Origin of the sequence: Porphyromonas loveana, assembly GCF_003096695.1 — a bacterium.
Classification (GTDB): domain Bacteria; phylum Bacteroidota; class Bacteroidia; order Bacteroidales; family Porphyromonadaceae; genus Porphyromonas; species Porphyromonas loveana.
On the sequence record NZ_QEKY01000008.1, the window covers coordinates 57,672 to 115,342 of the forward strand.

The 57,671-nt window shown below is 51.7% G+C and carries 43 protein-coding genes and 1 tRNA gene (2 of these 44 cut by a window edge); 23 read left to right on the forward strand and 21 right to left on the reverse strand.

From position 1 onward, the window contains the following. The 7 genes from C7382_RS05865 to C7382_RS05895 form a co-directional block, all read left to right on the forward strand. Window positions 1-428, forward strand: the 3' portion of a protein-coding gene (locus C7382_RS05865; RefSeq protein WP_116679361.1) for an ABC-F family ATP-binding cassette domain-containing protein. The gene continues 1,447 nt to the left of window position 1, outside the view; the window shows 428 of its 1,875 coding nt (coding positions 1,448-1,875); its start codon lies off the left edge, out of view; it ends in the stop codon at window positions 426-428. A gap of 55 nt (window positions 429-483) precedes the next feature. Next, on the forward strand, window positions 484-1,149 hold the full coding sequence (locus C7382_RS05870) for a peptidylprolyl isomerase (RefSeq protein ID WP_116679362.1): 666 nt from the start codon (window positions 484-486) through the stop codon (window positions 1,147-1,149). A 25-nt stretch (window positions 1,150-1,174) separates the two neighbouring features. Further along, window positions 1,175-2,011 (forward strand): DUF3667 domain-containing protein, encoded by an 837-nt coding sequence (locus tag C7382_RS05875; protein WP_116679363.1) that lies wholly within the window; start codon window positions 1,175-1,177, stop codon window positions 2,009-2,011. Window positions 2,012-2,226: 215 nt separating this feature from the next. Next, entirely contained in the window at window positions 2,227-3,417 is a 1,191-nt protein-coding gene (locus C7382_RS05880; RefSeq protein ID WP_116679364.1) for a 4Fe-4S binding protein, read from the forward strand. Between the two features lie 52 nt (window positions 3,418-3,469). After that, complete coding sequence (locus C7382_RS05885) at window positions 3,470-6,154, forward strand: DNA gyrase/topoisomerase IV subunit A (protein ID WP_116679365.1); 2,685 nt, start codon at window positions 3,470-3,472, stop codon at window positions 6,152-6,154. Next, complete coding sequence (locus C7382_RS05890; protein WP_243405666.1) at window positions 6,141-7,031, forward strand: DUF3316 domain-containing protein; 891 nt, start codon at window positions 6,141-6,143, stop codon at window positions 7,029-7,031. The genes C7382_RS05885 and C7382_RS05890 overlap by 14 nt, the downstream gene beginning before the upstream one ends. 10 nt (window positions 7,032-7,041) lie before the next feature. Continuing rightward, window positions 7,042-8,103, forward strand: a complete 1,062-nt coding sequence (locus C7382_RS05895; RefSeq protein ID WP_116679367.1) for a S41 family peptidase — start codon at window positions 7,042-7,044, stop codon at window positions 8,101-8,103. Window positions 8,104-8,122: 19 nt separating this feature from the next. Here C7382_RS05895 and bioC read toward each other — a convergent pair whose 3' ends face one another. From bioC to C7382_RS05925, 6 genes are all read right to left on the reverse strand, one after another. Then, window positions 8,123-8,902 (reverse strand): malonyl-ACP O-methyltransferase BioC, encoded by a 780-nt coding sequence (gene bioC / locus C7382_RS05900; protein WP_116679368.1) that lies wholly within the window; start codon window positions 8,900-8,902, stop codon window positions 8,123-8,125. Next, window positions 8,881-9,567, reverse strand: a complete 687-nt coding sequence (locus C7382_RS05905; RefSeq protein ID WP_116679369.1) for a DUF452 family protein — start codon at window positions 9,565-9,567, stop codon at window positions 8,881-8,883. Before C7382_RS05905 ends, bioC begins: the two co-directional genes overlap by 22 nt. A gap of 999 nt (window positions 9,568-10,566) precedes the next feature. After that, a complete protein-coding gene (locus C7382_RS05910) occupies window positions 10,567-11,895 on the reverse strand; it encodes an ABC transporter permease (RefSeq protein WP_116679370.1) in 1,329 nt (442 codons plus the stop codon). A 21-nt stretch (window positions 11,896-11,916) separates the two neighbouring features. After that, on the reverse strand, window positions 11,917-13,200 hold the full coding sequence (locus tag C7382_RS05915; RefSeq protein WP_116679371.1) for an ABC transporter permease: 1,284 nt from the start codon (window positions 13,198-13,200) through the stop codon (window positions 11,917-11,919). Between the two features lie 58 nt (window positions 13,201-13,258). Continuing rightward, window positions 13,259-13,930 (reverse strand): ABC transporter ATP-binding protein, encoded by a 672-nt coding sequence (locus tag C7382_RS05920; protein ID WP_116679372.1) that lies wholly within the window; start codon window positions 13,928-13,930, stop codon window positions 13,259-13,261. A gap of 55 nt (window positions 13,931-13,985) precedes the next feature. Next, the gene (locus C7382_RS05925) at window positions 13,986-15,236 is read right to left on the reverse strand and encodes an HlyD family secretion protein (protein WP_116679373.1); all 1,251 of its coding nucleotides are present in this window, start codon (window positions 15,234-15,236) and stop codon (window positions 13,986-13,988) included. Between the two features lie 267 nt (window positions 15,237-15,503). Here C7382_RS05925 and C7382_RS05930 point away from each other — a divergent pair, with 267 nt between their 5' ends. The 10 genes from C7382_RS05930 (at window position 15,504) to C7382_RS05980 (ending at window position 31,106) form a co-directional block, all read left to right on the forward strand. Further along, window positions 15,504-17,006, forward strand: coding sequence for a TolC family protein (locus tag C7382_RS05930; protein ID WP_116679374.1), 1,503 nt, complete (start codon window positions 15,504-15,506; stop codon window positions 17,004-17,006). 496 nt (window positions 17,007-17,502) lie between these two features. Next, window positions 17,503-18,894: a sigma-54-dependent transcriptional regulator gene (locus C7382_RS05935; RefSeq protein WP_116679428.1), complete on the forward strand. Its 1,392-nt coding sequence runs from the start codon at window positions 17,503-17,505 to the stop codon at window positions 18,892-18,894. Between the two features lie 74 nt (window positions 18,895-18,968). Next, window positions 18,969-20,306: a sensor histidine kinase gene (locus tag C7382_RS05940; RefSeq protein WP_116679375.1), complete on the forward strand. Its 1,338-nt coding sequence runs from the start codon at window positions 18,969-18,971 to the stop codon at window positions 20,304-20,306. Between the two features lie 1,195 nt (window positions 20,307-21,501). Then, window positions 21,502-22,485 (forward strand): C10 family peptidase, encoded by a 984-nt coding sequence (locus tag C7382_RS05950; protein ID WP_165815128.1) that lies wholly within the window; start codon window positions 21,502-21,504, stop codon window positions 22,483-22,485. A 17-nt stretch (window positions 22,486-22,502) separates the two neighbouring features. Continuing rightward, window positions 22,503-23,132 carry a DUF5034 domain-containing protein gene (locus C7382_RS05955; protein WP_116679378.1) on the forward strand — a complete coding sequence of 210 codons (630 nt, stop codon included), beginning with the start codon at window positions 22,503-22,505 and terminating at the stop codon, window positions 23,130-23,132. 81 nt (window positions 23,133-23,213) lie between these two features. Then, window positions 23,214-23,855, forward strand: a complete 642-nt coding sequence (locus C7382_RS05960; protein WP_133241536.1) for a hypothetical protein — start codon at window positions 23,214-23,216, stop codon at window positions 23,853-23,855. A gap of 329 nt (window positions 23,856-24,184) precedes the next feature. Continuing rightward, a complete protein-coding gene (pckA, locus tag C7382_RS05965; RefSeq protein WP_116679380.1) occupies window positions 24,185-25,792 on the forward strand; it encodes a phosphoenolpyruvate carboxykinase (ATP) in 1,608 nt (535 codons plus the stop codon). Between the two features lie 230 nt (window positions 25,793-26,022). Beyond that, the gene (locus C7382_RS05970) at window positions 26,023-26,949 is read left to right on the forward strand and encodes a dimethylarginine dimethylaminohydrolase family protein (protein ID WP_116679381.1); all 927 of its coding nucleotides are present in this window, start codon (window positions 26,023-26,025) and stop codon (window positions 26,947-26,949) included. Window positions 26,950-26,991: 42 nt separating this feature from the next. Beyond that, window positions 26,992-28,377 (forward strand): DNA repair protein RadA, encoded by a 1,386-nt coding sequence (gene radA / locus C7382_RS05975; protein WP_116679382.1) that lies wholly within the window; start codon window positions 26,992-26,994, stop codon window positions 28,375-28,377. Window positions 28,378-28,409: 32 nt separating this feature from the next. Then, window positions 28,410-31,106 carry a transglutaminase domain-containing protein gene (locus C7382_RS05980; RefSeq protein ID WP_116679383.1) on the forward strand — a complete coding sequence of 899 codons (2,697 nt, stop codon included), beginning with the start codon at window positions 28,410-28,412 and terminating at the stop codon, window positions 31,104-31,106. A gap of 97 nt (window positions 31,107-31,203) precedes the next feature. Here C7382_RS05980 and C7382_RS05985 read toward each other — a convergent pair whose 3' ends face one another. The 5 genes from C7382_RS05985 to C7382_RS06005 all read right to left on the reverse strand — a co-directional run bounded on the left by C7382_RS05985 (window position 31,204) and on the right by C7382_RS06005 (window position 38,148). Continuing rightward, a complete protein-coding gene (locus C7382_RS05985; protein WP_116679384.1) occupies window positions 31,204-31,692 on the reverse strand; it encodes a hypothetical protein in 489 nt (162 codons plus the stop codon). Window positions 31,693-32,009: 317 nt separating this feature from the next. Continuing rightward, window positions 32,010-33,227 (reverse strand): bifunctional 3,4-dihydroxy-2-butanone-4-phosphate synthase/GTP cyclohydrolase II, encoded by a 1,218-nt coding sequence (locus C7382_RS05990; protein WP_116679429.1) that lies wholly within the window; start codon window positions 33,225-33,227, stop codon window positions 32,010-32,012. A 2-nt stretch (window positions 33,228-33,229) separates the two neighbouring features. Further along, on the reverse strand, window positions 33,230-35,191 hold the full coding sequence (locus tag C7382_RS05995; protein WP_116679385.1) for an LptF/LptG family permease: 1,962 nt from the start codon (window positions 35,189-35,191) through the stop codon (window positions 33,230-33,232). A 260-nt stretch (window positions 35,192-35,451) separates the two neighbouring features. Next, complete coding sequence (locus C7382_RS06000; protein ID WP_116679386.1) at window positions 35,452-36,462, reverse strand: virulence RhuM family protein; 1,011 nt, start codon at window positions 36,460-36,462, stop codon at window positions 35,452-35,454. 486 nt (window positions 36,463-36,948) lie between these two features. After that, window positions 36,949-38,148, reverse strand: coding sequence for a hypothetical protein (locus C7382_RS06005; RefSeq protein WP_116679387.1), 1,200 nt, complete (start codon window positions 38,146-38,148; stop codon window positions 36,949-36,951). Between the two features lie 943 nt (window positions 38,149-39,091). Between C7382_RS06005 and C7382_RS06020 the strand changes: the two genes are divergently transcribed. Next, a complete protein-coding gene (locus C7382_RS06020; RefSeq protein ID WP_116679390.1) occupies window positions 39,092-39,880 on the forward strand; it encodes a formate/nitrite transporter family protein in 789 nt (262 codons plus the stop codon). A 9-nt stretch (window positions 39,881-39,889) separates the two neighbouring features. Here the strand turns inward: C7382_RS06020 and cbiD are convergent, their stop codons facing one another. Genes cbiD through cobJ form a run of 4 tightly spaced genes read right to left on the reverse strand, consistent with a single transcriptional unit; the run spans window position 39,890 to window position 46,200 of the window. Next, entirely contained in the window at window positions 39,890-41,707 is a 1,818-nt protein-coding gene (cbiD, locus tag C7382_RS06025; protein WP_116679391.1) for a cobalt-precorrin-5B (C(1))-methyltransferase CbiD, read from the reverse strand. Then, window positions 41,704-43,551: a precorrin-4 C(11)-methyltransferase gene (gene cobM / locus C7382_RS06030; protein ID WP_116679392.1), complete on the reverse strand. Its 1,848-nt coding sequence runs from the start codon at window positions 43,549-43,551 to the stop codon at window positions 41,704-41,706. Before cobM ends, cbiD begins: the two co-directional genes overlap by 4 nt. 11 nt (window positions 43,552-43,562) lie before the next feature. Then, entirely contained in the window at window positions 43,563-44,801 is a 1,239-nt protein-coding gene (gene cbiE, locus C7382_RS06035) for a precorrin-6y C5,15-methyltransferase (decarboxylating) subunit CbiE (protein WP_116679393.1), read from the reverse strand. After that, complete coding sequence (cobJ, locus tag C7382_RS06040; RefSeq protein WP_116679394.1) at window positions 44,794-46,200, reverse strand: precorrin-3B C(17)-methyltransferase; 1,407 nt, start codon at window positions 46,198-46,200, stop codon at window positions 44,794-44,796. Before cobJ ends, cbiE begins: the two co-directional genes overlap by 8 nt. A gap of 222 nt (window positions 46,201-46,422) precedes the next feature. Here cobJ and C7382_RS06045 point away from each other — a divergent pair, with 222 nt between their 5' ends. Both C7382_RS06045 and C7382_RS06050 read left to right on the forward strand, forming a co-directional pair. After that, entirely contained in the window at window positions 46,423-47,727 is a 1,305-nt protein-coding gene (locus C7382_RS06045; RefSeq protein WP_116679430.1) for a replication-associated recombination protein A, read from the forward strand. Between the two features lie 18 nt (window positions 47,728-47,745). Then, window positions 47,746-48,516 (forward strand): tRNA1(Val) (adenine(37)-N6)-methyltransferase, encoded by a 771-nt coding sequence (locus C7382_RS06050; protein ID WP_116679395.1) that lies wholly within the window; start codon window positions 47,746-47,748, stop codon window positions 48,514-48,516. Here the strand turns inward: C7382_RS06050 and rpoN are convergent. Continuing rightward, complete coding sequence (rpoN, locus tag C7382_RS06055) at window positions 48,480-49,937, reverse strand: RNA polymerase factor sigma-54 (RefSeq protein ID WP_116679396.1); 1,458 nt, start codon at window positions 49,935-49,937, stop codon at window positions 48,480-48,482. The genes C7382_RS06050 and rpoN overlap by 37 nt on opposite strands. Next, window positions 49,931-51,238 carry a UDP-N-acetylmuramoyl-tripeptide--D-alanyl-D-alanine ligase gene (locus C7382_RS06060; protein ID WP_116679397.1) on the reverse strand — a complete coding sequence of 436 codons (1,308 nt, stop codon included), beginning with the start codon at window positions 51,236-51,238 and terminating at the stop codon, window positions 49,931-49,933. The genes rpoN and C7382_RS06060 overlap by 7 nt, the downstream gene beginning before the upstream one ends. A 475-nt stretch (window positions 51,239-51,713) precedes the next feature. Here C7382_RS06060 and alaS point away from each other — a divergent pair, with 475 nt between their 5' ends. From alaS to C7382_RS06080, 3 genes are all read left to right on the forward strand, one after another. Beyond that, window positions 51,714-54,344, forward strand: coding sequence for an alanine--tRNA ligase (gene alaS / locus C7382_RS06070; protein WP_116679399.1), 2,631 nt, complete (start codon window positions 51,714-51,716; stop codon window positions 54,342-54,344). A 26-nt stretch (window positions 54,345-54,370) separates the two neighbouring features. Next, on the forward strand, window positions 54,371-55,432 hold the full coding sequence (gene aroB / locus C7382_RS06075) for a 3-dehydroquinate synthase (RefSeq protein WP_116679400.1): 1,062 nt from the start codon (window positions 54,371-54,373) through the stop codon (window positions 55,430-55,432). A gap of 35 nt (window positions 55,433-55,467) precedes the next feature. Continuing rightward, a tRNA-Pro gene (locus C7382_RS06080) sits at window positions 55,468-55,542 on the forward strand. Between the two features lie 183 nt (window positions 55,543-55,725). Here the strand turns inward: C7382_RS06080 and C7382_RS06085 are convergent. From C7382_RS06085 to C7382_RS06100, 4 genes are all read right to left on the reverse strand, one after another. Next, window positions 55,726-56,025 carry a hypothetical protein gene (locus C7382_RS06085; RefSeq protein WP_116679401.1) on the reverse strand — a complete coding sequence of 100 codons (300 nt, stop codon included), beginning with the start codon at window positions 56,023-56,025 and terminating at the stop codon, window positions 55,726-55,728. A gap of 99 nt (window positions 56,026-56,124) precedes the next feature. Further along, window positions 56,125-56,550: a hypothetical protein gene (locus C7382_RS06090; RefSeq protein WP_116679402.1), complete on the reverse strand. Its 426-nt coding sequence runs from the start codon at window positions 56,548-56,550 to the stop codon at window positions 56,125-56,127. A gap of 37 nt (window positions 56,551-56,587) precedes the next feature. Next, on the reverse strand, window positions 56,588-57,328 hold the full coding sequence (locus C7382_RS06095) for a DNA alkylation repair protein (RefSeq protein WP_116679403.1): 741 nt from the start codon (window positions 57,326-57,328) through the stop codon (window positions 56,588-56,590). A 16-nt stretch (window positions 57,329-57,344) separates the two neighbouring features. Further along, window positions 57,345-57,671, reverse strand: the 3' end of a protein-coding gene (locus C7382_RS06100; RefSeq protein WP_116679404.1) for a lysophospholipid acyltransferase family protein. The gene runs 432 nt beyond the window's last position; only the last 327 of its 759 coding nucleotides appear in the window; the start codon falls outside the window, past its right edge — the gene reads right to left on this strand; the stop codon is at window positions 57,345-57,347.

Here is a 57,671-nt window from a genome sequence, read left to right on the forward strand (position 1 = left end):
TCCTCGTTTCACACGATCGTTTTTTCATGGATAAGGTTGTGAGCCACCTCTTCACGTTCGAAGGAGACGGCATCGTGCGGGACTTTCCGGGTACTTATTCGGATTATCGTGAGTCACACCTGGCCGAAGAAGCCGCCAAAACCGAGAACGCTGCGCCCCGTACTCGCAACGCCACAGTGGAGAAGGAAAAAACAAGAACTTCGCCCGATACCAAGCCCCGCCGACTCTCCTTCAAAGAAACTCGAGAACTGGAAGAGATAGAAATCCGCCTGCCCGAACTGGAAGCCCACAAGGCCGAACTGGAACAGCTCATGAGTAGCGGCACTCTCTCCAATACTGAGCTGATCGCTGCCGGAGAAAAGATGACAGCCCTCATAGAAGAAATAGATACCCTCGGAATGCGTTGGTTGGAACTTAGTGACATCTGACACCTCCTTTTCTTTCAAGAACAATTTACCCAAACAAATATTCAACACTCATCCGATGAAACGAATACTATTACCTCTCATCGCTCTGCTCCTCACCATAGGGGCGACAGCGCAGACTACCGAAAAGCGAACCCGCGTACTCATGGAGACCTCGCATGGCAAAATGACCTTTGAACTATACAACGAGACTCCTATCCACCGTGACAACTTCATTTTCTTGGTCAAGAGCGGTACTTATCGGGGAGTCCTCTTCCATCGCGTCATCAGTCAGTTTATGGTACAAGGAGGCAACCCGCTCAGCCGAGGCGCAAAACCGCTTGCAGATCTCAATAATGACACGACCAAGCTGACGCTCCCTGCTGAGATTATGCCCGAGACCCACTTTCACAGGCGTGGAGCGCTCTGCGCTGCTCGCACGGGCGACGATGTGAATCCCGAGCGTCGCTCTTCCACGGTCCAATTCTATATCGTAACGGGCAGATTCTTCACCGATTTTGACCTCGAAAACCTCTCGAAAGAGACAAAAAAGGTCTTCACCGAAGCGCAAAAACAGGCCTATATGCACGAAGGCGGAACGCCCCACTTGGATGGCGACTACACAGTCTTTGGACAACTCGTGGATGGCTGGAAAACCCTCACCAAGATCGAACGCCAACACACGGACGAACGCAATCGCCCCCTAAAAGACGTCATCATCTTGAATATGGAAATCCTGCAATAAAGACATCGTGGAGTCAACATACTGCATGAGAAAAGCACTCATCCATACTCGTAGATTATTGGCAAAAGTAGCACGCAAACAACGTGCTACTCCTGTCTCCTACGTCATGAAAAAGGAACAGCATCAGTGCCTCAACTGTAATTGGGAATACGAAGGAAATTTCTGTCCATGCTGCGGACAAGAAAGCAATGTGCAAAGGATCACGTGGCGCAGTGTGGGGCAAAACATTCTCTCTATATGGGGTATGTCCGGCCGCACACTCCCGCATACACTCCTGATGCTGCTCTGGCGACCGGGCTATCTCATCAGCGACTATCTTGAAGGCAAACGAAAGAGTTCGTTCCCTCCGATCCAAATGCTTTTTCTGATCTGTTTGCTGGGCATCGGGCTGAGAATGATTCTTCCTATCCAAATTGCTCCAACCTCCATATTGTCGGTAGAAAATGGCGGAGAAGTAATCTGGAACCATTTTGAAAACATGCGTCAATGGGCTGAACGCAACAATGCCTGGGCACAACTGATATTCCAAATCCTATTCATTCCTGCCATGCAACTCTTCTTCCGCAATGCTCCACGCCATCGCAGAACCACACTGCCCGAAAACTTCTTCATCCAAGTCTTTATCGGCTGTCTGTTCCAGTGGGTTTCTATTCTGTGGATGTTATTTACGCTGAGCTATGTGATCGGCAGCATCTATTTATTTCCGGAATGGCTGGTTTTCTTTCTCCTCTTTTACACTTACTATCAGCTATATGGCTATGGTTTTTGGCAGACGCTGTGGCGCACATTTATCGTAGCTATATCTCCTTTCCTCTGGTTGCTTCTTGCCATTATCGCATATATTTTGATAATATATGGCTGATTGATACTATTAAAAAGTCTGCAAACAAAGTATCTCCCGATCAAACTTGCTCCACAGAATTGTTTCACCTTTGAGGATAATCTATTCTCTGTTAATAACGAGGAGCAAAAATTCAGAAAACAAGGAAGATCGTCCAAGAGGCAGGATGAAATCATTATATTTGCACGTAGTCCCAAAGACACAAGTATTAGTCTCATCAATTATCATAACGCAATATGTTGTCTTCCCGCACATTCCGTTACCTGCTCAATCTAATTCTGCTTGTCGGCGGCATTATTCTCGTCACCGGTATGGCCCGAGCAAATAAATCGGCAGCGCAATCAAGCACCAATACGGCCGACTCCGTCACCTACGTATTCTCCGAGGAGATCACACACTTCTTCCCCGCTGTGGCAGACATTATGGAAGAAGACACCGTCCGTACCATCGTAGTAGACGAGGCAGGGAAGATGTTGGGCTATCTGCTATACACCTCGCCCTATACCGATGACGTGGAGGGTTACAACGGCTCCACGCCTGTGGCTATTGCGTTCGACACAGAGGATCGCATCATCGGCACCATGCTGCTACCCAATGATGAGACACCCAGCTTTGCCCGGAGAGTAGAGCGTGCCGGACTATATGACAGCTGGAACGGACTCACTGCCGAGGAGGCTCTGACGTTAGAAGTGGATGGAGTTTCGGGTGCAACTTATACATCCGAAGCCGTTATCCTCTGTGTGCAGAAGCGACTGGAAATCTATCTGGGGCAGAAGAAAAACCAGAAAGCCGACATATGGGGACTGGTGCGTACCGGTGGCAGTATCGGGGTGATTGGATTGGCTCTTCTCTGCTACTTCTTCCCTTCCAAAGCCCGCCCCTATCGCCTATATCTCTTGGCACTGAGCATTGTCTTTCTGGGTTTCCTCCAAGGTTCTTTCCTCTCGATCGAGGGTACCTACCATTGGTTAGCGACCGGATTCCCCATTACGATACAATGGCTGCTCATCGGATTGTTTGTCTTGGCAGTGATCCTGCCGCTTATCACTAATAAGCCTTTCTACTGTACATGGGTGTGCCCCTTCGGTGCAGCTCAAGAGCTGATGGGGAAGATAACGAAACGCAAGCTCCGCATCCCGCAGCGATGGTACAAGGCGCTTACCTTGATCCGCCCCTATCTCCTCGTACTCATAGTTGTACTCCTACTGCTCGGTTTTGTAGGTGACTTGTCGCAATGGGAGCCGTTCACAGCCTTTATTTTCCGCTCGGCAACGATCTGGGTACTCGTGCTTGCCGGCTTGATGTTGCTCGCGTCGATATTCGTGAACCATCCCTGGTGTCGCTTCTTCTGTCCGACAGGACAATTGCTCGAAAACGTGCGCAAATGTTCGCCACGCAACCTACGCAGGGCTGAGGCGCATCAGTAATATCTGCCCCCTACTCTCATCAATGAATACATAGCTCTTTCTCTTCCCGATTATGACAGAAATTTACGATAACGAACAGAACGAAATAGAAGCTTCTGACCAACCCGAGACCGATAGCCGTTTGCCGGCCGATCATCCCGCCATGGTGACACACCACCTCGGTGGCATGTATCGCAATTGGTATCTCGACTATGCCTCGTACGTGATCCTCGAAAGAGCCGTACCTCATATCGAAGACGGCCTCAAACCGGTACAGCGCCGCATACTATATACGCTACATCACTGGTTCGACAACGGCCGTATGAACAAGGTCGCGAAGGTAACCGGCCAAACCATGGCGCTACACCCGCACGGCGATGCCTCCATCAATGATGCATTGGTGCAGTTGGGGCAAAAGGGTTATCTCATCGACACACAAGGGAACTGGGGTAATATCCTCACGGGCGACGAAGCGGCTGCAGGTCGTTATATCGAGGGGAAACTGTCGGCATTGGCACAGGAGACGCTATTCAATGATAAGATTACCCGCTGGAAACGTTCCTACGACGGTAGTGAGGACGAGCCTGTAGCCCTGCCCGTGAAGTTTCCGCTCCTGCTCGCACAAGGAACGGAAGGTATAGCCGTGGGGCTCAACTCCAAAATACTACCGCACAACCTCGGCGAACTGCTCGCAGCCTGCATCGCTCATCTGAACGGACAACCCTTCACCCTCTATCCCGACTTCCCCACAGGTGGTCTGATGGATGCCAGCCGCTACCACGACGGGCAACGAGGCGGACAGATCAAGAGTCGAGCCAAAATAAAAAAGATAGACAACCGCACGCTCAGCATCACGGAATTGCCCTGTGGCAAGACGACATCGGCACTTATCGAGTCTATTCTCAAAGCCAATGAGAAAGGGAAGATCAAGATCAAGCGCATAGATGACATGACGGCTGCCGAGGCCGACATACGCATACACTTGGCAGCAGGCGTGTCCTCGGACAAGACGATAGATGCGCTCTACGCTTTCACGGATTGCGAGGTGAGCCAGTCGCCTAATGCTTGCGTAATCATGGAGGACAAACCCGTCTTCCTCGGAGTGAGCGACCTACTACGTTATAGTACCGAGCGCACTCGCGACTTGCTGAAGGAAGAACTGATTATCCGTCTGGAAGAGAAGCGGGAGCAATATCTCGGAGCTTCGTTGGAACGGATCTTTATCGAGGAGCGAATATACAAGGATCAACCCTTCGAAGAGGCAGAGAGCGAACAAGAAGCACTGCGACACGTGGAGACGCGACTCGTGCCTTTTGCCCATCGTTTCATTCGCCCTGTCACTTACGACGATCTGAAGAAGCTGCTGGAGATACGCATGGCGCGCATCCTGCGTTTCAATCTGCCCAAGCACGAAGCCATGATGCTCCAACTGGAGAAAGACATAGCCGAACTGGAGAAAAACATCCGCGAGATCACCGCTTATACGATTCGCTGGTTCGAGTACCTGCATGAGCACTATGCCCCTCGTTTCCCACGTAAGACACAGATCATCGGTTTCGGAGCCATCGAAGCCACAAAGGTAGCCGAAGCCAATGCCAAGCTCTATATCAATCGGGAGGAAGGCTTCATCGGCATGGGGCTGAGAGGAGACGAGTTTGTCTGCAACTGTTCGGACCTTGACGATGCCATCATCTTCTTCCGCGATGGCACTTACCTCATCACCAAGGTGGAAGAAAAGAAGTTCATCGGCAATCGTGAGGTCATCTATATCGACCGCTTCGAACGCAATGACAAACGCACCATCTACAACGTCATCTATCGGGACGGCAAATCGGCTCCTTTCTACATCAAGCGCTTCAACGTCACCGGTGTCACTCGTGACAAGGAATACAACCTCACACAGGAAACTGCCGGCAGTCGTGTCATGTACTTCTCTGCCAATAAGAACGGCGAGGCCGAGACCGTCCGCATCATCCTCAAGCCCAAAGCACGGCAACGCGTACTTTCTTTCGAGAAAGACTTCAGCGATGTGGCCATCAAAGGACGTAGTAGCAAAGGCAATCTGCTCACCAAAGCCGAGGTACATAAAATCTTGTTCAAGCAGCAAGGAGCCTCTACGCTGGGCGGCAGAAAGGTTTGGTTCGATCGTGATGTGATGCGACTGAACTATGACGAGCAAGGCGAATATCTCGGAGAATTCCATGCGAGCGATTCCGTCCTCGTGGTTCTGGACAATGGGGACTGCTACACGACCTCCATTGCAGAGAACAATCACTTCGACCCCAATATGATCCGGATAGAAAAGTTCCGCTCTGATAAGGTGTGGACGGCTATCTATCACAACAAAGAAGCCGGTTACCTCTATCTGAAACGCTTCAGGATAGAAGGAGGCAGCAGGGACAATCTGCTGGGAGGAGAGGGCGAAGGCAATAGTCTGTTGCTCCTATCCGACACGCGCTATCCCCGCTTTGCATTGGCTTTCGGCGGAATTGATGCCACACGCCCCGAACTGGTTATAGATGGAGATGAATTCGTGGGCATCAAGGGTATCCATGCCAAAGGGAAACGCCTGACGACCTACAGAGTGGAGAGTGTGAAAGAATTGGCACCCATACGGGAAGAAGAACCTGAGACCGAACCCGTGGAAGCAAAGGAGGAGAATGAGGTTGATCCTGAAAGCATGACCTCCGATGAAGAGATCCGCGACGAGCTCTTGGGCATCCAACGATTGCAATTCGACAGCGATGAGGAGCAATAAGCGATATATCATTGGCTTCCTTGCGCTGCTATTGGCAAGGACTATCGCATGGGGACAGTCAGATTCCTTGGGGTATCGGATCCATTCTGCCTATATGATCGGTGCCGGCGGAAGCATCACGCGCGATGCCTATCTGTCTCCTCTTCGTTATGGCGGTTGGACGCTCAATCTATTGGGAGAAAAGACCTACCCTACCCGTACACCGGATTCGCGTTGGATGATCCGGACGGCGCATGAACTGGATGGAGCTGTTATGGACAACCCCGCCAATAATGCCCATTTCTATTCGCTCTTGTACAATGGTGCTGCTACTGCGCTCTATCGTCTACCCAAGAGCGACGACAGGCAGGCTGCATGGCTGCAACCCTTTCGTTTTGCCTTCGGTGGGGGGATGGAGTTAGGTGTCGGGGGCATCTACAGCACACGCAACGGAAATAATCCGGCAACGCTCAAGCTCTACAGCAATATCATCGCTCAAGGAGTCGTGGGTTATGCCATACCATCAAACTCTTTTCCAGTCTATCTGCGAATGGTCTCACAGATCAATCTTTTGGGTGTCGCCTATGGCAACGGATTCGGGGAGAGCTATTATGAGAATTTCATCCTGAGCAATGGCATTGCCGGCTCGCTCCATCTGACACATCCGGGTAAGCTCACACGCTTCACGACCCTGCTGAGTGCTGACTTCCCCGTACGCAACTTCTGCACCATCCGTGTAGGCTATCGATACTCACATTTGGGATCCACACTCAACAGTCTGGACACTCGCATCAATAATCATACGGTTTTGGTCGGTTTCGTCACAGAGCTTTATCGCTTCCGCGGGCACAAAGCCATGCGTACGGGACGTAAGACCAGTCTTTATTACCACGATTAGCAGATACAAGATGAAGAAACTACTTGCCGTTCTTATTGCAGTCATTTCATGCTGTTCCTGCTCTACGGAGGAGGATTTCACCTTCGACCCGTATGAAAACTACGATGCACTGTGGGAGATCATGGATCGGGGCTATTGCTTCTTCGACCTCAAACTTCCGCAAGACTCTTCCTGGCGGGATATGTACGAGAAGCATCGACGCGATCTGACTCCCACGATGAGTCGGGATTCGCTTTTTCTGGTGATGACACAGCTTCTTTCCGAACTGAAAGACGGACACGTGAATCTGAGCACTTCATTCGACTACGGACACTACTGGAAGTGGTATGAGGATTATCCGCCCAATATAAGTTTGGACCTACAGAGAGCGTATTTAGGTAAGGACTATCGCATAGCAGGCGGGCTGAAGTATCGTCGTCTCACCTACAACGACCACGCACAGGACAGTATCGGCTACATCGTATATGATAGTTTCAACAAGCCGATTTCGAACAGCAATATAAGTGGTATGCTGTCGCGCCTGACCGAGTGCAAAGCGCTTATCATCGACATCCGCGGAAATGGTGGCGGACAACTGACCTATGCCGACGAGTTTGCTCGTCACTTCACAAAAGAAAGGATACTCACAGGCTACATCCGACATAAAACAGGACCTGCACACGATGCTTTCTCCAATCCACTCCCGATCTACTTGGATACGCTTACTACCGGTGTCGTATGGATGCGTCCCGTCGTATTGCTGACCAACAGGGAGGTATTCAGCTCGGCCAATGACTTTGCCTTCAAGATGAAGCCTCTTCCATTTGTCACCTTGTTGGGGGATAAGACCGGAGGCGGCGCAGGACTTCCCACCTCTTCGGAGATTCCTTGCGGATGGGGGGTGCGCTATTCGGCAGGCCGAATGACAGATGCCTCAGATGTAGATGTCGAGTTCGGAATTGATCCGCATTACTACGTATCGCTAAGCGATGAAGATTTGGCCAACGGAGAAGATACCCTCATTGAAGAAGCGGTACGATACATTAAACGGAAAATAGCAGAGTATAACCAAACAGGCGTTTGGATTAAATAAAAGCAAATAGCCTTAGCAGCTATTCGTCGTTCCGCTCTGCGAGGAAGTAGAGCGGTGCGTACGTAAGCGTAACCTGTCCCGAAGGCGTAGAATAACGCTCGCGGTAAGCCTTGTCGAAGGAGTCGAATCGGCGTGGCGTCCACACATCGCCATTCTCCGGCGTAGCTGTAACCCCAGTTCGTTTTAGATGCAGTAAGACCTCGCGAGGCGAATCGAAATCAAGCACTATTGTTTCCTCCTCCACTTCTACTGCGGAGAATGACTCGCCGAGCCACTCTTCGAGTTGTGCTGCTGTAGGATATTGCAGACCTCTGTCCGTGAGTGTACGTATCTCGGGCAGATTGTCGGAGGAGAAAGTATTAAAGAGGAAAACACCGTTCCGACGAAGGAGGCGGGCGGCCTGTCGAATGACTCCTCGCGGATCGGCAAACCATTGGAAAGCCGAAGCCGAAGCAATGAGATCGTAAGTATCGTCATGCGACATACTCTCCGCCGGTCCTGCATGAAAGGAAGCAGGATGCACGCTGACGTACTTCTCACAGTCGGGACAGAGATCATTGAGCGTCCATCGCTCCACTTCAAGAGCCTGCGCCAGACGACGTGTGAAGCTGCCCGTACCGCAACCATACTCCAATACATGATTGTACTGCCTGCGACCGCGGGCAGTAAGCATGGCGATGAGTCGCTCCCCTATATGGTGCTGAGCGACGGCATTGTCCTCATAATGGGGCAAGGCAGAAGTAAAGCGGCGGATGACGCGCTCCTTGTCGACATCTCTCAAGTCCAAAGTGACTCCCACGTGCTGAAACGGTTGAACAGATAGTGATCCCCTCCCACTACCATTTCGATCTGCGGGCAGCCTCGCATATTCCAAAAACGCTCTTGATTCTTGGCCGGAATGATCCGATCTTTCTCTCCTATCAGTACCTTATCCCATTGAAGAGGACTCTGGGGATGAGGATTGTCGCTGCCGAGTCGCCTGCTCTCTTCTTCATAGACGCGCCCCAGCTCAGCTTTTATTTCGCTTGTCTCTCGTGCCGCCAGCGCATCGAATAAATGTTTCAAGGACTTGCCACCGCACATACGTCTATTGAAGCGGAGCCGATTCTCTTCCGTGAGGCCGTCCAAGGTGCCACGAAAGATCTCCATCGGTATGCCCATCTCGTCGTCCATCGGATAGCCTGTGCCACAGACCGCTACTGCCGATGCCGTCTCGGGCAGAAGGCCCTGCATCGCCAAACGCTCTGCAGCCCATACCCCCATAGACCAAGCTAATAGACGTATTTCTCGATAAGAAGACCAATCGAAGTCCTGTTCGTCCGTGCGGTAATCCCACACATGGAGCAAGTCGTATCCGGCAGGGATGGCAAGATGCTCCACAGCTTCGCGGGTCATAGCCCAACCGTTGAAAAAAAGAATGAGTTTATCGGAATCCGGCGACAGCCGGAACAATTCTGTCTGCATAGTGTGGCAAAGATAATGACTTTGAAAGCCTTTTCCATCTTATCGAAGTCCATGAATGCAAAACAGGGTATCCACTATGCACAAGATGCCGATCCACTTGTCCTTCCTCTCTCTATCTTCCTTTTTTAATAGAAAAAGCCCTGTGCAGATAGTTCTTAGGCTCCACGTCCGGAGATCCACTGCCCCCCTTGCGTATCATAAAGGCAACATTTAGGAAAAGTATTGAAAGAAGGGCTTGGGGTTCTGATGCAAATTGACTACCCATGATATGTCAAGCATGAAAATCTCCTATTAATTCTGTCACTCCTTTCTCTGATTTTTCGGAGCCAAAAAAGTTTTCAACACCGAAGAGCCGTTTAGATTCATTCTAAATAAGCTGCTGTCGGGGAGGTCAGTCGGTGAGCAAAACGAGGATAAAAATCGACTTTTCCAACTCCGATGATGATATTTAGACTTCTAAGATGTAATCTTTATAATTACCGGTTTCAATCTTTATAAAGATCACCATGTAAACTTTACATTATTGGAAATGATAATTATAAAGTTTACATCTCAAAAAGCTATTTATTGCAGGCACCAAAAGGCGTATTTCTGCACGATAAAAAAGAAGCACCCGTTGAGTTCGCGACCGAACTCAACGGGTGCTTGATGCTTTTTGCGATGATTTGCGAGAGGACTTTATCGCATCCTATTCATCATCGGAGAGTGAAAAGTTATTCATCGATCGGGCCACATGGCTCTGACGCTTCCATATCTCGAAAAGGAAAGGAGAGAATTTCCACCGTTCCCGACATTCTTGTTCATGAGTCTCGTATTCATCATTGCTTCTATTTACTGTGTATTACTTGGGTTCTTGATCGGCCGCTGCGCATTGACTTTCAACCATTAACGCACTGCTGCGCTGCCGATCCGTCTGCAAAGATAACAAAAAGGGAGCCATGCACCGACCCAAGGTACGACCTGCTGAAAGTGCTACCGCAGCGCGATGCAAGGACTGCCTTACTCGCTGCGGATGGCTTCGGTGGGTGGGACGCGCAATGCTCGTGTAACGGGAATGGAAGTACCGAGCAAAACCATCAAGAGCATCTGCAAATAAGTACAAATCAATCCGATCAAAAGCCGTCCCCATCCGACAGGAAAGACCGTGATGTCGCAGAGATCGGTATGGAACATGACATACCATGCCGCTATGGCCGCCGGCAAGAAGGCCAAGGTCATCAACACCAATCCTTCACCGAACATAAGCGAGAGCACACTCTTATTCGTCGATCCCACTACGCGGCGGATGCCCACTTCGGCGCGTCGCTGCTCCGTGCGCACCCAGAAGGTGCCGACAATGCCGAGGAATATATTGAGCAGGAGGAAGAAACCGATCGCCAGATGGTTATTGATCTGTCGGATAGGGTCAGCCAATACGATGGCACGATCTTCGCTAACTGCACCGATACTCATGATAGGAAAAGTGCCATCCTGGGTCACGGCTTTCATCCTTTTCATAAACTTCTCCTTGAAATCCGGCGTATCTGCTTCGGGAGAGATACGCAGATAGATGGAGTAGGACACGTGCTCATTCTGTCCGATGTACTCCTCTGTTATCGGCATCAGGCAGATATATTCCGATTTTTCCGCCTCGCTTCGGGGTTGATTCGGCAAGACACCTTTGAATGTCTGATTATATCTGATCTTCTTTTCGACCTGCACATCATCAAGGAAATACAGCATACTGTAACTGATGCTATCCGACATGCCAAGATAGCGACGGTCGCTTTCCCGCCCTTCTCCATTAGCTTGTTCCACATGGTCAAGTGCATTGCGCGAGAGATAATAATCGCGTTGGATGTCGTTCATGCGAAGTTTAGAGAACTGTTCGGCCATCTTCTCCGGAGAAGAACCATCGGCCCCATAGACACGAAATACACGAAAATAATCAGGCGAGACCATTCGAATCTCCACTGACGAAAGAGTTACAGTGTCCAGCTTGAGACTATTCATGCTGGAAGAAGAAGAGTAATGCCCTCCCCATTGTTGGATAGAAGCCGCTTCCACTCCCGGATATGCCGCTACCAAATCAAGGGTTTGCATCATGGTCTTTCCTTTGTCTTCGGACATATCCTTTTGGCCTCCTTCGCTATCGGCTCGGACAGTTCCTACCATCAGGCGGTACACATGTTCGATGTCATAGTTCAACGGACGCGACCAAGCACGCAGGGCGGTCAAGGCATAGTCTGTGACAAACCAGAGCAAGCCACATACGGCAAGCATCTCGAGCCATATCCAGAGGTTGGCACGGCGCTCTGCTCGGATAATCTTAATAATATGGTGTAGCATGATAATATTGATATGAAGGGGTTAGTGTGACAAAGATTCTACAATGGGAGTCTTGGATATACGCCAAGCGGGGACAAAGGCACTGAGCAGATTGATCAGCACACAGAAGAAAAGAGCGATGAGGAAAATGATGGGATTGAACATAGCTCCATTAATATCACCTTGGATCATATTCCACGATCCGGCAGGTAGAAGCCATGAGGGAAAGACGGCCATGACCAAATAGCTCAAGCCCAAGCCCAACACTCCACCCAGCAGGCTGAGCAGCATATTCTCTGCTATTACCTGACGGATAATATCGGACCGAACAGCTCCGAAAGAACGCCGCACACCCAGTTCTGCCAATCGACGACGCATACGGCTCAGCGTCATACCGGATAGATTGATGGCAGGGATGCACAGAAACAGGATGATCAGGAGAATAAATCGACGACGATATTCCGGAACAGTGTCGTCGTTCCGATATTTGCTGTGCATCGTCGCAAACTGATTGGCCGGTTGGCCCGGGAAACTGATACTGAAGGTCTCTTGCACCGCATTGCATTGTGCCGTCAGAGCTTGTATCTCCTCCTTGATGGCATCGAAGTCTTTCGGGCTTTTGGCCAGACAGATGACCGCATAATCATTGAAAAGACGGTCTCGACTATTTGCTTCATACAGACTGCTCAATGGCATCCACACATCTCCGTATGCAAAACTACAGAAGGGCGTCACATGACGCACCACACCGCAAACAGTGTATTTGCTCCCGTTGATTAGGGCTTGCTTATCGATAGCTTCGTCTACGGAGCCGAAAAACTTCCGTGCCAAGCGGTCTGTAATGACTGCTACCTGCCTATTGGAGCGGGCATCAGACTCGGTATAATGCTTGCCTGCTACGAAAGAAAAGTCAAAGACTCGCCAAAAAGCCTCATCCGTGTATCGTGCCACAATGGGTACTTCCGACTCGTTCCCGCGTACAGAGAATAAGGTCTGGATGCCAGCTTCCGACTCGTAATACTCAATAAAAGTAGTCACCGCTTCGGGAGTTTTGAGCTTACGGAATATTTCCCACACTTGTACGTCGCCTACGGGCATATTGATGGTCGTATTCCTCATCGTGTCTTTCATTGTCAGGGTCGAGCCTCGAGTCACCAGCCAACGCGAACGATTGGTTTCGGGAGAGAAAGATCCCACCTTCATATACTCTTGCTGTACCAGCACCATGACCATACAAATGGCAAAGGCCGTACCTAAAATACCGATACTGCTGAGCACCGGATTCTGGCGGATGATTTGCCACGATTGTCTGATATATCTTTTCATTGTTTCTGTCTCTTTTGCAGTAATGCCGATAATAGAAATTCTACTGTTATTAACCCGCTCAGCCCACCTGATGGCCGTCGAACATCCGTATGGTACGAGTCGTCTCGCGGGCCTGCAATTCGTTGTGCGTAACCATGACGATGGTGCGCTTGTCTTCTACATTGAGCTTGTGCAGGATGCTCATCACTTCGGCACCCATTTTAGAATCGAGGTTACCCGTGGGCTCGTCGGCGAGGATAATTTCGGGATTGCCCACGATGGCGCGGGCGATGGCCACACGTTGGCACTGACCTCCGGAGAGCTGATGCGGATAATGGTGCAGCCTATGGGTCATCTCCATGCGTTCGAGAACCTCATATGCTGCTTGGCGTCTTTTGCTTTCGCTCATGCGACGGTAGAGAAGAGGCAGCATGGCGTTGTCCAAGATGTTGAGCGTATTGATGAGATGAAAACTCTGAAACACGAACCCCAGCTTCTCGTTGCGAAAGGCTGCCAGAGCCTTGTCAGAGAGGGATTTCACCGTTTCTCCCATGATTTCTACCGTGCCGCTTGTGGGGCGGTCCAGCAGACCCATAACGTTGAGGAGCGTACTCTTGCCACATCCGCTGGGTCCCATGACGGAAAGGAACTCGCCTTCCTCCACTTTGATGTTGATTTCTTCCAGAGCGGCTGTCTCCATCATGCCTGCTCGGAAAATGCGACTTACGTCGGTCAGTCTGATTGCATCCATACTTCCATGTTGTATTTGAGTTTGTATTATTGTGTTTTTTGTCTTTGAGGCCGTCTCAGTCTTTTAGCTTGATTTTCTTGCGACCCTTGTAAGCTGCGTCCAGCGTCTGTAGGAGCACCTCCTCATCGGGTTCGAGACCGGAGAGGACCTCCACGAACGACTCGCCGCTTCCTCCCAGACGTACCTCCCGACGCTCCAACACATTGCCCTTGCGGACATACAGTTCATACACGCCCTCGCCATGATAGTAATGGCCGAAGGGGATCCGCACGCATTCGTTCTTCAGAGCCGTCAGCACATATACGGTCACCTTCAAACCCGAACGCAATGCGGGAATGTCATCGGCCGGGAGCCGGACAAAGAAGCGCACCACTCCATTCTTGGCTGCGGGAGTGATATTGGTGATGGAGCCTTCGATGCGTCGGTTGTCAAGATGTACCACCGCTTTGGCACCGACATGCAAACGCTCGGCATAGTCATCCGCTATATCGGCTTGGATGCGGAAGTGCTTCGGATCGCTCACCGTGGCGACTTGTGCGCCCGGACTGATAAGCGAGCCGATATCCCTGAGGACAAAGGTCAGCACCCCGTCACGAGGCGAAGCGATCCGTGCATCCTCCAACTGCCGACGTTTCTCGTCGAGCGTCTTACGGAAAATTTCGATTTCCAGACGCGATGCGGCCAGTTCGGCTGCTGCAGTGGCTTCGCGGTCGCGCAGGTTCTCTGTCATTCCTTCGTATTCCAACGCGGCCACACGATTGGCCAGTTCGACCTCGCGCACCCGGTCTGCCGTTCCCGCTCCGATACTGTCCAGATACCTTTCGCTCTGCATCTCGGCCTGCTTGCGATCGTTCTGCATGGCTTTCACACTCAGCTCACGTCGTTTGGCATTGAGCTCACTGCGGAGCTGTACCTCTTGTCGGTGCAGCTGCGTCTGCTTCATGCGCAATTCGTCTTGCAGCTTGTCGAACTCTGTGCGCACCGACTGCAAATCCAGCTCCACCAAAGGATCGCCTCGGCGCACCGAATCGCCTGCCTGCTTGAGCACGGCGATCAGACGTGCCTGTACCGGCGAGGTGATCATCTCCTCAAAAGCGGGTACCACCTCGCCCGAAGCCGAAGTAGCGATCTGTACTTCTCCCCTATCCACTCGTCCCAAACGAAGCGAAGCAAGCGATACGGAGCTTTGCATCGAGGAGAGGAACCACCACCCGCCGAAGAATAGAATGATGGCAGCTGCCGCCATGATGAAGTAGCGTCGTTGTTTCTCGCGTTTGAGCCGTTCGGGCGAAATCTGTCTGTCCATGAGCCTAAATATCGAAGTTTTACATTATTTCTTTTCGGATTCGCCTTTATTAGAGCAAATGCCATGCCATCGACAAACTTTTCCTCATTATCAGCGACTTACTCTTTTTCGCCCCGGCCTGCATTGTTCGTTTTCGGACAGCAGAGGTGTTCGTTTTCGGACAGTCGGACAGTCGGACAAGTGCCGAAATCGGCCTATTATCAACCTCTTAGGCAAATTGGCACGGACTTTGTCATAAGAAAGGACAGTACAAAAGAAAGATACCCTATGAAAAAGTATGCTCTTATCCTCCTCGCCTATGGACTGACGCTACTCGGAGGCAGCGACTCGGCCGCCAAGGCGCAGGACATAGCTGACAGTGAAGCAGTCCGCCTGCCCCTGACGGAAGCCATCCGAATGGCACGAGAACATAGTGTGGATGCTGCCGTGGCTCTGCAGGAACTACGCGCAGCCTACTGGCAGTGGCGCACCTATCGGGCAGAGCTCCTGCCCGACGTGAATCTGACGGCGACACTGCCGGACTACAGACGCGCCTACTCGCTCTATCAACAGCCCGACGGCTCATACAACTTCGTGCGCACCAACGTCCTACGCACAGCGGGGCAAGTATCCATCGATCAGAATATTTGGCTCACGGGGGGTAAACTCTCACTCGTCAGCTCTCTGGAGCACATCAATCCCCTCGGCACCCAAGGCGCCGACAAGCATTTCATGAGCGTACCGATCAGCCTCACGCTGAGCCAACCGCTCTTCGGCCTGAACGAAACGAAATGGAGCCGCCGCATAGAGCCCGTGCGATACGAAGAGGCTCGCCGACGGTTCGTCGCCGGGACGGAAGAGGTGAGCGTGAACTGCATCGAGCATTATTTCTCGGCTCTCTTGGCTCGCGAACAACTGAACAATGCAGAGACCAATCTGCGCAATACGGCGAAACTCGTCGAAGTGGCTCGTGCCAAAAAGAAAATCGGCAAACTCTCCGAGAACGAACTCCGAGCCGTGGAGATCAGCCATGCATCGGCATCGTCCGCCATTCTTACGAGCCGGACGGCCCTGCACGGAGCAGAGATGGCGCTGTGTATTTTCCTCGGACTACAGCCCGATGCCCGCCTCGCTCTTTCTTTGCCGAGCGACACGACCTTTGTCCCGGTGAGCTACGAACAGGTGATGGAGCTGGCAAGGCGCAATCATCCTTTCGTAGGAGAGATGAAGCGCAGGATGCTCGAAGCCGATCGTTCTCTGGCACGCGCCAAGGCAGAACGTTTCTCTGTCGAGCTGATGGCGCAGATAGGCTACGCAGGTAGGGCCGACAATCTGCCCGACGCATACGGCAGCCGTTTGCAAGACAACAGCTCCGTCTCGGTAGGCGTGCGCATCCCGATTGTCGATTGGGGACGCGGCCGCGGCCGGATACGGATGGCCGAGAGCAATCGCCGCCTCGAAGAGCATCGCCTCCGACAGGAAGAGGAGCAGTGGCATCGGCAGATATTCCTGCTGGTAGAGCATTACAACAATCAGTTGCAAGCACTCGCCCTGGCACAACGCACCGACAGTCTGGCACAAGCGCGCTACCAAACGGCCGTAGAGACCTTCACCGTCGGGGCCATCTCCGCTCTCGATCTGACCACGGCACAGGATGCCAAAGACGCGGCACGCACGTCGCTCGTCAAAGCCTTGCATCACTACTGGAGCTATTACTACAATCTGCGTAGCCTGACGGCCTATGATCTGGTACGCAACGAGGAGATTGCCATCAACATGGAAGAGATCTGACACACTAAAAAAAACAGCCCTTTCCAACCAATACGCATGAAATCGCCATAAAACACTGACTATTAATGAATTGCAATGAGCAGAAACGGGCGTTTCCGGTCTCCTGCATCGTGCAGGAAGCAAGAAACGGCCTACAATCGCGTCCTGCATCGTGCAGGGAGCAAGAAACGACCTACAATCGCGTCTTGCATCGTGCAGGAAGCAAGAAACAGCCTACAATCGCGTCCTGCATCGTGCAGGGAGCAAGAAACGATCTACAATCGTGTCCTGCATCGTGCAGGGAGCAAGAAACGACCTACAATCGTGTCCTGCATCGTGCAGGGAGCAAGAAACGACCTACAATCGTGTCCTGCATCGTGCAGGGAGCAAGAAACGACCTACAATCGTGTCCTGCATCGTGCAGGGAGCAAGAAACGGCCTACAATCACATCTTGCATCATGCAGGAAGCAAGAAAGCGTTCCTGTTTCGCCTTAATTCGTGTATTTTTACCCTGCAATGGAAAGATTGACAGATATCTTGGTGATAGATGACGATGTGGCTGTCTGTGCCGCACTACGTCTTGTCCTCAAACGTGCGGGATACAATCCCCTCATCACCTCCTCTCCCGATGAGGCACTGGCCGTCGTGCGCGAGCAGGGAACAAAAGGCAGACCGGAAGTGATCCTGATGGATATGAACTTCTCGCTCTCCACCTCAGGGCGCGAAGGGTTGGACTTGCTGAGAAAAATGCGAGTGTTCACCGCTTGTCCCATTATCCTGATGACGGCATGGGCATCGGTGCCGTTGGCAGTGGAAGGGATGCGATTGGGGGCTTTTGACTTCATCGGCAAACCGTGGGACAACACTCGTCTTCTGCAAACGATCGACACGGCACTGCGCCTTTCCGAAAAGACAACGGCGCCGGCCGGAGAAGACACAGCAAGAAGAAAGTCGACGCTCTCCGCCCAAACCTGTAGAGGGGAGGATCCTTGCGCCCACATCGTAGGACGAAGCGATGCCATCGAGAGGGTCAAGGAGCAGATACGCCGGATCGCTCCCACGCATGCCTCTGTCCTCATTACGGGGGAGAGCGGCACCGGCAAGGAGCTGATAGCCGAGGCTCTGCATCGCGGGAGCAAAAGAGCATCGGCTCCATTTGTCAAAGTCAATCTGGGAGGAGTGCCGGAGAGCTTGTTCGAGAGCGAACTGTTCGGTCACAAGAAAGGGGCTTTCACCGGAGCCTTTGCCGATCGGAAAGGGCGGTTCGACATGGCCGACGGCGGCACTATTTTCTTGGACGAGATAGGCGAATTGCCGACTGCCAATCAGGTGAAACTTTTGCGCGTATTGCAAGAACAGACCTTCGAACCCCTCGGCGAGAGCGTGCCGCACCGAGTGGACGTCCGCGTGGTATCGGCCACGAACGCACCGCTGAAGAAATTGGTCGCCGAAGGACGATTCCGCGAGGATCTCTATTATCGGATCAATCTGATACACCTCCATCTGCCACCCCTGCGAGAGCGTTGCGAGGATATACCTCTACTGGTGAATGCTTTCTCGGAAGCATTTTCGGCCTCGGCAGGATTGCCCCCGGCAACCTGGAGCCCCGAAGCCATGAATCGGATCTGTGCCATGCCGCTCCCCGGCAATGTGCGTGAGCTGAAGAATGTGGTGGAGCGCACCTTGCTGCTTTCCAACGCATCGGTGGTGCGGGGGCAGGATGTGGCAGACTTCGGCGTGCAGACGACAGAGGACTTCTGCGTGGCCGAAAAAGCGCTGACCGAAGTGGAGGAAGAAGCGATCCGTGAAGCCCTGCGCAAACATGACGGCAACGTGAGCCGGGCAGCGCGTGCGTTGGGGCTCAGTCGGGCAGCGCTCTATCGTCGTATGGAGAAGTATGGACTGTGAATACTCGGGAGAGGGGCGCACGCGTTAGGACTTTGCTCCACCTCTTCCTTATTATATATAGTAATTGAGCTGTGATGAAAAAGTGGGTCGGCATCCCTTTGCGCCTGCTCCTCTCGGGAGGAGCCTTGCTGGCATTGGCGGCTGTAGTCTTGAGCCTGATCTACCCGCCCGTGGAGACGCTGGGGCTGTATCTCCTGTTGGCTGTAGAGTCGGCGATGTTCATTTTTCTTTGTTTCCTACATGCCAAAGTCGTACTGCCCATTCGCGCCGTCGGCGACGGAATGGATATGCTTCGTTCGCAGGACTATGCTACCACGCTTGCTCCCGTGGGACAGCCCGATGCCGACAGGGTCGTAGAGCTATACAATGCACTGATGCATCGGCTCAAAAAGGAGCGGCTCAAGCTGGAGGAGCGGGACAATTTTCTGTCTCTTGTCATGGAGGTTACTCCCATCGGATTTGTCGTTTTGGACTATGATATGCGGATTGTATCGGTCAATCCTGCTGCCCGCCGCCTATTGGAACTGCCGGATGACTATAGCCCGACCCACAGGCCGTTGAGCGAACTTTCGGCCAAGATGCCGTTCAAACTCGAAGACTTGAGCGAAGGAGAATCCCGCACTTGGCGCTTGCCCACGGCACAGGTGAGGCGCATTACGCGGATGAGGTTTTTCGATCGTTCGTTTAGTCGTCTCTTTTTCAGCATCGAGTCTCTGACGGAAGAAGTGCGCTCCGCGGAGAAAGAAGCCTATGAGAAGTTGATCAGGCTGATCGCTCATGAGGTGAACAACAGCACAGCCGGCATCATCGGCGTGCTCAATACAATAGGGGATGCAGCCGATGACACGCCTCCGGCGATCGAGAGCGATACGCTCGAAGCCATCGCTGTCTGCAGAGATCGCTGCATGGCCATGAATCGCTTTATCACACGCTTTGCCGAGGTGGTGAAGTTGCCGGAGCCCACCTTATCCGATGTGGATCTGGTGCCGCTTTGCGAGCGTTGTCTCACACTGATGCAGCCGATGGCAGTCACAGCGGCCGTGGAGCTGAGGATGCAGAAGGGACAAGCGCCGTGTCGGGTCCGATGCGACAACGAACAAATCGAGCAAGTGGTGATCAATATGCTGCGCAATGCCATCGAGAGCTTTGCCCCTGTGGATGAAGCTCAAGCGCGAAAGACGAGAGTCGTTTCCATCAGTCTCGACCGCAGAAGTCTTATCGTCGAAGATAACGGAGCCCCCATCAGTCAAGAAGTGGCCACCCGTCTTTTCACGCCGTTCTTTAGCACCAAGCCGAATGGCCAAGGGATCGGTCTGGTCGTTATTCGGGAAGTGCTGCTCCATCACGGATGGGCCTTCTCTCTGGCAACGGACTCCGACGGCTGGACGCGCTTCCGCTGCAGTTGGAGCTAACGACCGAGACAGCCGACTACGCTCCTGAGGACTACGTCCAATCCAGCCATTCATCTCCATTTTTTTAGGAGCCAAAAAAGTTTTCAACACCGAAGAGCCGTTTAGATTCATTCTAAATAAGCTGCTGTCGGAGAGGTCAGTCGGTGAGCAAAACGAGGATAAAAATCGGCTTTTCCAACTCCGATGATGATATTTAGACTTCTAAGATGTAATCTTTATAATTACCGGTTTCAATCTTTATAAAGATCACCATGTAAACTTTACATTATTGGAAATGATAATTATAAAGTTTACGTCTCAAAAACCTAATTGTTGCAGGCACCAAAAGGCGTATTTCTGCACGATAAAAAAGAAGCACCCGTTGAGTTCGTGACCGAACTCAACGGGTGTTTGATGCTTTTTGCGATGATTTGCGAGAGGACTTTATCGCATCCTATTCATCATCGGAGAGTGAAAAGTTATTCATCGATCGGGCTACTACAGCTCCGACGCTTCCATATCTTGAAAAGGAAAGGAGAGAACCTCGGCCGTTCTCGACGCCCTTGTACATGAGTCTCGTATTCATCATTGCTTCTATTTACTGCGTATTACTTGGGTTCTTGATCGGCCGCTGCGCATTGACTTTCAACCATTAACGCACTGCTACGCTGCCGATCCGTCTGCAAAGATAACAAAAAGGGAATCATGCACCGCCCCAAGGTACGACCTGCCAATTTTGCACATTTGGCAGAAAAATTTATAATATATACCTTTGTCGCGATACAAATACACACAAACAAAAAATCATTATTTATGAAAAGAACATTTTTGCTATGATTTCTGTCATGCTTTCATTTGTAGCATGTACAAAAGAGTCGTTTGATTTGCAAAATGATGAGTTACAAATAAATCCAGCAAAATCAAGGTCTTTCGAAGACAAGCTGAGAGATTTTGCCATTTCAAACTACGCTGCATTTGTTAGTGAGCGGGGGGGGACTATGAATCACTTGCAATCGAATCATTAGAACCCATCACTGCTGACTTAGAGCCATCCCGCTCTGGAGATGCAACAAAGGATACGATAGCCTATATCGTTAATTTCAAAAACACGAATGGTTCAATAATTATTGTCGGGAGTAGAGCTGTACCACCAACGACAATCGCCATCATGGAGGAGTCGAAAATGCAGTTAATAGACACAGCAAAAAATACTGGCATGGCAATGTTCATTGATATGGCAACAAACTACTACTATCAGTTAGCCGGACAGAGAGTTATTGATGCAGGAATGGCCACAGCAGAAGAGATGTCAAACAAAAGCAGAGCTGAAATACATCAACTCGTAAGTGACCTATCTGTTGATGGAGAAGAGCCTGTTATCGGTCCAAATACGATCGACCCCAGCCAAACAATATCCACACCATGGACAACAACAAAGAGAGAGATTATGATTCCTGTAAAGTGGGGACAAAGATACCCCTTTAATATCGCAACACCTCTTGTATTTAATCCATTCTACCCCAATATTGGAGAATTAACTGAGCATGCGGTAGTTGGCTGCGTGGCTGTCGCAATAGGTCAAATAACGACCTATCATCAATTTCCGAAAGTTTTAGATCAAAACACACTAAATTGGGATGCGTTAACAAACAGCAACCCTCAGATACCAGAATTTGAGGCTATTGCCCAGTATCTTGCCAAAATTGGTCATTTAGCAGGTAATAGTTGGGGACTGAACGCGACTAGTTCAACAGATAAGAAAGCTCGCAAGGCTTTTCTGCGCTTAGGATACTCCTATGTCCCTCGACCTGCAAAGTATCGTCAAGCCCTTGTTGAAGAGTCTATGTCAAATCATCTCCCTGTATATATGTCTGGAAGCCGAATCAAACATCAATTTATAATTACTTGGTATGACAAAGGACATGCATGGGTCGTAGATGGCACTTTGGAAAGAGAACGGACATATACATTCTACAATTATGATGGAGACATCGTATCGACAAGTCTAACTAAACAATCCTTTTTTCACTGCAATTGGGGTTGGGCAGGCCTCTATAATGGATTTTTCCGCAAGGGAGTTTTTAATGCAAGTGAGGGACCTGTTTTCCAAGATCGTAATGGACAACTCTACTCGACATCAAACAACTCTACGTACAATTATCAGTATGATTTATCAATGATGATCAATATCCAATCATAACATAAAAATTAATCACAATGAAAATTTATTTCAAGCCTACTGCATTTGCTGTTTTTCTGTATGTGCTCCTCGGAGCTCTTTCATGTGGACAAGAACCGGGAGCAACTTATCGGAAAAACTTTGTCAACATTTACATTAGCCCTGATTATTTGTCAGAGCCGAGCTACAATCAAGAAAGTGGAAAATATTATTTCGAAATATATGGTAAGTACATTCAATACAATACGCCCGAACAGCAAGCTCTTAGCGAAAAATATGGAGACACAAACTTCAATGGGTTTGTCCATATCTTTGAGGCGGCATTAGCCCAACCGTTAGCGTCTGTTGATGTGGTGGCCATAGATGACTATGATGAGGAGCATCCGGCCGGCAGCTCACTTAACGATATTACCATCTTTACTTATTATACTTACCAACCATTCATTTCTGGGGGCTATCATGGAGATGAAAGTATAACAAAAGTGGAACTGCGTCTCTCAGATATGCCAACAGAGCCACTGATATTGCTTAAAGAAAATTTCCAATTTTATCTGGAACAAGCTCCGTCCACATCCGGAGAGCACAAAGTGCAAGTGACGTTCACATTCGAAGACGGCAAACAAATCTCTCAGACGCTTATCCTATCGGCAAATCAAGAAAACAAGTAGCATTCGACAAAAAAGTATTTTTGCTTTCATTTGCAGCATACGTATAACAAAGGACGAATCCATAAAATAACAGCAAAAAAGATGAAAACGACTCTCAAACTATCATTTGTCGCCGTTTTTCTATACCTTCTTTTGGGGGCTTTTAGTTGTGAGACGCCATATGGTGGCCATTACCGAGAATATTATATTGATGTTTATAAGGTTGCCGATACCCTAATGGCAAGCAAAAGCAGTATAAACTCGGATGGAAAGCCGACATGGAGCCTCTATGCTGATGGGGAAATCAGTTATTGGCAAAACTCCTCGAAGCACAAAGAGCTGAGAGAGCGGTACGGCGATACCCATTTCAATCGCAAGGCTGCGCCAGTCGAAGTTGCATTGGCTCTACCTCTGTTGTCGGTCAATGTTGTAGCCTTGGATAATTACAGTGAAGAATATCCGGCAGGGAGTTCGCTCAATGACATTACCAGTCTTAAATTCAGGACGTGCTACCCCTTCGTTTCCAGCGGCTATAAGTCGCCCTATGGCTTCACCGAAATGAAGAAAAAACTATCAGACATACAACCCAAAGATTGGTATATGCTGAAAGATTGGTTTGATATTTTTCTGGATCAAGCTCCGGCCATACACGGAGAACACAAAGTGCAAGTGACGTTCACATTCGAAGACGGCAAACAAATCACTCAGACACTTATCCTATCGGCAAACCAAGGAAACAAGTAGCTTCGCCGCAAGAACTACGGCTCCATACATCACAGAGTGCCGAGACTTGTACGCAGAAATTTGCGAGGAGTCTCGGCACTTTTTTGGGCAAAGAAATCGGAGGGATATAGGGCCTAACGCTTCCTCTCAGACCTGACATTGTGTTACATTTATAAGAGAAATCTGCACATAGCTCTGCTTATTGTGTAGATACACACTATTTTTTCTACCTTTGTTCGGTTTCGATAATGATGTAACGTTCAAGGAGCTGAACAAGGCTCTGCGACACACTGTTCTAACCAAAACAAACAAGAAAAAAAGAAAACGTAACCACTTAATTATTTTAAGTAATGAGCAAGTTAGATTTGACCAAGTACGGCATCAACGGTGCCACTGAGATCATCCACAATCCCTCTTACGATCAGCTCTACGCAGAGGAGACTCGTGCCGGACTCGAAGGCTTCGAGAAGGGACAGGTCACCGAACTGGGTGCTGTCAATGTGATGACGGGTGTGTACACCGGCCGTTCGCCCAAGGACAAGTTCTTTGTAATGGACGATACTACCCGCGACACCATTTGGTGGACGTCGGACGAATACAAGAACGATAATAAGCCTGTCACCCAAGAAGCATGGAGCAGCATCAAGAAGCTGGCCGTGGACGAACTCTCGGGCAAGCGTCTCTTCGTCGTGGATACGTTCTGCGGTGCGAATGAGAACTCACGTCTGAAGATCCGCTTCATCATGGAAGTAGCATGGCAGGCTCACTTCGTGACCAATATGTTCATCCGTCCGACAGCCGAAGAACTGGCTAACTACGGCGAACCCGACTTCGTCGTTATCAATGCCTCGAAAGCGAAAGTAGAGAACTACAAAGAGTTGGGTCTCAACTCTGAGACAGCCGTAGTCTTCAACCTGACGGAGAAGATGCAAGTGATCCTCAACACCTGGTATGGAGGTGAGATGAAGAAGGGTATGTTCTCCTACATGAACTACCTCCTCCCGCTCAACGGCATGGCCTCTATGCACTGCTCAGCCAATACCAGCTTGGACGGCAAGGAAACGGCTATCTTCTTCGGTCTCTCAGGAACGGGTAAGACTACGCTGAGTACCGATCCCAAGCGTAAGCTCATCGGCGACGACGAGCACGGCTGGGACGAAGACGGCGTGTTCAACTTCGAAGGAGGTTGCTATGCAAAGGTGATCAACCTGAGCCGCGAAAACGAACCCGACATCTACAACGCCATTCGTCGCGATGCTTTGTTGGAGAATGTGACGGTGGATGCAGCCGGTAAGATCGACTTCGACGACAAGTCCGTAACGGAGAATACCCGTGTATCATACCCCATCTACCACATCGAGAACATCGTGAAGCCCGTCTCTAAGGCTGGTCACGCACAGAAAGTAATCTTCCTCTCGGCCGATGCCTTCGGCGTATTACCTCCGGTGTCTATCCTGACGCCCGAGCAGACGAAGTATTACTTCCTCTCCGGCTTCACGGCCAAATTGGCAGGTACTGAGCGCGGCATCACAGAGCCCACGCCCACATTCTCAGCTTGCTTCGGCGCAGCCTTCTTGTCGCTGCACCCCACCAAGTATGCCGAAGAACTTGTAAAGAAGATGGAAGCCGTAGGAGCTACTGCCTACCTCGTGAATACGGGTTGGAACGGTACGGGCAAGCGTATCTCTATCAAGGACACGCGTGGTATTATCGACGCCATCCTCGACGGATCGATCGACAAGGCTCCGACGAAGGAAATTCCTTTCTTCAGCTTCCGCGTGCCTACGGCTCTGCCGGGAGTAGATCCTAACATCCTCGATCCTCGCGACACTTATCAGAATGCAGAGGAGTGGACGGTGAAGGCAAAGGATTTGGCCGAGCGATTCATCAAGAACTTCGTTAAGTTCACGGGCAATGACGCCGGCAAAGCTCTCGTAGTAGCAGGCCCCAAGCTCTAAAAGAACAGACGACTTAACGGCCAAAATAGCCTGAAGGGGCTGTGTCGCAGGTAGCTACTACCTCGCCGACACAGCCCCTTCTCTATTATCCGGCTTTGGTTTGTAACGGTCAGTGAGGAGAGCATCGGCAACGAGCAAAGCTAAACGGTTATACACCGGCTTTTTCACGCCTCTTTATTATCTTTGCCCTGTAGCCTCATTAAGAAACCACATGGAGGCTACAAACCATCATGCAACACATACAACCACATGTAACCAACGAGACGGCCAAGCTGTGCACTGTCGTGTTGGGTCTGCCCGACTCCACCGGCGGTGCACCCGCAGCAACCGAAACATACGATGCAAAAAGTTACGAATCAGTTATACGCGGCGTTTACCCCACTGACGAGGACATCAAGCGCGAAATGGATGCCGTGCTGGAAGTGCTCCTGCGCCATGGTGTGGAGGTGCTTCGTCCCGATCCGATAGAGAATTACAATCAGATTTTTGCTCGCGATGTAGCATTTGTCATAGAAGACAAGCTCTTTATATCCAATCTCATATCTGATCGTGCACGCGAATCGGAGGCTTTTGCTCCCATCTGGCAGCGAGTAGGACGCAGCAATCTGGAGCAACTCCCCGAAGACATACACGTAGAAGGGGGTGACGTACTCCTATACAACGACATACTCTTTATCGGCACCTATTTCGGTAGCGACTATTCGAGTTACAAGACTGCACGCACCAATAAGCGAGCCGTCGATTTCTTCCGTGAATACTTCCCTCACAAGACCATCATCCCCATTGAGCTTATCAAGCACGACACCGACCCGATGCGCTCTGTCCTGCACCTCGACTGCGCTTTTCAGCCCGTGAGCCGTGGGCGCGCTATCGTTTACAAGGAGGGGATGCTTCACCGCGAGAACTTCGGGCTGATCAGAGAGATATTCGGTGGTGACGAAAACTTATTCGAGATCACGCCACTGGAAGCCTATCTGATGAATACTAATATCTTCTCGCTCAGCCCCGACACCATCATAAGCGAACGCAACTTCGTGCGTCTCAATCAACATCTGCGTCAGGCTTGGGATATGACGGTGGAAGAAGTACCCTACTACGAAGTGTCCAAGCAGGGTGGACTGCTGCGCTGCTCTACCATGCCGCTCGTGCGAGAATAAAAGAGAATCGGGTAACGCTCGGACGAAACAAACAGCGCCCTCATGGCCAAGGAAAAAACCATATACGTATGCCGCACCTGTGGCACTAAGTACGCTAAATGGCAGGGCAATTGCAATGCCTGCGGCGAATGGAACACGATAGAGGAGGAGAAAGTGTCGCCCACACCTGCGGGCAAGAATGCGCCACGCAGCTTCATGCCGGAGGGCAAAGCAAACAAACCTCTGCGCTTCGGCGAGGTAGAGTCGGGTGATGAAGAGCGCATCGACCTGTGTGACGAGGAGTTCAATCGTGTCCTCGGTGGCGGATTGGTTCGCGGAGCCTTCACCCTTCTCGGCGGAGAACCCGGGATAGGAAAGTCCACCCTCATCCTACAGACAGTGCTACGCCTCCCTACCCTACGCACCTTATACGTATCCGGCGAGGAAAGTGCCCGCCAACTGAAAATGCGTGCCGAACGCTTGGGGCTGGCCGAGAACGAATGCTATGTGCTCTGCGAGACAAATCTGGATCGCATCCTCACCCGCACCAACGAGATCAAACCCGATCTGCTTGTCATCGACTCTATCCAGACGGTCTATACCGAAGAGGTGGAAAGCTCTGCCGGCAGCGTGGGACAGATACGTGAGTGTGCAGCCCTATTACTCAAATACTGTAAGATAACCGGAGTACCCGTCATCGTCATCGGTCATATCACAAAAGAAGGTAGTATAGCAGGCCCCAAAGTGCTGGAGCACATCGTGGACACAGTGCTTCAGTTCGACGGTGACAAACACCATCTTTACCGGATCCTCCGCAGCCAGAAGAATCGTTACGGCAGCACTGCCGAGCTGGGTATATATGAGATGCGTCGCGAAGGTCTGCGCGGAGTAGAGAACCCGAGCGAACACCTAATCACACTAAACAGAGAGGACCTCAGCGGCATGGCCATAGCCGTAGCGATGGAGGGTATCAGACCGATACTGATCGAGGCACAAGCTTTGGTCAGCTCTGCCATCTATGCCAATCCACAGCGTTCATCCACCGGCTTCGACCTCAGACGCATGAATATGCTGCTGGCAGTACTGGAGAAGCGTGCAGGCTTCAAGCTCGTGCAGAAAGATGTATTCCTCAACATCGCAGGAGGGATCAAAATCACGGATCCTGCTACTGACTTGGCCGTTATTTCGTCGGTACTTTCATCCAGTTTGGACATAGTGATTCCGCCCGCCGTATGTATGACTGGCGAAGTAGGTCTCTCCGGAGAGATACGTCCCGTGAACCGTATCGAGCAGCGGATCACGGAGGCACAGCGGATAGGCTTCCGCGAAATCCTGATACCGACAGACAATTATCGCGAGGAATACAATGACCGCTTCGGCATCCGACTCGTACCGGTGCGCAAGGTGGAAGAGGCATTCCGCCATTTATTCGCCAAGGGCAGGGAGTGAAAACAATCATCAACAAAAAACATATTGACCAAATGAAAGGAAATCATCTGTACCGCATCGGTATGCTCTTTCTCATCTCGGCACTGCTGGCAGGCTGTAAGGGAGAAAAACAGTTTATCACCGATGCAGGCTTCCGCAAGCAAGTGCAGGAAGACTTGAGAGCGAAGCGCGAGGCGCTATCCGAAGGGAATCTATTTGAAGTGCTGGATCGCGACACCCTCGGTAGTGAAGAACGAGGCGCGTTGGAATTCCTCTACGCCTACATGACACTGCCGGATATCGTAGATTATTCGGGGGACTTCTATCTACAAAATGTCCGCGAGAGCTTCAAAGCACGAGAAGAGATGGCTTGGGGAAAGGATGTGCCGGAACTGCTCTTCCGCCACTTCGTCCTGCCTATCCGTGTGAACAATGAGAATCTGGATAGTAGCCGCATGGTTTTCTACGCCGAGCTGAAAGAGCGCGTTGCAGGCATGACGATGAAAGAGGCTGCTCTGGAAGTGAATCACTGGTGCCACGAGAAAGCGACCTACAGCCCCAGCGACCCGCGTACGCGCTCTCCGCTGGCTACGGTGAAGAATGCTTTGGGACGCTGCGGTGAGGAGTCCACCTTTACGGTAGCCGCCCTGCGTGCTGTGGGCATCCCTGCCCGCCAAATGTACACACCGCGTTGGGCACATACGGATGACAACCATGCTTGGGTAGAGGTCTGGGTGGATGGCAAATGGTACTTCATTGGTGCCTGCGAGCCTGCTGCCGAACTGAACGATGCGTGGTTCAACAGTTCGGTAGTACGCGCCATGCTGACGCATACCCGCGTATTCGGACGCTACGAAGGACCCGAAGAAAAGCTGCTCAGCACAGCCAACTATACGGAAATCAACTGCATCGATAACTATGCTCCCACAGAAATGATCGAGTTGACGGTTGTGGACAAGAGCGGAAAGCCTGTCAGTGGAGCGGAAGTGCGCTTCTGTATCTATAACTACGCAGAGTTTTATCCCGTCGTGACCAAGAAATCCGACGATAAGGGTGCCGCCTCCTTGCGAGTGGGCAAAGGCGATATGCTCGTATGGGCAGCCAAGGATGGTCTGTTCGGCTATGCCATCTCACAAGCTGAAGGCCGCAAACCTCTGATGATAACGCTGGATACTTATGAGTCACAGCCCGAATTTGTCGACTTCAAGATCGTTCCCCCCAAGGGCGATCCCATCCCGACGACTTGCTCGCCTCAGCAGATCAACGAGAACGATGCCCGCCTGCTCCATGAGGATTCCATCCGTATGGCTTACGAGGCTACATTCAAAACCGCAGAACAGTCGGCTGCTCTCGCCTCTGAATTGGGCGTCGATGCCAAGGCACTTACGGCCATTATGCAGACCAGCCGGGGCAATCATGGCGACATTGAAGGCTTCCTGCGCAAGGTAAACACTGGAAAGGATCGCCTCAGAGCGATGGATCTCTTGCAGACCATCTCACACAAGGATCTGACCGACACACCGGAGTCACTGCTTCTGACTCTCTTCAACGATATGTCCCTGCCGGAAGGCGAGGCTGCCGGAGGCGAGGCCTACCGCCATCATCTGCGTTACGTGGCATCGCCCCGCATCTATACAGAGATGCTCAGCTCCTTTGTGCCGACGCTCAAGGGCATCCTGCCGGCAGAAGAGCAAAGCGCTATGCGGGAAGACCCTGCCCGTCTGGTAAACTGGGTCAGCGCCAATATCAAACTCGACACCCTCTACAATACGCAGTACACGACCATCACGCCCGCCGGTGTATGGCGAGCCAAGCGCGCCGATCTGCGTTCGATGGGTATCTTCTTCGTCGCTCTGGCACGTACGCTGCAGATACCGGCCAGATACGACGAGGTAACGGGCAAGATACAATACAGCAAGAGTCTGACACCTCTGCAATGGACTGATGTGAATCTGCGGGAGAACAAAAGTGTGCAAAAGGAAATGGGCACTATGACAATGGACTATACGCCTACGGCCTTGGCACCCAATCCCAACTACTACAGCCGCTTCACCGTAGCAGAAGTGCAGCCCTCGGGCAGTGTGCGCACGCTCTACTATGATGAGAATGAGGCTACCGACATCAAGACGCTATTCGCCCACCCCAAGGAAACCGCTGCAGGCCGCTACTTCCTTGTTTCGGGTACGCGCATGGCCAGCGGTAGTGTGTTGTGCCGAATCAGAAAATTCGAGATAGAAAGCGGTAAGACAACGAACGTGCCGCTCGAACTTCTCCGCGACTCTACAGACGTGCAGGTGATCGGCTCGATCAATGCCGAACAATTGTACCACGATATCTCTGCCAGTGCCGGCGAAAATCGCACCCTGCTCTCAACAACAGGACGCGGTTACTTCGCAATGGCCATCCTGGGTGCAGGTCAGGAGCCGACCAATCATGCGCTGAAGGACTTGGAAAAGGTGAAGGCCGAACTCGAACAATGGGGGCGTAAGTTTATCCTCCTCTTCCCCGATGCCGACGGTTACAAGCGCTACAAGCCAGCCGACTTCCCTGCTCTGCCCTCGACGGTAGTATTCGGATGGGATATTCAAGGAGAAAATGCTCGCATGATACAGCAAGCTACCAATTTGCCCAACACGACCACACTGCCGATCGTGGTGATAGCTGATTCATTCGGTCGTGTTGTCTTCGTCCGACAAGGCTACACCATCGGATTGGGCGAACAGATGATGCAGGTAATCCGCCAGCTCTAAGAACATAGTCCGCAGACGGACACAAAAGAGAACGCCCCGAGAGTTTCCAAAGGAACTTCTCGGGGCGTTTGTCATAACCGGTCTTAACAAGCCGGTATCAAAGCATTGTTTCCAATTGAGCGGGAGTCGGGTCCACTGCCCGAATTGTCCCTGTTACATCTACCAAGTAACTGTGGAAACGGACCTTCAAGCCATAAGTGTTGAGCATTTGATCGCGTTTACTAACATCCACTAATCGCTGAGTAGATAAGTCTATTTGGTCGAGAGCCAAAGTATTCGTAAAAATCGACAAGTTATTATCCATTGATACTCCTACGTATTCCACCCGACTATCGGGGGTATTGGCAAAATAACGAGACCATCGGACGTTATCGGCTCTACTCTCTCCGTCATAGGCTGCCCAGAAGTGGACCAGCGTGTACGGAGCGTTGTTGTCATCCGATCGTACGACCAAAGACTTTACTTCCGGTACTACTGCTCCTACCACCAGCCCATCCAAGGACTCCGAAGGAGAGATGGCCGAACTACCCGACAAAAGCAGGGCGGCAGCGACCAACAAACCGGAAAGTATCCTCTTTAATTTCATACTATTCCGTTATAGTTAAACATCCCCAAGCGGCCTTTCATCACGACGAATTGAGCCAACTTGAGCCTCCGTGTTTCGGAGGTTTTGAAGGTGGTCATGCACCCTTCGCTAAGGGCTGTACAGAGAAACCACAGCGACAAAGATAATCGTTTTATCCAATATATCAAACACTTAGCTCTCCACCCCCTTCTGACAACACCCCCATAGGGGCACTGAAACTGCTGTGTACAAAGCAGAAAAGAGGCATACGGGCATGTCAAAATACACCGTACGCCTCTTGGATATGGGGGCGAAAAGAAGAGGAACGTCCCCCCTCTTTACTTGATGTTGTGCAATTCGTGTCCCATCCGCTCTTTCTTGGTGCGCAGATAGAACTCATTGTGACGATTGGGTGCCACTTCAAGGGGGAGAATCTCCACGATCTCCAGACCGAAAGCTTCCAGACCGATACGCTTAATCGGATTATTGGTCATCAGACGCATCTTCTTGATCCCCAAGAGCCGCAAAATCTGAGCACCTACGCCATAGTCGCGTTCATCAGCCTTGTGTCCCAAGCAGAGATTGGCATCAACCGTATCCATGCCTTGCTCCTGTAGTTTGTAGGCCTTCATCTTCTCCATCAGACCGATACCACGGCCTTCTTGATTGAGATAGATGACAGCGCCCTTGCCTTCTTCGTTGATCTTCTCCATCGCTTCGTGGAGCTGACCACCGCAGTCGCAGCGCATTGAGCCAAATATATCTCCTGTAGCACAAGAAGAGTGCATACGCACGAGGACGGGTTCGTCTTCTTCCCATGTGCCTTTGAAGAGAGCGATATGCTCCAGACCATTGGACTTCTGACGGAAAGGAATGAGACGGAAATGGCCGCTTTCGGTAGGCATATCCACTTCTACTCCCTTCTCTACGATCGACTCTTGACGGAGACGATAGGCAATGAGGTCTTTGATGGCAATGATCTTCAAACCAAATCGCTTGGCTACCTCCCAAAGCTGCGGCAAGCGTGCCATCGTGCCATCTTCATTGATAATCTCGATGAGAGCAGCAGCAGGCTGCATACCACAAAGGCGTGCAAGGTCAACGGCAGCTTCGGTATGACCGGCACGACGGAGTACGCCGCGGCTGCGAGCACGCAACGGGCAGATGTGGCCGGGACGTCCCAGGTCGGAAGGACGAGTATTAGGATCGGCCAGTGCCAAAATCGTCTGAGCGCGGTCGTACATGGAAACGCCCGTAGTACAGCCATTGCCAAGGCGGTCAACGGTCACTGTAAAAGGCGTTTCATGGACTGAGGTATTGTCCGGCACCTGCATTTCCAATTCCAACTCGCGGGCACGCTCCTCTGAAATAGGTGTACAGAGGACACCACGACCATGGTGCATCATGAAGTTCACCTTCTCAGGGGTGATTTTCTCCGCTGCTATAATGAAGTCGCCTTCATTCTCGCGGTCTTCATCATCTACAACGATCAGGAATTTACCTTCCTTGAAGTCCTCCAAGGCTTCCTCGATCGTATTCAGCTTTATTTCTTCCATCATTAGAGTGTTGTATGGGGTTTATATTCTTTTTTGTTGATGATTTCTTCCAATTCGTCACACGCTCTGATGAGCGTGTGCAGTTCATCTTTCAATAGTTTGCGTCGGGCTCCCAGATAGATGAGCAGCGGGAGCGAAATGGGCAGGAAAAGACCCAGTGCCATGCCCGCTTTTCGGTCCGGTGGTAACCAGCGTGAGAGGGTGGCAGGTATGGGAGGCATATCCATAAGCTTTGCAAAGATAAGCTTGTCCGTCGTGTTATGGAGATATTCGACCAGTGCATCTGTCCGTTCTTTGAGTCTTGACATCAGCACGGCATCACGACCATATTGCCAAATAAGGAGAAGACGTCCGCTTATGATGGGTGCGGCAAGAAGTTCCCGCGCATCGGATCGGACACCCACAACCTCGGTGAGAGCTTGGCCGTAGTCAGCTTCCACGACCACCAGTTCTTTCGGCTCCAACTCGCGTACGCGTTGGGGGCGGAAGACCCGCTTGAGCCAGTTGAGATAGGTATCGACGTTGAGCGTGGACGAGTCACGTGTGGCCTTATAGGTGAGGAAAAGACCGAAAGGCAACAGTACAAAGGTACTGAGCCACATACCGGCCCACACAGGCCACTCACCCGTCTTCGCCATCTTGACCCCAAATGTATCTACCATATAATAGAGGACAAAGAAAAGCACCGACGCCACGATGGGTGTACCCAAACCTCCCTTGCGAATAATGGCACCGAGCGGAGCACCTATAAAGAAGAATACCAGACAAGCCACCGGATAGGTGAATTTCGTATGCCACTCCCGCATGTGCGAGATGCGTCTGTCTTGCTCATAGGCCGTGGATTCCCGCATGATGATGCACTCACCGATGTAGCTGTCGAAGCGATTGATCATCTGTGAGCGGGCTTCCAGCCGCTGAGCGGTTGTGGCGCGGCGTTCCAAACTGTCAAGCGTTATGGGTATGGCTTTGGATGCTTGCTGCACCTGAGCCCGATAGGCGATGGCAGTGGCGGAAGTATCGAGGGGAGATAAGCGAGAGGCTGCATAGCGTGCATTATAGGTCTGCCGGTACAGATTCTCCGCATTCCTCGTGCCTACGCTATCGACACGGAGCGTAACGGTATCAATAAAACGCTGGAGCTGGAAGACATTCTTACCCACATACTCTCCACGCATCGCACCCTCGTCCATCATGCTGAAATTGGCATCGAAGGGGATGACGATCTCCTTCGTAGCGAAATGCTCTCGCATATACGGAATGGGCGCATCGTCCACGGGCTGATTCTGTTGCGCGCGGAGGTTTTGGAAGGTCTCGCCAGAGTGGAGCATAAGTGTCAGGAAAGTCTTGCCCTCGTCCATCTTCAGCTTGCCACTGTCTGCCACGATGATACGCGCATCGGCAAAGCCTTGCGAATGGTCGTATATCATCAAGTCGTGGAGAACACCGGTCTTGTGATCTTTCTTCTTGACGAAAAGATTGTAGCCTTTGATGCCGTTGTAGAAAGTGCCCTCGGGAATCTCCAATTCGGGCGCTGCACGCCGAGCCGAAAACAGAATGGTATAGAACTTGACCTGCGACTGGATCATCAGATCGTTCTGGAAGATGAAAAGCCCGCCGGCAACGGCCAAGACAGAGAAGAACAAGGGCTTCATAATGCGGTAGAGGGGGACGCCGGCAGACTTCATCGCCAGCAGCTCCAATCGCTCGCCCAGATTGCCAAACGTCATAAGCGACGCCAACAAGATCCCCAAAGGAAGCGCCATCGGCACCAAGGTCATGGCCGCATAGAAGAGCATCTTGGCCAATATCATCGCGCTCAATCCCTTGCCGACCATATCGTCCACATACTTCCACAGAAACTGCATCAAGACCACAAACCAGCAGATGGCAAAAGTCATCAACAGGAGTGGCAGAAAGGTCTGTAGCATGAAGAGGTAGAGCCTCTTGACCGGTAGTTTTTTCATCTTAGCGGGCGAACTTCCACATTAGCACCCACAAAAGTACGAAAAACGGCACGAGTTCCTTGTGTGCGTATTCCATCATCTATGCAACTGCGGATAAAGGCAGAGGAAAGGTCGGCGATTCCCTTTGCACTACTCTACAAGTCTTTCGCAAAGAACAGCCGAAAGAATTTGATGCACGGCCAAGAGAAACTCCTTCCAAGAGCTGACTGCCTCAAGATCAAGAGACTGTTCAATAATTGACAAGAAGGAGAAAGGAAGCTTTATTCCTCCTCGGCGGGGTTCTGTCCCCGTTTTGGGAGGCGCTTTACCATTTTATCGAAGTCGCTTTCGAGCTGTGCCATTTCTCTTTGGCGGTAGAGCGTGAACTCGCGTTCGGCTTTCTCTATCGCTTCTTGGTGGGAGACGCTACCCTTTCCCGCTAATAAATTGCGTTGCAGGGCAATGATTTGATTGTCGAGAGCGGCTATCCAGTCTGCCATTCGCATGGGGCGTTCTTCAAGAGCTTGAAACTCGGCAAAGTCGAGGAATTGCGACACCAGAAGATTGAGCCGTTGCAGCTCTTTCTCTGTGAGATAGTTCTTGGCTATCTTCACATCGTCTTTGGTGATGTAGTCACCCTGGAAGTTGGTCATGCCCACGAATGGCTTTTCGCTATCCACTCGGTCGTAGATGATTTCTGCAGCTGTGTGTTCGTGTACGGCGTAGTGGAGCTTATTCTGCACCGTAGCAAAGAATGCTCGCGTAAGATCATTACGCGGGTCGTAATCCACCGATGTTGCATAGATGTCAGTTACCTGCTGATAGAAGTTGCGCTCCGAAGCCCGAATGTCACGAATGCGCTGCAGTAACTCTCGGAAATAGCGATTGCCTCCCTGCTTGAGTCGGTCATCATCCATTGCAAAGCCCTTCTGAATATACTCGTGCAGTCGCTCGGTAGCCCAGCGCCGGAAACGTGTAGCCACCTGCGATTGCACCCGATAGCCAAGGGCGATAATCATATCCAGATTATAATGGTCGATATTCCGTTGTACGCTTCGTCTACCCTCCTGTCGAACTAATAAGAATTTCTTATAAGTTCGTTCTTGATCCAATTCTCCATCCTTGTAGATATTTGAGATGTGCATGGAGATATTCTCTTGGGTAGTATCGTAAATCTCCGCCAACTGCCCTTGCATAAGCCACACATCTTCATCGGCGAAGCGCACATCCACCTTCACCAACCCGCTATCATCTTGGTAGATGATAAGATGATTATTGTTTTCTTTAGTCATTACTTTCTTTTATAATCGTAGGCACAATTGTACCCATAAATGCGACACTAAGGCAAATTAAGCAAGAATCGTTCGAAAGGAGTTCAATAATCAAGCTTTTGTGAGCCTATAGACCTCAAGCGCCAAGACAGTGTTTACGGCAAAACATGGTATGTCGCAAACGAGTTACGCATCTGTTTTACATCCAAATATATTTAAGGCCTCTAAGCAGTAAATTATGAACCTTCAACTTAGGCTGAAGATATTTGCAATATGAAGCCTTTCGAGGACAGCGAACTAGTTATTTACCACATAAGAGTAAACAAACTCAAATATAAATATAATAAATCTACATGAAACGGTTATTATCTTTTGTTTACATTCGACAAATGTATTTATCTCACAGCTTACTATCTGAATTTCCCCATTGGTACGTCTAAGTAAGATAGTGACAACTTTGACGATTCTATGCCTTTCAAGCTTAATTCTGGAATAATGATTTAGGCATTAGTCTTTTGTAACAGATATGTATTTCACAAGTGTCCCATCTTCTTGAGCTTTGATATACTGAACAGTTTTACATTCAAATTGCCTCTGAAGATCGACCATTGACGTTTCCACAGCATTAAATTTTTTTATTTGTTCATCTTTCAATGCAGAAATAGACTTACCATGCAACAAGGAAGAATCTGCTTGAAGCTCCAAGTATTTGATAACATCATGCTTTATTTTACTGAACTGATCAACATAGTTATTCCAATAATCGAGATTCATTTTTTCCGCATAGATTTTGGCATCTTCATCGTCAGCTAAATATGTAGCGATCCTCACAGAAACACCAAATGCAATGAAAGTCAGAGCTTCAGCTAGCATTGCTATTGTAAGATACTCAAAATAACGAGAATTTTGGAGCGCTTGAATTTTGAATTCTGCCTCTTTTTTATCACTCCATTTATAGTCTACATTTAGATGTTCGATTTTCAAAAGTAATCCTCTATACTTTTCTCTGATTATTTCAACATAACCAGAGAATTCAGACACAATTTGTTTATCTGCTATATCGTAAGTATTTTTTTTACTAAGTCCGACAAATCGACTGTAAGCAACCTTTAGTTTTGAGCGATCATCTTCCGTCAAAATTTCGATGACATTATCCAACTTGGAATCAATTACATTTAATCTTTCGGCAATTATCTGTTGATAATATTGAGATGTCACAGCAGCCATGCATTGATATACTAACAAAGGAGCAACACTACCTAATCCAGTCTCTGAAAATGATGCATGTTTTGATATTTTTCCATCATTCAAAACCATCCCTCGCATAGAATGTGGATTATCTTTGATTCTACAAAGAAACTTGAGGGGAACATCACACTTGACAAGTCCATTAAAAGACGATACTGTCATGATAGTTTTTGCCATTTCACCACCTAATGTTGAAATAAGAGCTTTCCATTCATTTGCCTCTTTATCGCTAATTAAAACCTCTCTGTACTGTGTCAAATCCAGTCTTTTATCATTCAAAATTGTAATTTGAATACAATCATCTGCAACAGACAAATCTTTCATTGCTGTGACGGGAGAAGTTTCGTTTACACGCTTTTGTAATTTCTTTTGACCAGAACTGCGCAAAGCGCGACGAACCATTTCTTCAATGGATGCACCTACGGCCAGAAGAATAGGGGATAATAGTTTTGAATTCATATCAGCTATTTATTCACTAAATGTCTATCTCTCTTTTAGCAAAAAACGTTTATTCACTCACAGTTTTCATCTGTTAGTATGCAAACATACAAACTTATATTGAGAAAAACAAAGAAAAAATGCGGCTTTAATTCAGTGCACAACCTATTAGCGTATAATCAGTTCACTCTTCCAGAATAGCACTATAGACTGCCTTCTAAAGTTTCGTGCGATGATGATTGTCTCAAATCAATCGCATTGGGATTGGCAGACATGTAGTACACAGAGGTAAAAAACGCAGTTTTCACGTTCACGGACTCGTACGTAAGAGCAAAAACAGGCGTTTTCGGCTTTGCGTACATGTACGCAGAGGCAAAAAATGGAGTTTTCACGTTCACGGACTCGTACGTAAGAGCAAAAACAGGTGTTTTCGGGTTGTCGTACATGCGCCCAAGGATGTCAAGGAAAGTCATCAATCCGTTACAAAGAGGCCGATCAGCGTTTTTGGGGTTTTCGTTCGTATACGAAGGGTCTGATCAGGGTTTAGCAAGCTATCAATGAGGAACAAAGAGCTCAATTAGCGTTGTTCAGGTCATCAATCGTCGACGAAGAACTGAAAAACGATTTTTCGAGTCGTCGCTCGTCGACAAAAGGTCAAATAATCGTTTTTCGAGGTTTTGTCGATCGTTTCTTTACAGAAAAATACTTTTTCGGCGTTTCGCTCGCGGTTTTTCAACAGAAAAATACTTTTTTGAGTCGTCGTTCGCGAGCGACGCTGTTTTCAACCGTTTTTGAGCTTATCGACAACAGGCGACAAACAGAAAAAGACATTTTAGGGCTCAAACAACCGACTATTTAACAAACCGACGGCTTTTCTCTTCCTTTCGACGGCTGAGATAGGGGAATGGGGTATATTTGCAGTTGCGAATTTACCCACGCATACAAAACCCAAGAAAGATCAGATATGGTACGAAATCCGAAAGAAGTACTTGAGCAGACCTATCAGATGGCTGCAAGCAAGTATGGCAAAACATGGAGTCAGTTATTTTTATTGGGCATAATGGCAGGGGCTTATATCGCCATCGGGGGATTCCTCTCCTTGCTCATCGGGAAGGGCTTCCCGGGGATATCTGAAGCTAATCCGGCTCTGGCCAAGCTGCTGAGCGGTGCCATGTTCCCCGTCGGATTGATTTTGGTCGTGATCACGGGTGCCGAACTATTCACCAGCAACAACGCAGTGCTGATACCTGCCGTAGTCAAACGACAAATACCCGCTCTCTTCCCCCTCAAGCTATGGACGGTGGTTTATATAGCCAACTTCGTCGGGGCTTTTGCCTTCACTTACTTCCTCGTGCATCTGACGGGATTTGTCGATGCCGATCCTTGGCATAGTGCCATCACCCACATAGCGGAAGAGAAGACCTCCCTACCCTTCCATGTAGCATTCTTGCGAGGGATAGGCGCCAACTGGTTGGTTTGTCTGGCCGTTTGGTTAGGACTTGCCGCCAAAGACTTTACCGGCAAGATGTTCGGGCTGTGGTGGCCGGTCATGACGTTCGTGGCGATGGGATTTGAGCACTCGATCGCCAATATGTTCTACATCCCCCTCGGCATGCTACAGGGAGCATCTGTCAGTTGGGCGAGCTTTGCCATCGACAATTTGCTCCCCGTCACCCTCGGCAATATCGTGGGCGGAGGACTCTTCGTGGGAGCCTTTCACGTCTTTGTTTTCGACAGAGGGAAGAAAGAGTAAAGGGTGAAATCAGCGAGACGATTCGTCTCCGACTCGAAAACGAATGGCACCGGCTTCGTCTATGAGCAGCAGCTCGAAACGAGACGAAGGCACCAGCGGACGACAAGCTGCCCAAGCATGACGGGCAACCGCACGGAGTAGCAGCTCCGCATCCTCAGCAGTCGGGTGCGTCCATAATTCACGAGCCAGATTGAGGTCCTCTATTATCGGATGAATAGCTGCCGAACAATGCGACCGGCGTGCCAATTCGTGGAGGAAATCACGATTCATCACGACTTTCTTGCTATGCGTGTCCAGATTGCCCTCGGCCAACTTCACAGCCTTGCCGAGCATAATCCCGATGGTCACCAAATCGACGGGAGGAAATGAAGCCACACAGCTGAGCGATTCACCGATAAAATTGCCATACTGGACAAACGCCTGCGGAATCAAATCAGGATAGGCCCCCTTGACGTAATGCTCACTCTTGGCACCCGAATTGAGGACAATATGACGAGCGCCCAAGGCTGTAGCGATCCCCACTTGCTTGCGGATGGCACCGATAAAGGCTTCGGACGAGAACGGCTTCACCACTCCGGAGGTGCCGATAATAGAGATACCGTCCCAAATGCCCAAACGGGGATTGAAGGTCTGCGCAGCAGCTTCTCGTCCGGCAGGAATAATAATGGTAATATCCACCCCGCCTCGGGGATATAGTCGGCGCACCTCGGTCTCCATCATGCGACGCGGAACGGCGTTGATGGCAGGTTCTCCCACCTCGAGCCCAAGCCCGGGCAGCGTCACCACTCCGACTCCTTCCCCTTTGAGAAAGCGCACCTCTCGATGTTCCGTAGTTAATCGCACCAATGCACAGATCTCCATCCCGTTGGTTACATCGGGATCATCGCCCGCATCTTTCAGCACCGTGGCCAAGAAAGCATCCCCTTCAGCTCGAACAGAAGCGACAGGAAGAGTGACAACCTCACCGGAAGGGAGTTCTACGGGGACTGTCTCGGACATTTCCTTCTGCAGCAGCGCACGCATGGCAGCCACCACGGCAGCCGTTGCCGTGGTACCGGTGGTAAACCCACTACGTAAGTGGAAGAAAGCAGGCAGAAGACGTTCGACAGCTCGCCTCAGTCCGACCGGACCGGAAACGGGAATAAAAGACTCGGGCAAAACAGGACGAACGACTGCATAGACGCGGATACCGAGACGGCGCGCCGCAGCTATCTTGTCACCGAAGAAGCCGCTCTCTCCACTCTCTTTGGTGATCACGGCATCGGGGCGAAGGCTCTGCATCAGAGCTTCGTCGGCATGAGGTTCATAGAAAACAATGTGCTCGCGAGGGAAGCTGCTCCGATCGGCCAAGGCCAAGGATTCGTCACGCTTGAGAATACGACAGAAGGTAGTTCGCTCGCGCCAGAAATCTGCAAGTTTGGGAATGGTATTCACGCCCGTGAGCATGAGCAAACGCTCCACTCCATCGGACAGCATCTTCCGAACAGCCGCATCATAGTCCTCACACCAGACGATCCCCTCCTCTCGGGGAGGATACCTGCGTTCGTATCGCACGACAGGAAGAGCCAAGCGATCGGCAGCTTCTGCGACGGCAGCATGCAGCCCTTCGGCAAACGGATGAGCGGCATCCACGATCAATCGGATCGCTTTTTCCTCACAGAAAGTCACGATGTCAGCAGCCGTCATGGCTCCCGCGAGACGGACACCATGATTGCAAACGATCTCTTGCAAACTGCTTTTGGTAGAATAGAAAAACGGCGTCCCCGACTCGTCCAACACGCGGGCAGCAGCCCGCCCCTCCGTCGTGCCGCCGAAGAGCAGGATCATGTGCGGAAGAGGTGTTTAAATTCGTCGGCATACAAGCGCGACAGCCCTTCGCGATTGTCGATGGCTTCTCCCACGACGATCATAGTCGTAAGCGTCAGATTATTCTCCTTCACGATTTCGGACAGATGCGCAAGTGTGCCTCGGAAAATCTTTTCGTCCGGCCACGTCAGACGATAGCAGGCTGCCACAGGCGTTTCGGGCGGATAATGCACCAGCAGCTCGCGCTGCACATCGTCCACAATCGCTGCGCTGAGGAAGATACACATCGTGCTCTGCGACTGTGCCAGCAGATGAAGTTTCTCTCGCTCAGGCATGGGAGTGCGTCCCTCCCCTCGGGTGAGGATGATCGTCTGCGTGCGCTCCGGAATGGTAAACTGTGAACGAAGAGCAGCGGCAGCGGCTTGGAACGATGAGATACCGGGGGTGATGTGATAGCGCATACCATAATGATCGAAAAGCGCCATCTGCTCCTGGATAGCTCCGTATATGCAGGGATCGCCCGTATGCAGGCGAACGACCAACTTGCCTCGCCGATAGAAATCGGCCATCAGTTCGAACTGCTCTTCCAAGTTCATTGCGGCCGAGCTCCTGACAGTAGCTCCTGCCTTGGCACAGGCGGTCAATTCACGCGGCACCAAGCTACCGGCATAAAGGATCAGATCGGCTTTTTCCAAGAATTGCCGTCCCCGCACCGAGACCAAATCGGGATCACCCGGTCCGGCTCCAACAATTTCGATATGGCCGGCTCGAACCGAATCGGCAGTTTGCGCCACGGAAAAGGTGAAATCATTCCCTTCGGACAGCTGCCCTTTCTGCTTCTCAATGACAACAGGACCCATACCCGCGGCCTTTCGAGCCGATGCCTCTGCCACACCGTAGCTGCCCGTAACGGCAAATACTTTGTCAGAGGGGTTGGGCACCTCTACCCCCTGCAGCTCCTCTCCCGTATAAATATGGAGCGGTTGGTTGCCCAGACTACGGGCAATGTCTGCGATAAGGGGTTCATTGGCTTTGATATCTATGGTACTGACTCCGCCCACGGCTTCAGGAGCATAGCCCAACCGTCGAATTTCCGAGACAATGTGTGCGAGGATGCCGGCAGATGCACACTGCTTGCGACACCCCACCCCCAGCACAAGAGCAGGAGGATAATAGGCGATCATCGGCAGCTGACTCTCGTTATAGCGAGCAGAAACAACAAGCAGAAGATCATAATCTTCTTGACAAACATCCTCGAAGCGATAATAAAGGTGTACATGAGGCGGGCAAGTCCTCTCCAACTCGTCCTCTCCTCGTCCGGCTGTCTCCAAGATCAGTGCCGTGCGGGCACCATTGACGAAGAGAGATATCGGACGATTCATATCGCCCGTATTGGACACGGCCTTCCATCCATACGTATTGGCCAATGTGTCCAACGCCCACAAGCCGATGCGGTCGCTCTGCGTAGTCACCACGGGTTCGGCACCGATGGCAGACGCAACCAGACAGGTCAGATCATTGGCCCCTCCTACATGTCCGCTCAGCACAGAGACCACGTAGCGCCCCGTACTGTCCACATTGACGACGGCAGGATCGTGATGCTTATCTGTGATATAGGGCGCAATGCTTCGCACGCATATCCCCATCGCTCCGATAAAAATCCATGCATCGAACAGCGAAAAGGAGGTTGCAACCAAATCGGCAATAGAGGAAATAGTAGAAACCTCAGCAGACGACACCTCAGTAGGAAGAAGACCTATCGTAAATATCTTTTTCTCTCCCAACAGTTCGGATGCAATGGTCTGCGCCAGAGACAGACTGATATGAGATACACAGACAATGGCTGTACGATCGAGTTGTGGCATAGGAGTGTGTTCTAATCTTGTTTTCTTGCTTGTAGTACGTCGATAGGATTGTTGGCATCGGCCATCAGGCGCATAGAGGAGAGGAGTTTCATTCCACAGGCCTCTATGGCGGCGAGGAAGAGGGCACGACTCTCTTCTGATACGGAGTTGAAGACGAGAAGACCGCCGGCAGTCATCGAGCGATGCACCTTGGCTATTATCTCCACGAGCTTTCCACCATGGCCACCAATAAAGACGGCATCGGGCGGCATAAGATCGGTTACGTCTGCATCCAAGAAGTCACCGATCCGACAGTCGATACCGGGTGCACCGAAGCGGCGACTATTCTCTTGCATGAGGGCAGCCCCTTCGGGCCTGATCTCAAAGGCCGCAACATGAAGATGAGGGAAATTGAGTTTGGCTTCGATAGATACTGATCCGGTGCAGAATCCCACATCCCAGAACGATGAAGCGTGATGAAGGTCCAGACAGCTGAGCGACACGAGCCGGAACGGCTTCTTTGTGATCATCTTCACGCGACCGTCCAATGGCATGAAATCAGTCTCCGACAATCCCATCGGGGCGCGGTATGGCATATTGCGATTATTGGTCGTCAGTATAACGCAGTTGGGACGACCGAACTCCCGCTCCGTTGCTTCCCGGAGTGAGAGCGTGTCCAACTTTTGCTCTTTCGGATTGCCCATTTGTGTTCCCACAGACATCGTATAGTCGGTGTAACCGTAGTCGAGCATCCTCCGAGCAATGGTGGCAGGAGTATGTTCGCGATCGGTCAGCAGACCGATTTTTTGCGTTCGTTCGATAAGGGCACGATCAAACTCATGCCACGGTCTACCGGTGAGCGATACGATCCGCATGTCGTGATAGGGCAATCGCATGGCATGCGCCAGCATTTGCAAGCTGTTGAACGCAGGAAAGACTACCACTTCGGCATCGGGCAGTCTGTTCATGACCGTATTGGCAAATCCAAAGAATAGAGGATCGCCCGAAGCAAAAACGACAATCTCCTCATGTGCTCGATACTGCTCGAAGACGTCGTCCAACGGCACAGTTATATCTATCCATTCCGCCCCCTGCGGCAAGAGCGTGTGCACGATCTCACGATGACGCAGTCCTCCGCTGAAAACCCTGCCTCGGGCGATGGCTTCCACGGCCTCGGGTATGAAATACGGATGCGGGGCATCGCTCATCCCCAGAATAACGAAGCGTTGCCGCCCGCTGTGCAATGCGTGCTCTATGGTCGTGTCACACATCGCGTCCGGGTTTGAGTTGTGCAGCATCGTTGTAGCAGAGGATGGCATTGATGAGGGTAGCGGCGAGATTGCTGCCCCCTTTGCGTCCTTCCACAATAATCTTGGGAATGGAGACAAACGGCTTCACGGCATGCTTCGACTCCTGCACATGGACGAAACCGACTGGAGCGGCGACGATACCGGCCGGATGCGCCTTGCCACGGTGGATCAAATCGGCCAACTCCTGTAAAGCCGTGGGTGCATTACCAAAGGCAAAGAGCGCGTCGGGATGCTCCTCCACAGCCAGACGGATGCCAGCCTGCGTGCGGGTGATTCCGTGGCGTGCTGCCAACTCAGCCACTCGCGGGTCATGCAAGTAACATTTGGCCTCGACATTGAGACGCTCCAAAGCCCCTTTGCGTATGCCCGAAGTCACCATCGTCACATCCGTCACGACCGTGTGTAGGCGCCCCGTCTCCACCATCTCATACAAGGAGGCCACGGCATGCGGATCAGTATAAAGGATGTTCTCCATGTCGAAGTCCGCAGTCGTATGAATGGCATGAAGCAAAGCCCATTTGTGATCCAAAGGCCAATCCATACGCTTGAGTTCGCGCTCAATCGTGCGGAAGCTCTTGATCATAATCTCCTGCCCGATTCCTTTCGCTTCGATCTCCGTCTCACGATAATAACCACGTGGTGTGATGAAACAGCCTTCGTGCACATAGGACTGCGTATTTCCTATGATTACGACGGTGAACATATCCACCGCTTCGGGGGCGAACGCGCCGAGAGTCGTCACCGTCACTTCCTCATCGGCTCTGCCGGCCTGACGTACAAAGCCCACAGGCGTATCGGACGAACGATGCTGCAGGAAGATTTCGTGCAGACGATAGAGCTGCCAGTAACGGCCTTCGCTCTTGGGGTTGTAAATGGCCGTGACAAAGTCCGCCGATGCAGCAGCAGCAATTCGCTTCTCAATCACAAGCCAAGGCGTCATCAAGTCACTGAGCGAGATGAGACAGAGATCATGACCGATGGGGGCTCCCAGCAACGAAGCGGCTTTCTGGAAAGCACTGATACCGGGCAGGACTTCGATGTCCATCTCCACTCCTTTGGCTCGTTTCATCTCATATATGAGCGGAGCCATGCCGTATATACCGGCATCGCCCGAACTGATCACGCAGACAGTCTTGCCCGCCAAGGCATAGTCGAAAGCCTCCTCGGCACGCTGTCGCTCCTTCTTCATCCCACTATCAACACAGTGTGCATCAGGACGCAGGTAGGATTGGATAAACTGGAAATAGTATTTATAGCCGACGACTACGTCGGAACGGCCTATAGCCTCCAGTACTGCGGGGGTGATGTCCGCCGTGCTACCCGGTCCGATGCCGGCTACAATGATTCGAGCTCGATTCATATTTCTCTACAAAAGACAAATAAATGGTGTTAGCAAAAAGTGACATTCACTCCCTACAAAAGTAAAGAAATAAGACTGCATCCGTATGCCACATCAATCCTTTGCGCGCGAACTATATTCCGAGGCGTTGTCAGCTGACAATCGTATATCAGTCTTTCCTTCCGTTCGACACTCAATTATCAAGAAAGTGGGCTGCGTGGTGCAAATATGTACCTTAGCATCATGAAACAAATACCATTGGCAGAGCGAATGCGTCCGAAGACACTGGCCGACTATGCCGGTCAGCACCATCTCGTCGGTCCGCAGGCTGCGCTCGGACAGATGATTCGCAAGGGAGAAATACCCTCCATGATCCTTTGGGGGCCGCCAGGCGTGGGCAAAACCACGTTGGCCGAGATCGTTGCTCACGAAGTCGATGCTCCTTTCTACACGCTCAGTGCCGTAAGTTCGGGCGTGAAGGAAGTGCGCGAGGTTATCGCCGACATCGAAGCGAAGCGGGGCAGCCTCTTCGACAAGGGCGGGCGTGCCATCCTCTTCATCGACGAGATACACCGCTTCAGCAAGAGTCAGCAGGACTCCCTCCTCGCAGCCGTGGAGCGCGGCATCGTCACCCTCATCGGAGCTACGACGGAGAATCCCAGTTTCGAAGTCATCCGCCCCTTGCTATCGCGCTGCCAGGTCTATGTCCTCAAGCCACAAAGCGATGAAGACCTCATGCTGTTGGCACGTCGTGCCATCGCGCAAGATACTGCCCTCGCCGCCAAACACACCCGCATCGACGAGAGCGAGGCATTGCTCCACTACGCCGGCGGAGATGCACGCAAGCTGTACAACATCCTCGATCTCCTCTTGACAAGTGAAGTGGAGGACGAACTCGTCATCACAAACGAAAAAGTTCGGCAGCGCCTTCAGGAGAATCCCGCCGCTTTTGACAAAGGGGGCGAACTCCACTACGACATCGCCTCGGCCTTCATCAAGAGCATCCGTGGAAGCGACCCCGACGCCGCCATTTACTGGCTCGCGCGCCTTATTGACGGAGGAGAGGAGCCTTCGTTCATCGCTCGCCGCCTGATCATTTCGGCTGCCGAAGACATCGGGCTGGCCAATCCGAATGCCATGCTCATAGCCATCGCCTGCGCTCAGGCTCTCGACCGAATCGGTTGGCCCGAAGGGCGCATCCCGCTGGCCGAAGCCACCATCTATCTGGCCACATCCGAGAAGAGCAATTCGGCCTATCTGGCCATAGACTCTGCACTCGAATACGTGCGCAAGACAGGCAATCAGCCCGTCCCCCTGCACTTGCGTAATGCTCCCACCAAACTCATGGCTGATCTCGACTATGGGCGTAACTATCGCTATGCACACGACTACGCGGGGCACTTCGTCGCTCAGCAGTATCTGCCGGACAAGGCCGTGGGCTCCACTTTCTGGCAGCCGCAGACACACACCGCACACGAAGCCAAGTTGGGCGAACGGATGCAGCAGCTGTGGCATCGGGACACGACAGAGACCGACACCACTCCATAAGAGCAAGCGCCACGCCCCATGTCACAAGACAGCTTCGACTTCCGACAATTTTCTATCGACCAAACGGGTTGCGCCATGCGTGTGGGCACTGACGGAGTTCTCATCGGCGCATGGGCCGGAGAAAGCTGTGCCACGGACGCCTCGCTGCGCTGCCTGGACGTGGGCAGCGGCACCGGTCTTGTGGCGCTGATGCTCGCGCAACGATTCCCCCAAGCCCGAATAGAAGGAGTGGAAATAGAGCCGACTGCCGCCGACTGCGCCAGCAGCAATGCCGCAGCCTCTCCCTTCTCCGAGCGGGTAAACATCCATGCGGGGGATTTTTTAGCCCCGTCCTTTCTCTCGACAGTACCTGCAAGCGGTTACGACCTCATCGTGTCCAATCCGCCCTACTTCCGTGCCTCTCTCCACGCTCCCGACCGGCAGCGCACCGTAGCACGCCACGAAGGAGATCTCACGCTGGAGAAGTTGATGGAGCAGGCCGCCCGATTCCTCGGTCCCAATGGTCTCTTGGCACTCGTCACGCCCTACGACAGGCTCGGCGATTTGCGTATGTATGCTGCATCTTCCCGCCTGATGCTCACCCGCCTGACGGAGGTGCGCACCCTGCCCCACAAACAACCCAAGCGTCTTTTAAGCGAATGGCGGCACGCCGATACTGCTATCGACATGCCGCCACTCGTGAGCGATACGCTCATTATCCACCCCGCAGCAGGCTATTATTCATCCGAGTATGCCCGCCTGACAGGCGCATTCTATACGACTTCCCTGCGCATCCTCGCCACAGGATAGCCCAATTGTTCCCGATACTTGGCCACGGTGCGACGCGCCAGTTGGTAACCTTTTTCGGCCAAAGCCTCCGTTAAGTCCGTATCGGTGAGGGGTGCTGCTTTGTCTTCCGTCTCGATGATCTCCGCCAGCAGCTGTTTCACCATTCGGGTAGAGACCTCTTCGCCCTGATCGTTGGTAGTGGCATCGCTGAAAAAATACTTGAGCGGGAAAACGCCGAAGTCCGTCTGCACGTATTTACTACTACTCACCCGTGAGATCGTGCTCACGTCGTAACCCGTCATATCAGCCACATCCTTCATTCCCATGGGTCTGAGATCGGACAATTCGCCACTGCGGAAGTAATCCTCCTGCATACGCACGATGGCCTCCATCGTTCGCTGCATCGCTTCCCTGCGCTGACGGATGCCGTCGATGAACCACCGCGCCTGCTCTACCTTCTGACGAACGAAGAGTAATGTCTCGCGACGTTCGCGCGAACGATTCTTCGCCGAGCTGCGATAGTCCTCCAACATCTCTCGATAGGCCGGATTCACGCGCAGAGGTTGCACGTCCCCGCCCGCGGTGAGAGATACCAACAAATCCTCACCCAGACGCTCCACGATGAAGTCCGGATGCACCCGTATCATGGCTGCCTCCGCATCATCGCCCCAACCGTTGGCAGGTTTGGGATTGAGCTGCATGATGAGATCGAAGACTTCCTTCATCTCCGCATCCGATAGCGCAGCTTCTTCACGGATGCGATCGAAGCGCTTGTTCAGGAAGTCGTCGTACTGCCTCGACAAGATGTACATGGCAGTCGTCCGTGCCGACGTATCGGGTAGCCGCTGCAGCTGCAGCATGAGGCATTCGCGCAGGTCACGCGCGCATATCCCCGGCGGATCCAGACTCTGCACCAGTCCTATCACCTCTTCCACCTCGGCGGCATCGGCGTCTATACCGGCACGAAATGCAAGATCGTCCAGCAACTCCTCCGTGCCGCGATGCAGGTAGCCATCCTCGTCTATATTGCCTATGATGTAGGGAGCAAGCTGCTGCTGACGCTCCGTCAGCGGGAGGTATTTGAGTTGCTCCACGAGCCTGTCATTGATGGAGGGTGCACCGGCCGAGAAAGGGATCTCCTCGCGTCGGCTATTCCTATCCTGCCATTCCCGCAACTTATAGTCCGGTATGTCATCCTCATTGCGGTAATCCCCGAGCAAGATATCTGCGTCACCGTCGGGCATCGTCTCGTCGTCGAGCCTTTCAGAGTCGTCCCTCCCTTCGTCATCGGGCAGTCCCTCTTCGAGAGCAGGATTCACCTCCAGTTCCTTTTGGATGCGCTCCTCCAGCTCCAAAGCCGGCAGCTCCAACAGTTTGATCTGCTGGATCTGCATAGCCGTAAAGCCCTGCTGTTGCTTCTGTGAGAGCGTTTGCTTCAGCATAGCGGGATAATGTTTTCGAGGTGGATGCCGTGCGATCCCTTGAGCAGGATGAGAGAATCATGTATCGGATGCTCCTCCAGATAGTGTGCCAACGCCACATGATCGGCAAAGCCCATCGCCCCCTCGGGAAAGTCCTGCTCCATAGCCATCAGGCACGGCCCGCAGAGCAGCACTCGATTGCTCCGTCCCTCACGTATGCGTCGAAGGAGAGCTGCGTGCTCAGCGGCACTCTCCGCCCCCAGCTCGTTCATATCGCCAAGGATGAGCACGGGCGTCTTGTCCGTGCGTATGGTGTCGAAGTTGTCAAGAGCGGCACGCATACTCACGGGATTGGCGTTGTATGCATCGACAATGAGCGAATTGCCCCGCTCTGTTTCCATCCATTGGGAGCGATTGTTGCCCGGCTTATAAGACGCCAATGCACTGACAATGGCCTCGTCCGGCACGTCGAAGAACCGGCCTGCCGCCACAGCGGCCAAGGCATTGGGCAGATTGTAATCGCCCACCAGTCGGGTCATCACCCGCGTATCACTCACGCCGTCCATCAGATCGAAGGAGAGATAGGGCGAATCCTGCTGCGGAGACAGCCGCCCCTGCACCGTGGCAGCGGGCGAAGTGCCGTAGGAGACGTAGTCCATCCCCTCGGCCATAGCCACGAGCGTGTCATCATCCGTGTGCAGGAAGAGTGCCCCTCCGGCAGCGCGGACATGGTCGTACAACTCGCCCTTGGTACGACGCACTCCTTCGAGGGAGCCAAATCCCTGCAAATGGGCGCGACCGATGTTGGTGATCAGGCCGTAATCGGGACGGGCGATAGCCGTCAGCTCGGCTATGTCTCCGGGCTTATTGGCACCCATTTCGACGATGGCGATCTGGTGCTCCGGTCGGAGCCTCAGCAGGGTCAGCGGAACGCCGATATGATTGTTGAGGTTGCCCTCTGTATATAATATATGGTAGGTAGAGGAGAGAACGGCAGCCATCAGTTCCTTGGTGGTCGTCTTGCCGTTGGTACCCGTGATACCGATAACGGGCGTACCCAGTCGGCTGCGATGCAGAGCGGCCAACTGCTGCAGGGCGGTGAGCACATCCTCCACCAGGAGATAGCGCTCGTCGCGCACCACAGCAGGATCGTCCACCACTGCCAAGGCGCAACCCTGCTCCAAGGCCGAGGCTGCATACTGATTGCCATCGAACAGCTCCCCTTTGAGAGCAAAGAAAAGACTGTCCTGCGGTGTGCGACGGCTGTCGGTCGTCACGATGGGATGCGCCAGATAGGCATCGTATAGTTGTTCGATTGTCATTCGACTACAGATTAGGAAGTGTACGAACGGGCGATCCGATCCTCCCGCTCTTTATCGTATAAACAAAGGTAGTCCAATCTTGGAAGCACCCAAATACCAAAGGAGTTCGTTTAGGCGCAAAAAGATGGTCGCACAGCGTCCCAAAAAACTTGGCGCATATTTTTTTGAGAATACGCGCCATTTCAAAAAAGATTTGGCGCCATTTCGGATTTTTTTTGGCGCCAATTTTCGCGGATTTTGGCACGTGATTCTGCCGTTTTTCGGCGCATAAAACCGACATCCCGACTCCACACCTGAGCACATTCGGGACAAGCCTATGTGCGCAGACACCCCCGCGCCCTCACAAATCCCGCCTCGTCGGAGCCAAAAGGTTCGCAAGAGACCGAAAACACGGAAGCGGAGAGTAAATCCTTACAATCAAGAAAGTTCGTATTTTTGTCCTCATTATTACAAAGAATCAACACGTGCAATCGATATGCTCACGTCAAAAGAAATCAGAGAATCATTCAAGTCTTTCTTTGCCTCCAAAGGGCATAAAATAGTTCCTTCGGCCCCCATGGTGATCAAAGGCGACCCCACGCTCATGTTCACCAACGCCGGCATGAACCAGTTCAAGGACATCATCCTCGGCAACGTCGAGGCCAAATATACCCGCGTAGCCGACTCACAGAAGTGTCTGCGCGTGAGCGGCAAGCACAACGACCTGGAAGAGGTGGGACACGACACCTATCACCACACCATGTTCGAGATGCTGGGCAACTGGTCGTTCGGCGACTACTTCAAGAAGGAAGCCATCGAATGGGCTTGGGAGTATCTGGTCTCCGTATTGGGGCTCGACCCCGATCGGCTGTATGCCACCGTATTCGAGGGCAGCCCCTCCGAAGGTCTCAGCCGTGACGACGAGGCTGCATCCTATTGGGCGCAGTTCCTCCCCGCAGAACGCATCATCAACGGCAACAAACACGACAACTTCTGGGAAATGGGCGACACCGGCCCCTGTGGTCCCTGCTCGGAAATACATATCGACTTGCGACCGGATGAAGAACGCGCCCGCGTAAATGGCTTGGAACTCATCAATAAGAATCATCCGCAAGTGATCGAGATATGGAATCTCGTATTCATGCAGTACAATCGTAGGGCAGACTCTTCTCTTGATGCTCTGCCCCACAAGGTGATCGACACAGGTATGGGTTTTGAGCGTCTCTGTATGGCGATTCAGGGCAAGACGTCCAACTACGACACGGATGTCTTCCAACCCCTTATCTCGACTCTGGCGACGATGAGCGGCATCCGATACGGCGACGACGCCTCCACCGACATAGCGATGCGTGTGGTAGCCGACCACATCCGCACGATTGCGTTCGCCATCACGGACGGACAGCTCCCTTCCAATGCCAAGGCCGGCTACGTCATCCGCCGCATCCTGCGCCGCGCCGTACGCTACGGCTACACGTTCTTGCACTGTCGCGAGGCCTTCATGTACCGCCTCCTGCCCACACTCATCGACACGATGGGGGATGCCTATCCCGAATTGCAGGCTCAGCGTGAGTTGATCGGCCGTGTGATCAAAGAGGAGGAAGAGAGCTTCCTGCGCACGCTGGAGACGGGTATTCGTCTGCTGGACAAGAAGATCGCGGAGAACAAGGCGGCAGGCTCTACTACGCTCCGAGGAACGGATGCTTTCGAACTGTACGACACCTTCGGATTCCCGCTGGACTTGACGGCACTGATCTTGGCAGAAAACGGCATGACGGTGGACGAGGCCGGATTCGACACAGAGATGCAGAAGCAAAAAGAGCGCGCCCGCAATGCCGCTGCCATGGAGGCCGGCGACTGGGTGGTGATCCGTGAAGGCGAATCGAAGTTCTCCGGTTACGACTTCACTGAGACGGAAACCGAGATACTACGCTACCGTCTGGTGAAGCAGAAGAACAAGGAATACTACCAAGTGGTGCTGTCGGACACACCTTTCTACGCCGAAATGGGTGGACAGGTGGGCGACAGCGGCCAACTGATAGACGAGTCGGGTGTGGCATACGACATATTCGACACCAAACGGGAGAACAACCTACCTGTACACCTCATGAAGAAACTCCCCGAAAGTACTACCGACACTTTCGTGGCACGCATCCATGAGGAGAAGCGCCGTCAGGCAGAAGCCAACCACACCGCCACCCACCTCATGCACGAAGCCCTGCGCGATGTGTTGGGGACGCACGTGGAGCAGAAAGGTTCGTTCGTAAGCCCCGAAGTGCTCCGCTTCGACTTCTCGCACTTCGGCAAGATGAGTGTGGAAGAAATTCGCAAGGTGGAGGAATTGGTGGCACAGCGCATTCGTGCAGACTATCGGAGGGAAGAGTTCCGCGACGTGCCCATAGCCGAAGCACAGGCGATGGGTGCCATGGCTCTTTTCGGCGAGAAGTACGGCGAAGAAGTACGCGTGATGAAGTACGGTTCCTCCGTAGAGCTTTGTGGGGGTACGCACATACCTTCGACAGGTATGATCGGTACGTTCCGAATCGTATCCGAGAGCTCCATCGCTTCGGGCATCCGCCGTATCGAAGCTGTGACGGGTGCCAATGCCGAACGACTGACATACGAACGGGAAGACATCCTCCTCGCCATCAAAGAGCTCTTCAATAATAATCCGAACCTCATCAAATCCATTGAGAAGATGCTGGAAGAGGATGTACAGCTCAAGAAACAGGTGGCCGACATGAAGCAGGAACGCATCGCACGATTCAAGAAAACGCTTCTCGAACAGGACATCCGTCGTCGCGGCATACGAGTCTTTGCGATCAAAGAGCTGATGCAAACCGAAATGATGAAGGACTTGGCTTTCCAGATCGCAGGCGAAATGACCGAGAGCTTTGCCATCGTAGCGGGTACGATTGAGAGTGAAAACAAATGCGCCCTGACGGTGATGCTGTCCAAAGACCTCGTAGAGAGCGGTATGGATGCGGCCAAGCTCGTGCGTAGTGCAGCCGGCCTCATTCAAGGCGGTGGCGGCGGACAGCCCCACTTTGCGACTGCCGGCGGCAAGAAAAGCGAGGGCATCCACGCTGCCATTGAGCAGATATTGAAAGAGGCGGACTTGGCGAACTGATTCGTCCCGCGCATCATCACGACGCTGTGATTACAGTAGGAACAGATATCATCGGTCGTAAGCTGATACCGGCTCTGTCGGACATGGCTTACGACCGATTGTTCGTTTTGTGCGATGCAGTCGTTGCCGAGCAGCATGCCGAGCGACTTGCTCCCATCTGCGCCATCACCGCACCGGAGGACTGGCACATGGTGTCGGGAGGAGAGGACCTCAAGCTGTGGCAAAACTGTCCTCCCGTCTGGCAATGGCTGAGCGAGAGGGGTGCTTCCCGCCACTCCATTTTACTATGTATAGGAGGCGGAACGGTGACGGACTTCGGGGGATTTGTCGCATCGGTCTATAAGCGTGGCATTCGCACGATCAACCTTAGCACGACGCTCATGGGCATGGTGGATGCTTCGGTCGGCGGCAAAACGGGTATCGACTTCAGCGGTATCAAAAACGAAATCGGCTCCTTCCACCAACCCAAAGCGGTCTTTTGCGACTGCGCCTTCCTCACTACGCTGCCCGATCGCGAACGACTATCGGGATATGCCGAGGTGATGAAGCATGCGCTTCTCATCGGACAAGAGGCTTGGCAAGAGGCGGTTTCATTTGACCTTTTCTCTGACGATCTGGTAGTATGGGAGTCAATAGTGGCACGAAATGTGGCATTCAAAGAATCGATAGTGGTGCAAGATCCGCTCGAATCAGGATTACGACGCATCCTCAATTTGGGTCACACCATCGGGCACGCAGTCGAGAGTTTGTCGCTGCGACTGTTGCAAGAGAACGCGATCTCGCACGGACACGCAGTGATGATCGGGCTTATCAGCGAACTTTATCACTCCGTTTTGACCCACGGCCTCCCTCGTGACATCCTCTTTACGCTCGTCTCTTGGTCCAAAGAGTACTACCCTCCTTTCTTTTTCACCTGCAAGCAATACCCCGAACTGACTGCTTATTGCCACAAAGACAAGAAGAACAAAAAAGGAAAAATCGTACTCATTCCGCTCCGTGGAGTGGGTCAAGTAGGAGAACCAACTGAAATTTCAGAAGAAATCGTGCATGAATGCCTCGATTTTTATCGAGAAATGCTTGGCGGATAAAGAAAATACCCTACCTTTGCCACGCAATAAGCAAGCGGGGTGTAGCTCAGCCCGGTTAGAGTACGCGTCTGGGGGGCGTGTGGTCGCTGGTTCGAATCCAGTCACCCCGACTGGTAAAAAGAAGAAGGCAGGTATCGTTTAGACGATAACCTGCCTTTCTTTTTTCACAAACATACGGCCTCGACAACAAAGAATCCCACAAGAAACAAAAGCCCCATGCCGCAGCTCTCTTAAACTACCGCCAGACGGAATGATGTCAATACGTCTCAAAATCTCAATGCTTTGCAGTAATATCAAAAGAGAAACCTCACGACGCGTATCAAGAAGAAGGCAACCTTCAGAAATATGATGATCAGCGGAATTCCGATAAACAGCCAGAGTGGATGGACAAACATCAGCCAGTAGAAAGACAAACTGGAGAAAGAGATGAAGAAAATCCAGAAAGCAAGGTTTTTGGCAGGGAGGCCTAATCCATTGGGCAGCTCGCTACGAATAGCAGCTGCCATCGCAGTCATAATGGCGGAATACCCCAAGACAAGCCAAAAGGCATCGGATAGTTCAACAAATTCTGTAATCACATAAAGTGTCGCCACGACGTTTGTTGCAAGATAAAACAAACCAGCAACATAATTGAGAAGAATATATACTCGTGAAATGTGCCTCAACGCTCATGAGATCGGGGGCATTCCCTCTTACTTGCCAGCGCGCTTCATTTGCTTGTATTGGGCACGTGTGATGATGCCGAGGGTGATGTCTTCGTTGGAGATATACTTCTTTTTGAGGAGGAAATGGTACTCTCTCTTATTGTTGTCATACGTGAGGGCGTAGGTTTGTACAACGTCCCAACCGAAACGAGCCATGTAGTTCGCCACATCGGTCATAGACTCGAACTTGATTGTTTTGCCCGACTCATCCACAATTTCCTTGACCAAAGTCTGTCCAAAGTCGAGTACCACTTTCACCTTCGGACCGAATACTCCGGACGAAGTCCCGATGATTTCACAATAAGTGTACTCGGGCTTGGGCAATTCCGTTGCAGCAGCATTTCCGCTCTCTTGTGCCACGATCGGCAAGATGGCAGCTACCATGAAGGCAGCCATCAGTACGAATCTTTTCATTGTTGTTCTTTTTTGTATGGTTGATAAGTGTGTTACATTATTTACGCGACTTCCCTTGCGCCATGAAATAAGTGCGTTGCGCAGGAGAAAGCTTCTCAATGGCGTAGCGAAGAGCCGTGCGCGGCATGGCTGCAGCGTGTATATCGAGAAAAGCCAACAGCAGATCCTCACGCTTATTTCCCATCTCTCGCAGCATCCAACCGACTGCTTTGTGCATCAAATCGTGGGGATGGAAGAGCAATTTCTCCGCCAGACGCAACGTGGGTTCGTACTCTCCGTAGCGAATCAAGCGCCAATTGGCCACCATGGCAATACGCTGTTCCCAGAGCGACGACGAAGCCGCCAAATGATCCAGCAGGGCATTGCCCTCCTCGGGATGGGCATGGACGTATTCGCCTATGATGCCGGGCGCGGACGTATCCACCAAGTCCCAATTATTGACCATCGCAGTATGCCCCAGATAGGCACTCAAGATGGCGACGCGCTCCGCCCCGGAACGCGTTCGTTTGTATAGCTCCGTCATACCTATGAGTGCCAACAGACGCACCTCATGGTACGGCTGTTGCAGGAGAAGGGTCAGCACCTCTACTGACCAAGGTCTGTGCGCCTTCTCATAAGCACGAATATCAGGAACGGAAATACCAAGAAACTCGTCACCCTCGCCGTATTGGCCCGGCCCGGTCTTGAAAAAACGTTGTGAATGTACGGCACGTTTGGGATCACCCATGCACCGAAGATCGTTCACAGTCGTCTCTATAAGAATGTGCGTCTGCTCCATAAAGCTACCCTTCTCGTTATGTTTGTTGGGCTTCTACCTCTTCCGAAACAGCAGAGGCTATCCGTCGCGAAGTTTCCCTCACGGCCTCAGCTATGGAAAGAGGCTTCTCTCCGAAGTCTGATATCCTCAGCGACGGATGTATCGTCAGAGTCAGTCGTTGCGGACGAGGGAAATACTTCCCTCTCGGAAGCAGCTTGAAGGAACCGTCCAGCGAGACGGGAATGATGGGTACACCGAGCGCATCGGCCATGAGAAAACCACCTTTTTTGAAACGTGCCAATCGCCCCGTGAACGAACGTGTACCCTCGGGGAAGATGAAGATAGAAGTGCCCTCTGCAAGCAC

What these genes read in the sequence shown, in the direction of transcription:
- C7382_RS05870 (WP_116679362.1), top strand. Translation starts at nt 484, where the DNA reads ATGAAACGAATACTATTACCTCTCATCGCTCTGCTCCTCACCATAGGG.
- C7382_RS05875 (WP_116679363.1), top strand. Translation starts at nt 1,175, where the DNA reads ATGAGAAAAGCACTCATCCATACTCGTAGATTATTGGCAAAAGTAGCA.
- C7382_RS05880 (WP_116679364.1), top strand. Translation starts at nt 2,227, where the DNA reads ATGTTGTCTTCCCGCACATTCCGTTACCTGCTCAATCTAATTCTGCTT.
- C7382_RS05885 (WP_116679365.1), top strand. Translation starts at nt 3,470, where the DNA reads ATGACAGAAATTTACGATAACGAACAGAACGAAATAGAAGCTTCTGAC.
- C7382_RS05890 (WP_243405666.1), top strand. Translation starts at nt 6,141, where the DNA reads ATGAGGAGCAATAAGCGATATATCATTGGCTTCCTTGCGCTGCTATTG.
- C7382_RS05895 (WP_116679367.1), top strand. Translation starts at nt 7,042, where the DNA reads ATGAAGAAACTACTTGCCGTTCTTATTGCAGTCATTTCATGCTGTTCC.
- C7382_RS05905 (WP_116679369.1), bottom strand. Translation starts at nt 9,567, where the DNA reads ATGCAGACAGAATTGTTCCGGCTGTCGCCGGATTCCGATAAACTCATT.
- C7382_RS05910 (WP_116679370.1), bottom strand. Translation starts at nt 11,895, where the DNA reads ATGCTACACCATATTATTAAGATTATCCGAGCAGAGCGCCGTGCCAAC.
- C7382_RS05915 (WP_116679371.1), bottom strand. Translation starts at nt 13,200, where the DNA reads ATGAAAAGATATATCAGACAATCGTGGCAAATCATCCGCCAGAATCCG.
- C7382_RS05920 (WP_116679372.1), bottom strand. Translation starts at nt 13,930, where the DNA reads ATGGATGCAATCAGACTGACCGACGTAAGTCGCATTTTCCGAGCAGGC.
- C7382_RS05925 (WP_116679373.1), bottom strand. Translation starts at nt 15,236, where the DNA reads ATGGACAGACAGATTTCGCCCGAACGGCTCAAACGCGAGAAACAACGA.
- C7382_RS05930 (WP_116679374.1), top strand. Translation starts at nt 15,504, where the DNA reads ATGAAAAAGTATGCTCTTATCCTCCTCGCCTATGGACTGACGCTACTC.
- C7382_RS05935 (WP_116679428.1), top strand. Translation starts at nt 17,503, where the DNA reads ATGGAAAGATTGACAGATATCTTGGTGATAGATGACGATGTGGCTGTC.
- C7382_RS05940 (WP_116679375.1), top strand. Translation starts at nt 18,969, where the DNA reads ATGAAAAAGTGGGTCGGCATCCCTTTGCGCCTGCTCCTCTCGGGAGGA.
- C7382_RS05950 (WP_165815128.1), top strand. Translation starts at nt 21,502, where the DNA reads ATGGCAATGTTCATTGATATGGCAACAAACTACTACTATCAGTTAGCC.
- C7382_RS05955 (WP_116679378.1), top strand. Translation starts at nt 22,503, where the DNA reads ATGAAAATTTATTTCAAGCCTACTGCATTTGCTGTTTTTCTGTATGTG.
- C7382_RS05960 (WP_133241536.1), top strand. Translation starts at nt 23,214, where the DNA reads ATGAAAACGACTCTCAAACTATCATTTGTCGCCGTTTTTCTATACCTT.
- pckA (WP_116679380.1), top strand. Translation starts at nt 24,185, where the DNA reads ATGAGCAAGTTAGATTTGACCAAGTACGGCATCAACGGTGCCACTGAG.
- C7382_RS05970 (WP_116679381.1), top strand. Translation starts at nt 26,023, where the DNA reads ATGCAACACATACAACCACATGTAACCAACGAGACGGCCAAGCTGTGC.
- radA (WP_116679382.1), top strand. Translation starts at nt 26,992, where the DNA reads ATGGCCAAGGAAAAAACCATATACGTATGCCGCACCTGTGGCACTAAG.
- C7382_RS05980 (WP_116679383.1), top strand. Translation starts at nt 28,410, where the DNA reads ATGAAAGGAAATCATCTGTACCGCATCGGTATGCTCTTTCTCATCTCG.
- C7382_RS05985 (WP_116679384.1), bottom strand. Translation starts at nt 31,692, where the DNA reads ATGAAATTAAAGAGGATACTTTCCGGTTTGTTGGTCGCTGCCGCCCTG.
- C7382_RS05990 (WP_116679429.1), bottom strand. Translation starts at nt 33,227, where the DNA reads ATGGAAGAAATAAAGCTGAATACGATCGAGGAAGCCTTGGAGGACTTC.
- C7382_RS05995 (WP_116679385.1), bottom strand. Translation starts at nt 35,191, where the DNA reads ATGAAAAAACTACCGGTCAAGAGGCTCTACCTCTTCATGCTACAGACC.
- C7382_RS06000 (WP_116679386.1), bottom strand. Translation starts at nt 36,462, where the DNA reads ATGACTAAAGAAAACAATAATCATCTTATCATCTACCAAGATGATAGC.
- C7382_RS06005 (WP_116679387.1), bottom strand. Translation starts at nt 38,148, where the DNA reads ATGAATTCAAAACTATTATCCCCTATTCTTCTGGCCGTAGGTGCATCC.
- C7382_RS06020 (WP_116679390.1), top strand. Translation starts at nt 39,092, where the DNA reads ATGGTACGAAATCCGAAAGAAGTACTTGAGCAGACCTATCAGATGGCT.
- cbiD (WP_116679391.1), bottom strand. Translation starts at nt 41,707, where the DNA reads ATGATCCTGCTCTTCGGCGGCACGACGGAGGGGCGGGCTGCTGCCCGC.
- cobM (WP_116679392.1), bottom strand. Translation starts at nt 43,551, where the DNA reads ATGCCACAACTCGATCGTACAGCCATTGTCTGTGTATCTCATATCAGT.
- cbiE (WP_116679393.1), bottom strand. Translation starts at nt 44,801, where the DNA reads ATGTGTGACACGACCATAGAGCACGCATTGCACAGCGGGCGGCAACGC.
- cobJ (WP_116679394.1), bottom strand. Translation starts at nt 46,200, where the DNA reads ATGAATCGAGCTCGAATCATTGTAGCCGGCATCGGACCGGGTAGCACG.
- C7382_RS06045 (WP_116679430.1), top strand. Translation starts at nt 46,423, where the DNA reads ATGAAACAAATACCATTGGCAGAGCGAATGCGTCCGAAGACACTGGCC.
- C7382_RS06050 (WP_116679395.1), top strand. Translation starts at nt 47,746, where the DNA reads ATGTCACAAGACAGCTTCGACTTCCGACAATTTTCTATCGACCAAACG.
- rpoN (WP_116679396.1), bottom strand. Translation starts at nt 49,937, where the DNA reads ATGCTGAAGCAAACGCTCTCACAGAAGCAACAGCAGGGCTTTACGGCT.
- C7382_RS06060 (WP_116679397.1), bottom strand. Translation starts at nt 51,238, where the DNA reads ATGACAATCGAACAACTATACGATGCCTATCTGGCGCATCCCATCGTG.
- alaS (WP_116679399.1), top strand. Translation starts at nt 51,714, where the DNA reads ATGCTCACGTCAAAAGAAATCAGAGAATCATTCAAGTCTTTCTTTGCC.
- C7382_RS06090 (WP_116679402.1), bottom strand. Translation starts at nt 56,550, where the DNA reads ATGAAAAGATTCGTACTGATGGCTGCCTTCATGGTAGCTGCCATCTTG.
- C7382_RS06095 (WP_116679403.1), bottom strand. Translation starts at nt 57,328, where the DNA reads ATGGAGCAGACGCACATTCTTATAGAGACGACTGTGAACGATCTTCGG.